This is a genomic window from Microbacterium sp. P03, assembly GCF_043556235.1.
Classification (GTDB): domain Bacteria; phylum Actinomycetota; class Actinomycetes; order Actinomycetales; family Microbacteriaceae; genus Microbacterium.
Genome location: NZ_JBIGIM010000003.1, coordinates 113,364 through 170,638, shown reverse-complemented (window position 1 = coordinate 170,638; position 57,275 = coordinate 113,364). Strand labels below are relative to the sequence as shown.

General features: G+C 70.3%; 53 protein-coding genes (2 of these 53 cut by a window edge). 34 read left to right on the top strand and 19 right to left on the bottom strand.

The window, feature by feature from the left end; translation table 11 throughout:
- Window positions 1–574, bottom strand: partial view of a glycoside hydrolase family 13 protein gene (locus tag ACFXOO_RS10420; RefSeq protein ID WP_394563473.1) — the start only. 1,121 nt of this gene lie to the left of the window's left edge; 574 of the gene's 1,695 nt are visible here — the first part of the coding sequence; its start codon is at window positions 572–574; its stop codon lies off the left edge, out of view.
- A 68-nt stretch (window positions 575–642) separates the two neighbouring features.
- Here ACFXOO_RS10420 and ACFXOO_RS10415 point away from each other — a divergent pair, with 68 nt between their 5' ends.
- Both ACFXOO_RS10415 and ACFXOO_RS10410 read left to right on the top strand, forming a co-directional pair.
- Window positions 643–1,164, top strand: a complete 522-nt coding sequence (locus ACFXOO_RS10415; RefSeq protein WP_394563472.1) for an adenine phosphoribosyltransferase — start codon at window positions 643–645, stop codon at window positions 1,162–1,164.
- Between the two features lie 238 nt (window positions 1,165–1,402).
- Complete coding sequence (locus ACFXOO_RS10410) at window positions 1,403–2,128, top strand: AAA family ATPase (protein WP_378842389.1); 726 nt, start codon at window positions 1,403–1,405, stop codon at window positions 2,126–2,128.
- A gap of 15 nt (window positions 2,129–2,143) precedes the next feature.
- Here ACFXOO_RS10410 and ACFXOO_RS10405 read toward each other — a convergent pair whose 3' ends face one another.
- Window positions 2,144–3,535, bottom strand: a complete 1,392-nt coding sequence (locus tag ACFXOO_RS10405) for an amidohydrolase family protein (protein WP_378842391.1) — start codon at window positions 3,533–3,535, stop codon at window positions 2,144–2,146.
- 202 nt (window positions 3,536–3,737) lie between these two features.
- Here ACFXOO_RS10405 and ACFXOO_RS10400 point away from each other — a divergent pair, with 202 nt between their 5' ends.
- Genes ACFXOO_RS10400 through ACFXOO_RS10380 form a run of 5 tightly spaced genes read left to right on the top strand, consistent with a single transcriptional unit; the run spans window position 3,738 to window position 13,085 of the window.
- Complete coding sequence (locus tag ACFXOO_RS10400) at window positions 3,738–5,282, top strand: nucleobase:cation symporter-2 family protein (RefSeq protein WP_394563471.1); 1,545 nt, start codon at window positions 3,738–3,740, stop codon at window positions 5,280–5,282.
- Window positions 5,283–5,316: 34 nt separating this feature from the next.
- On the top strand, window positions 5,317–8,592 hold the full coding sequence (locus ACFXOO_RS10395) for a DUF2126 domain-containing protein (RefSeq protein WP_394563470.1): 3,276 nt from the start codon (window positions 5,317–5,319) through the stop codon (window positions 8,590–8,592).
- The gene (locus tag ACFXOO_RS10390; protein WP_378842397.1) at window positions 8,589–11,198 is read left to right on the top strand and encodes a circularly permuted type 2 ATP-grasp protein; all 2,610 of its coding nucleotides are present in this window, start codon (window positions 8,589–8,591) and stop codon (window positions 11,196–11,198) included. The genes ACFXOO_RS10395 and ACFXOO_RS10390 overlap by 4 nt, the downstream gene beginning before the upstream one ends.
- A complete protein-coding gene (locus ACFXOO_RS10385; RefSeq protein WP_394563469.1) occupies window positions 11,195–12,073 on the top strand; it encodes a transglutaminase N-terminal domain-containing protein in 879 nt (292 codons plus the stop codon). Before ACFXOO_RS10390 ends, ACFXOO_RS10385 begins: the two co-directional genes overlap by 4 nt.
- 13 nt (window positions 12,074–12,086) lie before the next feature.
- Entirely contained in the window at window positions 12,087–13,085 is a 999-nt protein-coding gene (locus ACFXOO_RS10380; RefSeq protein WP_378842401.1) for a putative zinc-binding metallopeptidase, read from the top strand.
- 46 nt (window positions 13,086–13,131) lie between these two features.
- On the opposite strand, the gene pucL is transcribed toward ACFXOO_RS10380, so the two are convergent.
- From pucL to ACFXOO_RS10360, 4 genes are read right to left on the bottom strand one after another with little or no spacing between them, the layout of a single operon-like run.
- Window positions 13,132–14,040, bottom strand: coding sequence for a factor-independent urate hydroxylase (gene pucL, locus ACFXOO_RS10375; RefSeq protein WP_378853348.1), 909 nt, complete (start codon window positions 14,038–14,040; stop codon window positions 13,132–13,134).
- A 5-nt stretch (window positions 14,041–14,045) separates the two neighbouring features.
- Window positions 14,046–14,411, bottom strand: a complete 366-nt coding sequence (gene uraH, locus ACFXOO_RS10370) for a hydroxyisourate hydrolase (RefSeq protein ID WP_378852629.1) — start codon at window positions 14,409–14,411, stop codon at window positions 14,046–14,048.
- A 4-nt stretch (window positions 14,412–14,415) separates the two neighbouring features.
- A complete protein-coding gene (gene uraD / locus ACFXOO_RS10365) occupies window positions 14,416–14,946 on the bottom strand; it encodes a 2-oxo-4-hydroxy-4-carboxy-5-ureidoimidazoline decarboxylase (protein WP_394563468.1) in 531 nt (176 codons plus the stop codon).
- A 48-nt stretch (window positions 14,947–14,994) separates the two neighbouring features.
- Entirely contained in the window at window positions 14,995–15,636 is a 642-nt protein-coding gene (locus ACFXOO_RS10360; protein WP_378842407.1) for a helix-turn-helix domain-containing protein, read from the bottom strand.
- Between the two features lie 263 nt (window positions 15,637–15,899).
- Between ACFXOO_RS10360 and ACFXOO_RS10355 the strand changes: the two genes are divergently transcribed.
- The 12 genes from ACFXOO_RS10355 to ACFXOO_RS10300 all read left to right on the top strand — a co-directional run bounded on the left by ACFXOO_RS10355 (window position 15,900) and on the right by ACFXOO_RS10300 (window position 29,705).
- A complete protein-coding gene (locus ACFXOO_RS10355; protein ID WP_394563467.1) occupies window positions 15,900–17,564 on the top strand; it encodes an NCS1 family nucleobase:cation symporter-1 in 1,665 nt (554 codons plus the stop codon).
- The gene (locus ACFXOO_RS10350) at window positions 17,561–18,277 is read left to right on the top strand and encodes an aspartate/glutamate racemase family protein (protein WP_378852633.1); all 717 of its coding nucleotides are present in this window, start codon (window positions 17,561–17,563) and stop codon (window positions 18,275–18,277) included. Before ACFXOO_RS10355 ends, ACFXOO_RS10350 begins: the two co-directional genes overlap by 4 nt.
- 123 nt (window positions 18,278–18,400) lie before the next feature.
- On the top strand, window positions 18,401–19,780 hold the full coding sequence (allB, locus tag ACFXOO_RS10345; RefSeq protein WP_394563466.1) for an allantoinase AllB: 1,380 nt from the start codon (window positions 18,401–18,403) through the stop codon (window positions 19,778–19,780).
- A 50-nt stretch (window positions 19,781–19,830) separates the two neighbouring features.
- Window positions 19,831–20,997: an acetamidase/formamidase family protein gene (locus ACFXOO_RS10340; protein ID WP_394563594.1), complete on the top strand. Its 1,167-nt coding sequence runs from the start codon at window positions 19,831–19,833 to the stop codon at window positions 20,995–20,997.
- Window positions 20,990–22,603, top strand: coding sequence for an AtzH-like domain-containing protein (locus ACFXOO_RS10335; protein ID WP_394563465.1), 1,614 nt, complete (start codon window positions 20,990–20,992; stop codon window positions 22,601–22,603). The genes ACFXOO_RS10340 and ACFXOO_RS10335 overlap by 8 nt, the downstream gene beginning before the upstream one ends.
- A 61-nt stretch (window positions 22,604–22,664) precedes the next feature.
- Window positions 22,665–23,906, top strand: coding sequence for a pyridoxal-phosphate-dependent aminotransferase family protein (locus ACFXOO_RS10330; protein WP_378842417.1), 1,242 nt, complete (start codon window positions 22,665–22,667; stop codon window positions 23,904–23,906).
- Window positions 23,907–23,908: 2 nt separating this feature from the next.
- Window positions 23,909–25,195 (top strand): allantoate amidohydrolase, encoded by a 1,287-nt coding sequence (locus ACFXOO_RS10325; RefSeq protein WP_378842419.1) that lies wholly within the window; start codon window positions 23,909–23,911, stop codon window positions 25,193–25,195.
- 212 nt (window positions 25,196–25,407) lie between these two features.
- Window positions 25,408–26,490, top strand: a complete 1,083-nt coding sequence (locus ACFXOO_RS10320) for an ABC transporter substrate-binding protein (protein WP_378842421.1) — start codon at window positions 25,408–25,410, stop codon at window positions 26,488–26,490.
- Between the two features lie 17 nt (window positions 26,491–26,507).
- On the top strand, window positions 26,508–27,344 hold the full coding sequence (locus ACFXOO_RS10315) for an ABC transporter ATP-binding protein (RefSeq protein ID WP_378842423.1): 837 nt from the start codon (window positions 26,508–26,510) through the stop codon (window positions 27,342–27,344).
- Entirely contained in the window at window positions 27,334–28,215 is an 882-nt protein-coding gene (locus ACFXOO_RS10310; protein ID WP_378842425.1) for an ABC transporter permease, read from the top strand. Before ACFXOO_RS10315 ends, ACFXOO_RS10310 begins: the two co-directional genes overlap by 11 nt.
- Window positions 28,212–29,096, top strand: coding sequence for an ABC transporter permease (locus tag ACFXOO_RS10305; protein WP_378842427.1), 885 nt, complete (start codon window positions 28,212–28,214; stop codon window positions 29,094–29,096). Before ACFXOO_RS10310 ends, ACFXOO_RS10305 begins: the two co-directional genes overlap by 4 nt.
- Window positions 29,097–29,705 (top strand): helix-turn-helix domain-containing protein, encoded by a 609-nt coding sequence (locus tag ACFXOO_RS10300; RefSeq protein ID WP_394563464.1) that lies wholly within the window; start codon window positions 29,097–29,099, stop codon window positions 29,703–29,705.
- A 12-nt stretch (window positions 29,706–29,717) separates the two neighbouring features.
- Here ACFXOO_RS10300 and ACFXOO_RS10295 read toward each other — a convergent pair whose 3' ends face one another.
- From ACFXOO_RS10295 to ACFXOO_RS10275, 5 genes are all read right to left on the bottom strand, one after another.
- Window positions 29,718–32,450: a molybdopterin-dependent oxidoreductase gene (locus ACFXOO_RS10295; RefSeq protein WP_394563463.1), complete on the bottom strand. Its 2,733-nt coding sequence runs from the start codon at window positions 32,448–32,450 to the stop codon at window positions 29,718–29,720.
- Window positions 32,447–33,292, bottom strand: coding sequence for an FAD binding domain-containing protein (locus tag ACFXOO_RS10290; RefSeq protein ID WP_394563462.1), 846 nt, complete (start codon window positions 33,290–33,292; stop codon window positions 32,447–32,449). Before ACFXOO_RS10290 ends, ACFXOO_RS10295 begins: the two co-directional genes overlap by 4 nt.
- Before the next feature lie 188 nt (window positions 33,293–33,480).
- Window positions 33,481–34,839, bottom strand: a complete 1,359-nt coding sequence (locus ACFXOO_RS10285) for an 8-oxoguanine deaminase (RefSeq protein ID WP_394563461.1) — start codon at window positions 34,837–34,839, stop codon at window positions 33,481–33,483.
- A 1-nt stretch (window position 34,840) separates the two neighbouring features.
- Window positions 34,841–35,632, bottom strand: a complete 792-nt coding sequence (locus tag ACFXOO_RS10280) for a nucleoside phosphorylase (RefSeq protein WP_394563460.1) — start codon at window positions 35,630–35,632, stop codon at window positions 34,841–34,843.
- A gap of 90 nt (window positions 35,633–35,722) precedes the next feature.
- Entirely contained in the window at window positions 35,723–36,856 is a 1,134-nt protein-coding gene (locus tag ACFXOO_RS10275; protein WP_394563459.1) for an XdhC family protein, read from the bottom strand.
- 51 nt (window positions 36,857–36,907) lie between these two features.
- Between ACFXOO_RS10275 and ACFXOO_RS10270 the strand changes: the two genes are divergently transcribed.
- The 3 genes from ACFXOO_RS10270 (at window position 36,908) to ACFXOO_RS10260 (ending at window position 39,299) form a co-directional block, all read left to right on the top strand.
- Window positions 36,908–37,480, top strand: a complete 573-nt coding sequence (locus ACFXOO_RS10270; RefSeq protein WP_378842441.1) for an NTP transferase domain-containing protein — start codon at window positions 36,908–36,910, stop codon at window positions 37,478–37,480.
- A gap of 73 nt (window positions 37,481–37,553) precedes the next feature.
- Entirely contained in the window at window positions 37,554–38,147 is a 594-nt protein-coding gene (locus ACFXOO_RS10265) for a TetR/AcrR family transcriptional regulator (RefSeq protein WP_378842442.1), read from the top strand.
- A 108-nt stretch (window positions 38,148–38,255) separates the two neighbouring features.
- Entirely contained in the window at window positions 38,256–39,299 is a 1,044-nt protein-coding gene (locus ACFXOO_RS10260; RefSeq protein WP_378842444.1) for a medium chain dehydrogenase/reductase family protein, read from the top strand.
- Window positions 39,300–39,312: 13 nt separating this feature from the next.
- Here the strand turns inward: ACFXOO_RS10260 and ACFXOO_RS10255 are convergent, their stop codons facing one another.
- The 3 genes from ACFXOO_RS10255 to purS are packed head-to-tail and all read right to left on the bottom strand — an operon-like array spanning window position 39,313 to window position 41,242.
- Window positions 39,313–40,242, bottom strand: coding sequence for a 2-hydroxyacid dehydrogenase (locus ACFXOO_RS10255; RefSeq protein WP_378842446.1), 930 nt, complete (start codon window positions 40,240–40,242; stop codon window positions 39,313–39,315).
- Between the two features lie 47 nt (window positions 40,243–40,289).
- Window positions 40,290–40,997, bottom strand: coding sequence for a phosphoribosylformylglycinamidine synthase subunit PurQ (gene purQ, locus ACFXOO_RS10250; RefSeq protein ID WP_378842448.1), 708 nt, complete (start codon window positions 40,995–40,997; stop codon window positions 40,290–40,292).
- A complete protein-coding gene (purS, locus tag ACFXOO_RS10245; protein WP_378842450.1) occupies window positions 40,994–41,242 on the bottom strand; it encodes a phosphoribosylformylglycinamidine synthase subunit PurS in 249 nt (82 codons plus the stop codon). The genes purQ and purS overlap by 4 nt, the downstream gene beginning before the upstream one ends.
- A gap of 314 nt (window positions 41,243–41,556) precedes the next feature.
- On the opposite strand from purS, the gene ACFXOO_RS10240 reads away from it, so the two are divergent.
- From ACFXOO_RS10240 to ACFXOO_RS10215, 6 genes are all read left to right on the top strand, one after another.
- Complete coding sequence (locus tag ACFXOO_RS10240) at window positions 41,557–41,775, top strand: hypothetical protein (RefSeq protein ID WP_394563458.1); 219 nt, start codon at window positions 41,557–41,559, stop codon at window positions 41,773–41,775.
- A gap of 3 nt (window positions 41,776–41,778) precedes the next feature.
- Window positions 41,779–43,062 carry an ABC transporter substrate-binding protein gene (locus ACFXOO_RS10235; RefSeq protein ID WP_378842454.1) on the top strand — a complete coding sequence of 428 codons (1,284 nt, stop codon included), beginning with the start codon at window positions 41,779–41,781 and terminating at the stop codon, window positions 43,060–43,062.
- Between the two features lie 155 nt (window positions 43,063–43,217).
- Window positions 43,218–44,312, top strand: a complete 1,095-nt coding sequence (locus ACFXOO_RS10230) for a carbohydrate ABC transporter permease (protein WP_378842456.1) — start codon at window positions 43,218–43,220, stop codon at window positions 44,310–44,312.
- On the top strand, window positions 44,309–45,229 hold the full coding sequence (locus tag ACFXOO_RS10225; protein ID WP_378842458.1) for a carbohydrate ABC transporter permease: 921 nt from the start codon (window positions 44,309–44,311) through the stop codon (window positions 45,227–45,229). Before ACFXOO_RS10230 ends, ACFXOO_RS10225 begins: the two co-directional genes overlap by 4 nt.
- On the top strand, window positions 45,226–46,740 hold the full coding sequence (locus ACFXOO_RS10220; RefSeq protein ID WP_378842460.1) for a glycoside hydrolase family 1 protein: 1,515 nt from the start codon (window positions 45,226–45,228) through the stop codon (window positions 46,738–46,740). Before ACFXOO_RS10225 ends, ACFXOO_RS10220 begins: the two co-directional genes overlap by 4 nt.
- A gap of 20 nt (window positions 46,741–46,760) precedes the next feature.
- Window positions 46,761–47,789 (top strand): LacI family DNA-binding transcriptional regulator, encoded by a 1,029-nt coding sequence (locus tag ACFXOO_RS10215; protein ID WP_394563457.1) that lies wholly within the window; start codon window positions 46,761–46,763, stop codon window positions 47,787–47,789.
- A gap of 41 nt (window positions 47,790–47,830) precedes the next feature.
- Here the strand turns inward: ACFXOO_RS10215 and ACFXOO_RS10210 are convergent, their stop codons facing one another.
- The 3 genes from ACFXOO_RS10210 to ACFXOO_RS10200 are packed head-to-tail and all read right to left on the bottom strand — an operon-like array spanning window position 47,831 to window position 50,476.
- Entirely contained in the window at window positions 47,831–49,150 is a 1,320-nt protein-coding gene (locus ACFXOO_RS10210; RefSeq protein ID WP_378842466.1) for a uracil-xanthine permease family protein, read from the bottom strand.
- 34 nt (window positions 49,151–49,184) lie between these two features.
- On the bottom strand, window positions 49,185–50,102 hold the full coding sequence (locus tag ACFXOO_RS10205) for a phosphoribosylaminoimidazolesuccinocarboxamide synthase (protein ID WP_378842468.1): 918 nt from the start codon (window positions 50,100–50,102) through the stop codon (window positions 49,185–49,187).
- Between the two features lie 23 nt (window positions 50,103–50,125).
- A complete protein-coding gene (locus tag ACFXOO_RS10200) occupies window positions 50,126–50,476 on the bottom strand; it encodes a hypothetical protein (RefSeq protein WP_378842470.1) in 351 nt (116 codons plus the stop codon).
- Window positions 50,477–50,581: 105 nt separating this feature from the next.
- Here ACFXOO_RS10200 and ACFXOO_RS10195 point away from each other — a divergent pair, with 105 nt between their 5' ends.
- Both ACFXOO_RS10195 and ACFXOO_RS10190 read left to right on the top strand, forming a co-directional pair.
- A complete protein-coding gene (locus ACFXOO_RS10195) occupies window positions 50,582–51,208 on the top strand; it encodes a PadR family transcriptional regulator (protein ID WP_378842472.1) in 627 nt (208 codons plus the stop codon).
- The gene (locus ACFXOO_RS10190) at window positions 51,205–52,797 is read left to right on the top strand and encodes a DHA2 family efflux MFS transporter permease subunit (protein WP_378842474.1); all 1,593 of its coding nucleotides are present in this window, start codon (window positions 51,205–51,207) and stop codon (window positions 52,795–52,797) included. Before ACFXOO_RS10195 ends, ACFXOO_RS10190 begins: the two co-directional genes overlap by 4 nt.
- A 27-nt stretch (window positions 52,798–52,824) precedes the next feature.
- Here ACFXOO_RS10190 and purD read toward each other — a convergent pair whose 3' ends face one another.
- Window positions 52,825–54,096, bottom strand: coding sequence for a phosphoribosylamine--glycine ligase (purD, locus tag ACFXOO_RS10185; protein WP_378842475.1), 1,272 nt, complete (start codon window positions 54,094–54,096; stop codon window positions 52,825–52,827).
- Window positions 54,097–54,168: 72 nt separating this feature from the next.
- Here purD and ACFXOO_RS10180 point away from each other — a divergent pair, with 72 nt between their 5' ends.
- The 3 genes from ACFXOO_RS10180 (at window position 54,169) to ACFXOO_RS10170 (ending at window position 55,464) form a co-directional block, all read left to right on the top strand.
- On the top strand, window positions 54,169–54,537 hold the full coding sequence (locus ACFXOO_RS10180; protein ID WP_378842476.1) for a sterol carrier family protein: 369 nt from the start codon (window positions 54,169–54,171) through the stop codon (window positions 54,535–54,537).
- A 68-nt stretch (window positions 54,538–54,605) separates the two neighbouring features.
- Window positions 54,606–55,028, top strand: a complete 423-nt coding sequence (locus tag ACFXOO_RS10175) for a hypothetical protein (RefSeq protein ID WP_378842477.1) — start codon at window positions 54,606–54,608, stop codon at window positions 55,026–55,028.
- A 61-nt stretch (window positions 55,029–55,089) separates the two neighbouring features.
- Window positions 55,090–55,464, top strand: coding sequence for a potassium transporter Trk (locus ACFXOO_RS10170; protein ID WP_378842478.1), 375 nt, complete (start codon window positions 55,090–55,092; stop codon window positions 55,462–55,464).
- Between the two features lie 17 nt (window positions 55,465–55,481).
- On the opposite strand, the gene ACFXOO_RS10165 is transcribed toward ACFXOO_RS10170, so the two are convergent.
- Window positions 55,482–56,093 (bottom strand): zinc-binding alcohol dehydrogenase, encoded by a 612-nt coding sequence (locus ACFXOO_RS10165; RefSeq protein WP_378842480.1) that lies wholly within the window; start codon window positions 56,091–56,093, stop codon window positions 55,482–55,484.
- A 210-nt stretch (window positions 56,094–56,303) separates the two neighbouring features.
- Here ACFXOO_RS10165 and purM point away from each other — a divergent pair, with 210 nt between their 5' ends.
- Window positions 56,304–57,275, top strand: the 5' portion of a protein-coding gene (gene purM, locus ACFXOO_RS10160) for a phosphoribosylformylglycinamidine cyclo-ligase (protein WP_394563592.1). Its footprint extends 105 nt past the window's final position; the window shows 972 of its 1,077 coding nt (coding positions 1–972); it begins with the start codon at window positions 56,304–56,306; its stop codon lies beyond the right edge, outside the window.

The following is a 57,275-nucleotide window of genomic DNA, read 5'->3' as shown; positions in this document are numbered from 1 at the left end:
CGTCGAACAGGTGCAGGTACCACTGGCCGGGCGTGCCGTCGGGTTCCGTGACGCGCGTCCACGCCGAACCGCCGAAGACCGAGTCCCAGTTGTTCGGCGGCGTGGCCCCGTCGACGCCCTTGCCGTCGCGGAACATGTAGCGCGCCCGCTCGGGGCTGCCCGCCGGGGCGGCGAGAGCCTGCTGGAACCACTCGTGCTGGTCGGACGAGTGGTTCGGGACGAGATCGATGATGACGCGGATGTCGCGGCGATGGGCGGCGTCGAGCATGTCGTCGAAGTCGCCCAGCGTGCCGAAGAGCGGGTCGACATCGCAGTAGTCCGCGACGTCGTAGCCGGCATCCTTCTGCGGCGAGACCATGAACGGGCTCAGCCAGATGGCGTCGACGCCGAGCTCGGCGAGATCGTCGAGGTGCGCCGTCACGCCGGGCAGGTCGCCGATGCCGTCCCCGCTCTGGTCGGCGAACGAGCGGGGATAGATCTGGTAGATCACCGCGGAGCGCCACCACTCGGAGCCGGGGGTGCTGGAGGTGCCGGGCGCGGTGAGGCCGGAGGGGGAGAGGTCGAGCGAAGTCATCCAACGAGCGTAATGGAAGCGCTTGCATGGGTGCAAGCGCTTCCATCGCCCCCCGGTAGGGTGGGCGCGTGCCGACACCCGAAGCCCTGCACCGCGCCGAGGCGCTCATCACCACCATCCCCGACTACCCGGAGCCGGGGGTGCTGTTCCGCGACATCACCCCGCTCCTCGCGGATGCCGCGGCCCACCGAGCCGTCATCGACGCCATGATCGAGCCGTTCGCCGGCACCTTCGATGTGGTGGCCGGAGTCGAGGCGCGCGGGTTCCTGCTCGCCGGTGCCATCGCCGTCGCCGCAGAGGTCGGCCTCGTGCCGATCCGCAAAGCCGGCAAGCTGCCCCGGCCCGCGGCGTCCGTCGCCTTCTCCCTCGAATACGCCGAGGCCACCATCGAGGTGCACGACGACATCGAGCCCGGCACCCGCGTGCTATTGGTGGACGACGTCCTGGCCACCGGCGGCACCCTCGCCGCAGCCCACGAGCTGCTCGCCGCGATCGGCGGGATCGTCGCCGGAACCTCCGTGCTGATGGAGATCGAGGCCCTGGGCGGTCGCGCGCTCGTCCCCGACGTGCGCGCGGTCTTCCTGGCGTGAGCCGACCTGGGTGCGCTCCGAATCGCGGCGCGTCCCGGACTTCTGCAATTCGGCGGACTCTGCCGCGGCCGCCCGCGGAAGTGTGCGGCCCGACCGAGGTGGTCAGCGCGCTCTGCAGAAGTTCGGGACGCCGGGGGACGGCGGGGGACGCCGGGGGACGCCAGGGGCACCTTCAGGCGCCGGCGGCCGGCGTCGGCCGGCGCGAGCGGAGGTCGCACCTCCCTGGCAGACTGCCGTCGTGCGCTTCACCCAGCCCCCGGTCGTCGCGGTGCAGGCGCGCCCCGAAGCCGAGATCGACCACGGCGCCTGGCCGGCGACGATCCCGGCGGTCGCGCAGTTCCTGCGCGAGGGGATCGATCTCGCGCCGGGCGTGACGTTCCTCGTCGGCGAGAACGGCTCGGGCAAATCGACGATCCTCGAGGGTGTCGCCCTCGCCTACGGCTTCTCGCCCGAGGGCGGGTCCGCCTCGGCGAGACACAGCACACGGCCGACCGAATCGCCGCTGTCGGACTGGCTGCGCGTGCAGCGCGGGGTCGGCAGCAGCCGGTGGGGCTTCTTCCTGCGCGCTGAGACGATGCACTCGTTCTACACCTACCTCGAGGCGAACCCCGGCGACGGCCCGGAACCGGCGTTCCACGAGATGAGCCACGGCGAGTCCTTCCTGGCGATCCTCGACACGCGCTTCGACGGTCCCGGCTTCTACTGTCTCGACGAACCGGAGGCAGCCCTGTCCTTCTCGTCGACCCTCACGCTCATCGCGGTGCTCGATCGCATCGTCGCCGAGCGCGGCCAGGTGCTCTGCGCGACCCACTCGCCCGTACTCGCGGCGCTGCCCGGAGCCCACATCCTCGAGGTCGGTCCGTGGGGCATGCGGCCCACCGCGTGGGAAGACCTCGAGCTCGTGCAGCACTGGCGCTCGTACCTCGAGTCGCCCGGACGCTACCTGCGCCATCTGCTCGGCTGAGTCAGGCCCGGTTGATCATCCGGCGATCACTCGCCGGCCGCGGACGTAGACCTCGACGACGGATGCCTCTCGCATGCCCATCAGCAGGGTGAAGAGCTCGGCAGCCGGCCCCTGCTCGCGCGCGAGGTGCAGGGTCTGCTCGAACCCCGCCTGGGCGCCGGGCTCGATCACGACGAAGTCGGCCTCCTTGCCGGCGTCGAGGTTGCCGAACACCTCTTCCTGGTCCAGCGCGCGGGCTCCGGCGAGCGTGCCGAGGAACAGCAGCTGGGCGGGGTGTAGCGCGCTCGCCAGCAGGCTCTCCTCGCCCATGTGCACCTTGTAGCAGTCGTTGAGCACGCGCGGGATCAGCCACTCGTCGCCGCCGCCGATGTCGGACCCGATCGCCACGGTCACCCCCGACGCGATCGTGCGTCGCCACGGCATCGTCCCGCTTCCGAGGAACAGCTGCGACGTCGGGCAGTGCGCGATCGACGATCCGGTCTCGGCCAGACGGTGCAGTTCGCCGTCCTGGCAGTGCACGGCGTGCGCGAGGATGCTGCGCCGCCCGAGCAGGCTCTCGCCGCCCCGCCGCGATCCCGGCAGGAACAGGCCGTCGTAGGTGTCGAGGTAGGAGTGCACGCCGTACACGTCGCGCACCGCGGCGATCTCCCCGTCGCCGGGGCGGTCGTTCTCATTGAGGTGCGAGTGGAAGTAGATGCCCTGCGCGCGCACGTCGGCGTACAGGTCGCCCAGTCTCGCCAGCGTCTCGGTGGTCACCGAGAGGCTGAACCGCGGCACCACCGCCACCTGCGTGAGGGCGCGGCGAGGATCGACGCGCCCGACCGCATCCCGGCCGTGCCAGCGCGCGATCTCGTCGCGCGTGAGCCCGATCGCCGTGTCATCGTCGGTGATCAGGGCGGCCGCCGAGGACGGGCCGATGGTCTGGATGCCGCGACCGCTGACCGTGCGCAGCCCGGCCGCCAGGCCCGCCTCGAACAGCGCGTCCTGCGCCCCGGGGAACGCCGAGCCGAACACCATCGCCGCCGTCGTCCCGACCGCGGCGCGCCGCCGTGTGAACTCGGCGGCGACGAGCCGGGCGTGGTCGGGGTCGGCGAGTCGGGTCTCGGCCGGGAACACGCAGCGCTCCAGCCATTCGAGCAGTTGGCCTCCGCCGAAGGCGTCGGTGGTGAAGGTCTGCGGGTAGTGCAGGTGCGTGTCGACGAAGCCGGGTACGAGGTATCCGCTCGTCTCCCGCACGTCGTGGCCGGCCCACTCGTCAGGCACGTCCGCCCACGCCCCGGAGTACGCGATCGATCCCTGGTCGTCGACGACCAGGGCGCCGTCCGGCACCGACACCAGCGACCCGGCGGCCGCCACGAGCGTCGGCGACCCGGTGATGTGCAGGAGGTGCCCGCGGTGGATCGTCACGGTGGAGCCTCCAAGTAGCGCCGCTCGAGACGGCGGCGAGAGCGATTCTGGTTTCCCCGAATTGCCGCCACGTAACGCCGCCGTAAATCCTGCGCGACGGTCGGCGCCGGAGGTGGCGCCCGCGCGCCGGGAAGCTCTAGCTTCACTTCCAGGCGAGGGCGTGGCCCGTTCGGGTGCGCTCCATTATCCAGAGGAGCCACCGATGTCCACCACCGAGCGACCGCCGACCGGCGACACCTCCCGCAAGAAGAAGGGCAAGCGCCCGGACGACAACACCGTCGACGGCGTCCCGCCCCTCGCGCGCCTGTTCCCCCTCGGGCTGCAGCACGTGCTGGCGCTGTACGCCGGCGCGGTCGCGGTTCCGCTCATCGTCGGCGGCGCACTCGGGTACTCCGCTCAGGACCTCGCCTTCCTGATCAGTGCCGACCTGTTCATCGCCGGCATCGCCACCATCGTCCAGTCGGTCGGCTTCTGGCGCTTCGGGGTGCGACTGCCGCTCATGCAGGGCGTGACATTCGCCGCGGTCGGTCCGATGATCGCGATCGGCACGCAGCACGGCATCACCGCGGTCTTCGGTTCGGTGATCGCCTGCGGACTGTTCATGATCCTGATCGCGCCGTTCTTCGCCCAGCTGCTGCGGTTCTTCCCGCCGATCGTCACCGGCACCGTCATCCTCATCATCGGGCTGTCGCTGATGAGGGTCGCCGCCGGCTGGATCATGACCGGCTCGACTCCGGAGGAGCCGGGCGCGCCGCCGGTGAACATCGCCTTCGCCGCCGGGACGGTGGCCTTCATCATCCTGATCGAGCGGTTCGGACCGCCCGCGCTGGCCCGCACGTCCGTGCTGCTGAGCCTCGTGCTCGGCACGATCGTCGCGCTCTTCGTCCCCGGAATGGTCGACTGGTCGGGCGTCGCCGAGGCCGGCTGGTTCGCGGTCGTCACCCCCTTCCACTTCGGCCTGCCGACGTTCGAGATCGCCTCGATCGTGTCGATGCTGATCGTCGGCATCGTGATCATGACCGAGACCACCGGCGACATGATCGCGGTGGGGGAGATCGTCGACAAGCCGGTCACGCGCCGTCAGCTCGCCGACGGCCTCCGCGCCGACGGCCTCGGCACGGTGCTCGGCGGGATCTTCAACACGTTCCCGTACACGGCGTTCGCGCAGAACGTCGGGCTCGTCTCGCTCACGGGTGTGCGCTCGAGGTACGTCGCCACGATGGCCGGCGCGATCCTCGTGGTACTGGGGCTCATCCCCAAGGTCTCGGCGATCGTCGAGGGCGTTCCCCGCGCCGTGCTGGGCGGCGCCGGGATCGCGCTGTTCGGCATGGTCGCGGCATCCGGGATCCGCACGCTGGCGAAGGTCAGGTTCAACAATCGCAACGTGCTCATCGTGGCGATCTCGGTCGGCGTCGCCTTGCTGCCGACGGTCGCTCCCACGATCTACGACCGCTTCCCGGACTGGTTCACCCTCATCTTCGACTCGGGAATCAGCGCGGGTGCGATCGTCGCGATCCTGCTGAACCTGCTGCTGAACACCGAGGAGATGCGCAGAGAACACGCCTCCGACCCTGCGATCGGGGCATCCGATGCCGTCCGGGGCCCGGCTGCGGCCGCCCTCGTGCACCCGGAGGCCGAGGGGACGGGCCTGATCCCCACTCAGCTGCTCGATACCGGCGACCAGGCCGCCGCACGGGCCGACGAACGACCCGCGAAGGACGACGCGGGGGGCCCGGCGCGCGCGTAACCCACGCGCAACAGTTGTAGGACAGGCTTAGGCCATGTCGATCAAGGTCGCTCTCGAGCACTACACGAGTTACGAGTTCGCACGTCCGGTGACGGTGCACCCGCACCTCGTGCGCTTGAGGCCGGCTCCGCATGCGCGCACGCCGATCGAGGCGTATTCGCTCGACATCTCGCCGAAGAACCACTTCCTCAACTGGCAGCAGGACCCGTTCGGCAACTGGGTGGCACGCATCGTCTTCCCCGAGAAGGTGAGCCACCTCGAGATCACGGTCGGACTGGTCGCCGACATGATGGTGATCAACCCGTTCGACTTCTTCATCGAGGAGTACGCCGAGCGCTTCCCGTTCCACTACACGCCCGAGCTCGCGGCAGATCTCGCTCCCTATCTCTCGCCGGTGCAGGACAGCGACGATGCCGGAGCGTGGATGCAGGGTCTGCCGCCGCTGCCGGCCGACGGTGTGGCGACGGTGACGTTCCTGGCTGATCTGAACGCCGCCGTCACCGGCGCCGTCGCGTACGACGTGCGCATGGAGCCGGGGGTGCAGAGCCCTGACGAGACGCTGCGGATCGGCATCGGATCCTGCCGTGACAGCGCCTGGCTGCTGGTCAGCCTGCTGCGGAAGTACGGGCTCGCCGCCCGCTTCGTCTCGGGCTACCTCGTGCAGCTGGCGGCCGATCAGAAGTCGCTCGACGGGCCGAGCGGTCCCGAGGAGGACTTCACCGACCTGCACGCCTGGGCCGAGGTGTACGTGCCGGGGGCCGGCTGGATCGGAATGGATGCCACCAGCGCGCTCTTCGCCGGGGAGGGCCACATTCCGCTCAGCGCGACACCGCACCCGAGCACGGCCGCGGCCATCGAGGGCGGGACGGAGCCGGTCGAGGTGCGCTTCGACTTCCACAACGAGGTGCGGCGCATCCACGAGGACCCGCGCACCACGAAGCCCTACACATCCGCGCAGTGGGAGCGCATCGACGCGCTCGGCGAGAGCGTCGACGAGCGACTCCGGGCGGGTGACGTGCGCCTCACGATGGGCGGCGAGCCCACGTTCGTCGCGCTGGACGATGCCACGGCGAAGGAATGGAACACCGCCGCAGACGGCGAGCACAAGCGAGAGCTGGCGAACGTCCTCGCCGGACGGCTGCGGAGAACCTACGCGCAGGGCGGCGTCGTGCATCGCGGCGACGGCAAGTGGTACCCGGGCGAGCGGCTCCCGCGCTGGAACATCGCACTGCAGTGGCGCACCGACGGCGTGCGGCTGTGGTCGAACCCCGACCTGTTCGCCGATCCGTGGAGCGATGAGCCGACCCCGGGGGCACCGGCGCTGGCCCGGGCGCTCGCCCGCCGTGTCACGGAGGTGCTCGGCCTGCCCGACGGGCAGCTGCTCCCCGCGTTCGAGGACCCGCTGGCAGAGCTCGCGGCCGAAGTCCGCAAGCCCGAAGGCCCCGCGCCGGGCGAGGATCCCGATGCGGAGGGGCTCGTCGGGATGGATGCCGCCGTCGTGGAACCGACGGGGTGGGTGCTGCCGCTGACCACCGAGGACGAGTGGACGAGCCCGTCCTGGCGCTTCCGCCGCGGCCGGCTCGTACTGCGGCAGGGGACCAGCTCGATCGGGCTGCGACTGCCGCTGGACTCGGTGTCATGGGTGGATCCGGAGCAGCCCGGGGAGCCGTCGTATCTCGAAGCCGGCCCGCCCCTCTATCCGCGCGTGCCGTCGGTCGCGATCGTCGATCCCGACGGCGCCAAGACCACCGCCCTCACGTTCGAGGGCCGCGACGGGTTCGTCCGCGTCTACCTCCCGCCCACCACGACGCTCGAGGCGTACACGGCGCTGCTCAAGGTGGTCGAGATCGGGGCGGCGGATGTCGCGGTGCCGATCGTGCTCGAGGGCTACGGCCCTCCGAACGACGCGAGGATCACCCAGCTGATCGTGACGCCCGATCCCGGTGTGATCGAGGTGAACGTGCAGCCCACCTCGTCGTGGGCCGACCAGCGCGACCTGACGGTGACGCTCTACGAAGAAGCGCGGCAGAGCCGCCTCGCGACCGAGAAGTTCGACCTCGACGGTCTGCACACCGGCACGGGCGGCGGCAACCACATCACGCTGGGCGGCAGCCAGCCCATCGATTCGCCCCTGCTGCGGCGGCCGGACCTGCTCACGAGCCTCGTCACCTACTGGCAGCGGCATCCGAGCCTGTCCTATCTCTTCTCGGGGCGGTTCATCGGCCCGACGAGCCAGGCGCCGCGCTTCGACGAGGGCCGCCCCGAAGCCGTCTACGAGATGGAGATCGCGATCCAGGAGGTGCACCGTCTGGCAGGGATGGCCCGCGCGGAGGATGACGAGCACCCGCTGCCGTGGCTGGTCGACCGCGCGCTGCGGCACCTGCTGACCGACCTGACCGGCAACACGCACCGGGCCGAGTTCTGCATCGACAAGCTCTACAGCCCCGACAGCAGCCGCGGCCGCCTCGGACTGCTCGAGCTGCGTGGGTTCGAGATGCCGCCGCACGCCGAACTCGCGCTCGTGCAGGCGCTGCTCGTGCGCAGCCTCGTCGCGATGTTCTGGGAGAAGCCGCTCGATGCTCCTCTCGTGCGCTGGGGAACCCGTCTGCACGAAGACTTCCTGCTGCCGCACGGCGCGCACGACGACATCGCGCAGGTCGTGCACGACCTCCGTGCCCACGGCATCGCGTTCGAGGAGAGCTGGCTCGATCCGTTCGTGGAGTTCCGGTTCCCGCGGATCGGCATGACGCGGATCGCGGGGCCCTCGGGCGAGGCCATGGAGCTCGAGCTGCGACAGGCCATCGAGCCGTGGCACGTGCTCGGCGAGGAGACCAAGGCCGGCGGCACGGCGCGCTACGTCGACTCGTCGGTGGAGCGCATCCAGGTCACCGTGCGCGGCGTCGACGTGAACCGCCAGCTGGTGACATGCCAGGGTGTACCTGTGCCCCTCACGCCGACCGGACACCTCGGCGAGTACTACGCTGGGGTGCGCTATCGCGCCTGGCAGCCGTGGTCGGCGCTGCACCCTTCGATCGAAGCGCACGCGCCGCTGGTGTTCGACATCGTCGACATCGACTCGGCCGTGAGCCTCGGCGGGGCGACCTATCACGTGGTGCACCCGGGCGGACGCTCGTACGACCGGCCGCCGATCAACGCGAAAGAGGCCGAAGCGCGGCGGGCCGGGCGATTCGAGCCCCGGGGCCACACCTCGGGTGCCCTCGACATCGCCGCGATGCACGATCGCGCGCGACGCGCGGCTACGATCGACTACCCGCACACGCTCGACCTTCGGAGGGTTCCCCCGGCGTGACCCTGCTCCGCGACTACGCCGCTGCGCTGACGCAGCCGACGCTGCCGATCTCTCCGGGGAACGGCGGCATGTCGGGCGCGCGCTACGACGAGGTCATCGGACCCGACGGAGCCCTGCGTGCGGCGTGGAAGGGCATCGGCTCGACGGCCGCGAACCTCACCTCCGAGGAGCTGCGGCGCCTCGAGGAGGAGATCGCGAGGTCGCTCGTCGACGACGGCGTGACCTACGGCCATCCCGACGACGGCCCGCGTCCGTGGCGTCTCGATCCGATGCCGCTGGTGCTGGATGCCGCGAGCTGGCGACGGCTCGAGACCGGTCTTGCGCAGCGCGCCGAGCTGCTGAACGCCGTGCTCGCCGACGTCTACGGCGCGCAACGGCTGCTCGCCGACGGCGCGATCCCGGCGTCGGTCATCGTGGGGCATCCCGGATTCATCCGCGCGGTGGCGCGGCCGAGCGCTGTGGACGCCCACCCGCTGCTGCTGTCGGCGACCGACCTCGGTCGCGACGCCGACGGAGAGTGGCGCGTCCTCGCCGACCGCGTGCAGGCGCCGTCGGGCCTCGGATACGCGATGGCCAACCGACGCGTCATCGCCCGCCTGCTGCCCGAGCTCTATCAGGACGCCGAGCTGCACCGCCTCGACCCGTACTTCGCCGCGCTCCGCGACGCGCTGCTCGGATGCGCCGAGCCCGACAACCCCAACCCGCGCGTCGTGGTCCTGAGCCCCGGCACGCATTCCGAGACGTCCTACGACCAGGGTTTCATCGCCCACATGCTCGGGTTCCCGCTGGTCCAGGGCAGCGACCTGGTCGTCCGCGACGGCGCGGTCTGGATCAAGCCGCCGCGGTGGCCGAAGGCCGCCCCCGCCGATCGCGTCGACGTCATCCTGCGGCGGGTGGACGCCCCGTACAGCGATCCCCTCGAGCTGCGCGGCAACTCCCGCCTCGGTGTCGCCGGTCTGGTCGAGGCGGTGCGCCGCGGCCGCGTGCGTGTCGTCAACGGGCTGGGCGCGGGCGTGCTCGAGAACCCGGCGCTGCTGCCGTTCCTCCCCGCGCTCAGCGAGCGGCTCCTCGGCGAGCAGCTGCGCATCCCGTCGACGACGGCATGGTGGTGCGGCGACCCGACGGGCGTGGCCGAGGTGCTGCACCGCCTCGAGACCGACCCGCAGTCGGTCATCGTCCGCACGATCGACGGTGCGCTCGCCGGAGCGGCGCGGCCGGATGTCGTGGGGCCGGATGCCGCGACCTCCGCGTCGGACGTCGCCACGGGTGTCGCCGCCGAGGTCGTGGACGGCGCCGGTGCTGCGGCGACGGTCATGGGCCCCGACGAGCTGCGCGCCCGCATCCTCGCTGAGCCGTACCGGTACGTCGGGCTCGAACGTCTGCCGCTGTCGCAGGCGCCGACGTGGGGGGAGGGTCAGCGCGTGCATCCGCGATCGATGATCCTCCGCACGTTCACGGTGCGGCACCGGTCGGTCTACCGGCCGATGATGGGCGGCATGGCGACGCTGTTCGACGAGGCCGGAGTGCCGCTGACGAAGGACGTCTGGGTGATCAAGGCGGACCCGGAGGACGCCGACCAGGGCCTGTCGGCCGTCACGCCCCTCACGCTCGTCCCCTCGATCCCGGCGCTCGCGCCGCGCGCGCTCGAAGACATGTTCTGGGCCGGACGCTACGCCGAGCGGGCCGAAGACCTGCTGCGGCTCGTCGTCACCACCCACGCCCATCTCGAGCAGCGCAGGGGCGTCGACGGCGACGTCGTGCCGGTCCTCCTCGGCGCGACCGAACGGCTCGCGGGGCGCCGCTGGCTCGACCCCGAGGCGGAGCTGCGCTCCCTCATCGTCGACGCCGACCGGCGCGGCTCGGCCGCGCAGTCGCTGGCCGCCCTCCGCACCGCGCTCGAAGGCGTCCGTGACCAGATGTCGAGCGATACGTGGCGGGTCTTCGGCCTCACCGACCGGGCTCTGCTCGGGGTCCGCGAGTCGGGCCACAGTCCGCACATCGCCGAGTTCGCGGGCAGGGCGCTGACCGGCATCCTGTCCTTCCAGGGCGTCACGGCGAACATGATCCGCGACACCGGCTGGCACATGATCGAGGCGGGGCGCTACCTCGAGCGGTCGATGCAGCTGTGCACCCTCCTGGCCGCGACCACGACCACGCGCCGCGGGAGTGCCGCGAACCGGGAGGTTCTGGACGGAGTGCTCGTCGCGTCCGAGAGCCTCGTCACCCATCGTCGGCGCTACCGCGGCTACGGGCGGGTCGCGAGCGTGTTCGATCTGCTGCTGACCGACCTCGACAACCCGCGGTCCCTCGGCTTCTCGCTCGAGCAGCTGCGCGTGCACCTTTCGGCGCTCCCCGACTCCACCGGCTCGACGCGTCCTGAGCGACTCCGGCAGGACCTCGCCGACGCGCTGAACAGCGCCGACATCGCAGCGATGGTCACCGCATCCGGGCAATCCCGTCCGGCGCTGGAGCTGTTCCTCCTCGAGACCGCGGCGTCGCTGCGCCAGCTGGCACAGTCGATCGCCGACCTGCACTTCGCCGGTGGCCCGCTGCCGCAGCTGATCTCGTCGCTGTCGCTCGTCGAGGAGACGGGGGTGCGCGCATGAAGTACCGCGTGACCCACCAGACCGTGTACTCCTACGACGGCAAGGTGAGCGACAGCCTGGGGCTCTATCACCTGCAGCCGCGCACACTGCCGTGGCAGGAGGTGGCGGATGTCGCGGTCGCGGTCACCCCGTTGCCGGCGGATGTCGCGCCGGACGAGGACTACTTCGGCAATTCCGTGACCTACTTCCACGTGCTCGAGCGGCACAAGCAGCTCACTATCGAGGCCACGAGCGACGTGTCGGTCATGACGCCGCGCTACGAGGACGACGCGCTGGCGACTCCGTGGGAGCAGGCCCGCCCGCTCCTTCACCCCGCGACCCCGCACGCGTGGGCGGCGGTGGAGTTCGCGCTCGAGTCGCCGAAAGTGGCCCACCTGGCCGAGGCGACGGCGTACGGGGCGGAATCCCTCACGCCCGGGCGTCCGATCGGCGAGGCCGCCACCGACCTCATGCAGCGCATCTACCGCGACTTCGACTACGACACGAAGGCGACGACGGTCACCAGCACGGTCGCGGACGCGATGCGCGAGCGGGCCGGGGTCTGCCAGGACTTCGCGCACGTCGCGCTCGCGTGCCTGCGCGGAAACGGTGTGGCCGCCCGTTATGTGAGCGGTTACCTCGCCACGCGGCCGCTGGCGGGAAAGCCCCGCGTGGTGGGGGCGGATGCCTCGCACGCCTGGCTCGCGGTCTGGCTGCCCACGTCCAACGAGTGGCTGGCGATCGACCCGACGAACAACCAGTGGGCGAACGACCGTTATGTGACGGTCGCCTGGGGTCGGGACTACGGCGACGTGTCACCGGTCAAGGGGATCATCTTTTCGAAGGCGAAGAAGTCAACCCTGCGGGTCGCGGTCGACGTCGCTCCCGTGGGCTGACACTGTTGGAGGAATGAAGGCTTATTCCTGTCGCATCTGCAGCGCACCGCTGTACTTCGAGAATTCGGTCTGCGTGTCGTGCGGGACGGGTCTGGGGTACTCGCGGGGCGAGCGTGAGATCGTGCCGGTCGACCTCGCGGGTCGCTACGTCGATGCTCAGGGCCTGATCTGGCACGTCTGCCGCAACCTCAACCTGTCGGGCTGCACGTGGCTGGCACCGCTCCAGGGCGGTCAGTGCTTCAGCTGCTCACTGACCCGCACGCGCCCGAACGACGCCGACCTGCCCGGCATCGAGGCGTTCCCGATCGCCGAGCGCGCCAAGCGCCACCTCATCGTCGAGCTCGACCGTCTCGACCTCGCCGTCGTGGGCCGGGAGGAGGACCCCGGGCGCGGTCTCTGCTTCGATCTGCTCTCCAGCAGCCACGAGAACGTCACGATCGGCCACGACGACGGCGTGATCACGATCGACCTCGCGGAGGGGAACGATTCCTACCGCGAGCGCATCCGCAGCAAGCTCGACGAGCCGTACCGCACGATGCTCGGGCACTTCCGGCACGAGATCGGGCACTACTTCGAGTGGCAGCTGGTCGAGGGGACCGAACACGAGGCGCGGGCCCGGGAGCTGTTCGGAGACGACCGGGCGGACTACCAGGAGGCGATCGATCGTCACTACTCGCAGGGGCCGCCGGCGAACTGGCACGAGAACTACATCTCGAACTACGCCACGATGCACCCCTACGAGGATTTCGCCGAGACGTGGGCGCACTTCCTGCACATCAGCGACACGGTCGACACCGCGGCCGCCTACGGTCTGGTGCCGTCGCTGTGGGCGGTCGGCGACGGTCGCTTCCGAGATCTGGTCATCGAGGTGTGGATGCCGATGGCCACGGCGCTCAACATGATCAACCGGTCGATGGGCCGCCGCGATCTCTATCCCTTCGTGATGCCGCCGGCCGTGATCGACAAGCTCGAGTTCGTGGCGTCCCTGCGGCCGGTGGTGCCCGCGGCCTGATCCCGCAATCGACTCCCGAGGTTCCCGGAGCAGGGCCCCCGCCCGCTCAGACGAACGAGGGGAGGTCGGCCCAGGCATCCGGAGCCGGCGTCACGCCGTCGCGGATGACCGTGCCCTCGATCAGGCCGTAGGGGCGATCGGCCGCCCAGAACACCTCGTTCTCGTTCTCGAGACCGAACGGCGCCATGTCGTACGCGAAGTGATGCTTGTTCGGCATCGCGAACCGGACCTCCGCGATCTCCGGTCGCGCCTCGATGGCCGCCTTGCCCATCTCCCAGAGGGTCTGCTGCAGAGCGAGCGAGTGGACGGTCGCGAAGGTCGACAGCAGCACGGCCGACACCTCGGTGTAGAGCGCGTTGTAGTCGATGCCGGCGTCGACGGCCTCGGGCAGATAGCGCCACCGCCCGGTCACCGAGGTGGCCATGATGCGATCGGTGGTCTCGACGAGCGTCGTGTACCGGTCCCGCGGGAAGCCCGTGAACTCGCTGCCCGACGACTTCAGCACGGTGAGGTCCTTCAGCCCCCCGGTGACGTGGGTGGCGCCGTCGATGATCTGCACGGCCGCCAGCCGGGTCGCACGACCGGACCGCACGAAGGAGTGATCGTGCGGTGCCCCGTCCGAGACGATGCGGTCCCACGCGTACTGCTCGGCCTGCCACAGCCCGCCCTCGATCCAGTCGAACCCGTCCACGAAGTGACGTCCGAGGCGCAGCAGGTAATCCTCCGGCGAGCCCACGCCGTGCTCCTTCGCGAACGCGAACGCCGTGTTCTTCTGGGTGTCGGTCGCGACCACGAGGGCGTTGTCGCCCACCAGGTACGAATCGACGAGCGCGGCACCGCGCAGCTGCGACGAGACGTTCAGATCTTCGATGTGGTGCACAGACCCGTCGCGGGTGATCTTGACGATGCGGTTCTCGGCCTTGCCGTACTTGTTTGCTCCCAGGCTGACTGACACCACTGCTAGCTCCCTCTGTAGGTGGAATAGGCGAACGGACTCAGCAGCAGCGGCACGTGGTGGTGCCGCACCGATCCGTCGTCCGTGGCGTCGACGGTGAACGTCACGGTGACCGAGGGGTAGAACGTCGGGGTCCCCTGCGCGGCGAAGTACTCGCCCGTCAGGAACGTGAGGCTGTAGTCGCCGGCGGGCAGCACCTCGGGACCGAGGCCGAGGCGACCGTCGGCATCGGTGCGACCGTGGGCGATGATCGTGCCCGACACTTCGCCGACGACGGACGAGCCGGATGCCTCGGCCAGGACGAGCCCGACGCCGGCGGCGGGACTCCCCGAGACGGCGTCCAGGACATGGGTGGTGAGGTGACTGGTCATGGTGTCATCCTTCCGTCACGCCCGCCCGCAGGCGCAGCAGCGCGATCTCGGCGAGTTGGCCGGTCGCCTCGTCGGCCTCGGCCTCCTCGTCGTTCGCCAGACGGCGTTCCAGCTCCGCGAGCATCTCATCGGGGCCGCGCCCGGCGGCGCGGATGAGGAACACCCTGCCGAAGCGCTCCTCGTAGGCCGCGTTCCCCGCCGCGATGCGGTCGGCGACCGAGGCGTCCGCGTCGTTCATCGATGCCTGTTCGCGCGCGGATGCCGCGGCCTCCGCCCCCGAGCCACTCGGGCGCTGCCCGATCCGGGGGTGGTGGGCCAGCGCTGCGTCCAGGTCGGCGCGGGACCAGCCGGCGGCGAGATCGGCCGCGCGTGCGGCGAGCGCATCGACGTCGGCGTAGGGCCGGCCCGCGACGACGTCATCGACCCACCAGGGGATCGAGGCCCACACGCGGACGACGGATGCCGCAGCCGCGGCATCCGCGTCGTTGAAGTCCCCGAGCGCGAGAGTGTCGGCCGGGGTCCCTGCGGGTGACATGCGCACACGCTAGCGGCCCCGCGTTTCCTCGGGATTACAGCGGGGCGGTCAGCGGTCCGGATGGACGATCAGCCATCGCGCGACGGCGGCCACGGCACCGGTGTTGTGGATGCGGTGCGGGGTCGAGCAGGGGTAGCTGATGGAGTCGCCGGGCCGCAGGATCACGCGCTCGTCGTCGAAGTCGATCGTCAGCTCGCCCGAGACCATGGTGCCGACCTCGTAGCCGTCGTGGCGGAAGAGCTCGTTGTCGGCGTGCGCGGTGCTGCCGACGGGATACATCGACTCGAAATAGTCGACGCCGGGGGTGCGGCCCGGCGCGAGCCGGCGGAAGGTCACCCCCGTGTCGAGCAGCACGCCGGTGGCGTGGTCGGCGCGCTGCAGTGTGAAACCGCCCGCGGTCGCGCCGATCTCGCGGACGATGTCGATCCGCGTGTCGAAGACGGCGGCGAGCGGGACGTCGAGGGCATCGGTGATCGCGATCAGCCGCGACACGCTCGGCCGCAGGACGCCGCGCTCGATCTGCGACACCGCGCTGGGCGAGATGCCGAGGGCGTCGGCCAGTTGCCGGGCGGAGAAGCCCTGCTGCTTGCGGAGGTCGCGCAGGCGCGGGCCGACATCGGCGTTCGAATCCGCCGCCGTCGCATCCACGGCGGCGCCGTCGACGGGAAAGGTGGCGGCACGGTCCGACATGCCCTGCATCCTATCCGGCGCTCCGATGCGGCCTCCTCGTCCCGGCCGCACCGCACGCCCGGGGCTCCGCGCGAGGCGGGCCGGGATGCCGAGATGAGAGCTCTGTAATGAAGGAGCAACTTCACACGAGCGTTACAGGGCAGAAACCTGCGGCGTCCCGTGAAGCAATAACTTCACATCAGCACCACCAGGCCGCGGACCCCACGTCGTGGTCATCCATGACCCGGGCATCCCCATGCCCTCCCCACCTGGAAGGTCTGTCCATGACGCTCAAAGACGGGGCGGCGACCGCCGCACCCATGACCAAGCCGCACGACATCGTCGAGGCGGCCGGCCACCCCACCGGGGGCGGCAACATGAAGCCCGAATACGACATCCGTCTCGCGAACGAGGATCTCGCTCCGCTGCGCAAGCAGAAGTGGACCTCCTACAACATCTTCGCGTTCTGGATGTCGGACGTGCACTCGGTCGGCGGCTACGTGACCGCCGGCAGCCTCTTCGCGCTCGGCATCGCGAGCTGGCAGGTGCTGCTGTCGCTCCTGATCGGCATCCTCATCGTGCTGTACTTCACCAATCTCGTCGCGAAGCCGAGCCAGAAGACCGGGGTGCCCTACCCCGTCGTGAACCGGGCGATCTTCGGCATCCGCGGGGCGAACATCCCCGCCATCATCCGCGGCCTGATCGCGGTCGCCTGGTACGGCGTGCAGACGTATCTCGCGTCGCTGGCGCTGAACATCGTCTTCCTCAAGTTCATCCCGGGCAGCGCAGACCTGCTCGACTACAGCTTCCTCGGGCTGAGCGCGCTCGGCTGGATCTCGTACGCGGTGCTGTGGGTCGCCCAGGCGGCGCTGTTCTGGAACGGCATGGAGGCGATCCGGCGCTTCATCGACTTCGCCGGCCCCGCCGTCTACGTCGTGATGATCGTGCTGGCGGTCTATCTCGTGTCGCAGGCGGGCTGGGCGAACATCAGCTTCGACCTGTCCGAGGGGGAGCCGCTCGACTTCTGGGCGTCCATTCCGGTCATGATCACCGCGATCGCGATCGTCGTGTCCTACTTCTCGGGTCCGATGCTCAACTTCGGCGACTTCGCGCGCTACGGGAAGTCCTTCGCGGCGGTCAGGCGCGGCAACTTCCTGGGACTCCCGATCAACTTCCTGTTCTTCTCGATCCTCGTCGTGGTCACCGCCTCGGCGACGGTACCCGTGTTCGGTGAGCTGATCACCGATCCCATCCACACCGTGGAGCGCATCGACACGTGGTTCGCGATCCTGCTCGGTGGACTCACCTTCGTGATCGCCACGGTCGGCATCAACATCGTGGCCAACTTCATCTCGCCCGCGTTCGACTTCTCCAACGTCGCCCCGCACAAGATCAGCTGGCGCATGGGCGGCATGATCGCCGCCGTCGGATCCGTCATCCTGCTGCCGTGGAACTGGTACTCCAACCCCACCGCCATCCACTACACCCTCGGTGTTCTGGGCGCGATGATCGGACCGCTCTTCGGCATCCTGATCGCCGGCTACTACGTCTCGGCGCACCAGCGCATCAAGGTCGACGACATGTTCACCATGTCGACCGAGGGCTCCTACTGGTACAAGAAGGGCTACAACCCGAACGCGGTCAAGGCGCTGCTGTGGGGCGGCATCCCGACGATCGTCCTGGCGATCTTCCCGAAGCTGATCGCCGACATGGGCGGAATCGACGTCTCGTGGATCGGCAACTTCACGTGGTTCATCGGCTGCGGGCTCGGCTACATGCTCTTCATCCTGTTCGAGCGGGCCGATCCACGGGTGCCCACCCTGGCCGGCCTGGCGGAGGGCATCTCCGACGGCACGCTGGACGGGGCCGCGGCGACGGCGAGCGCGGAGCCGCCGGCCATCTCGGCCGAGGTTCCCGTGCAGGCTGCGAAGAACGACACCCACGGATGAGGATCACCCTCATCAACCCCAACACCTCCCGGGCGATGACCGCGAAGATCGCGGCCGCCGCCCGGGAGGTGGCGGGGCCCGGGATCGAGATCGTCGCGGTGTGCCCCGACGAGGGTCCGTCGGCGATCGAGTCCCACTTCGACGAAGTCTTCGCGGCCGTCGCCGTCGTCGACCTCATCGACAAGGACCTCCGGGACGGCGGCAGCGACGCCTATGTGGTCGCCTGCTTCGGAGACCCCGGCCTGGACGCCGCGCGCGAGCTCGTCGATGTGCCCGTGATCGGGATCGCCGAGGCCGCGATGCACGTGGCCTCGATCTCCGGCCGGTCCTTCGCCGTCGTCACGACCCTCTCGCGCACCCTCGGGCGGGCGAAGGACCTGGTGGCGCGGTACGGGATGGCCGAGGCCTGCGTCTCCATGACGGGGTCGGGCATTCCGGTCCTCGACCTCGAGGACACCGGATCGGCCGCGTACGAGACGATCGCCGGCCTCTGCGCGGAGGCCGTCGCCGATCGGGGCGCGGACGTCATCGTGCTCGGGTGCGCGGGCATGGCCGACCTCTGCACGACTCTGACCGCCCGTGTGGGTGTGCCGGTCGTCGACGGGGTGGCGGCCGCGGTGGGGTTGGCGTCGGGGATGAGCCGCATGGGCGTCGGCACCAGCAAGCGCGACGAGTACGCGACCCCGCCGTCGCGCACGCCCGTCCTGCGCTGACGAGACCTCCACCGCCTTCTCCGTGCGGGCACGGCTCGAGCTTTTACGCGGGGGAAACGTGAGCGCATCCCGCCGGCACGCCGGATGGGGGAAGGTGGACTCAGGCGAGAGAGAAGAGAACTGATGCGCGAGGAGCGTTTCGTCGTCCGGTCAGGACGCGCGTTCGTGGACGGGGTGTTCCAGCCCGCGGCGGTGGTCGTGGAAGACGGCGGCATCATCGACGTCCTGGAGGTGCGCGGCCGCGTCAGAGGCGCCGCGACCGTCATGGTGCCCGACGATGCCGTGCTGCTCCCCGGCCTCGTGGACTCGCACGTGCACGTCAACGAACCCGGCCGCACCGAGTGGGAGGGGTTCCGTTCGGCGACGCTGGCCGCCTCCGCCGGGGGCGTCACCACCATCGTCGACATGCCGCTCAACTCGATCCCACCGACGACCACGGTGGACGCCCTCGAGATCAAGCGGGCCGCGGCCGCGCCCTCCGCCTTCGTCGACGTCGGCTTCTGGGGCGGTGCCGTTCCCGAGAACCTCGGCATGCTCGGTCCGCTGGCCGAGGCGGGCGTCTACGGCTTCAAGTGCTTCCTGGCGCCGTCGGGGGTCGACGAATTCGGCCACCTCGACCGCGCGCAGCTCGCCGCGGCGATGGAGGAGATCGCCGCGATCGACTCCCGGCTGATCGTGCACGCCGAAGACCCCGCGCTCCTCCACGAGCACGGAGCCCTCGGCCGCGAGTACGAGGCCTTCCTCCAGTCGCGGCCGCCGGCCAGCGAGGCATCCGCCATCAACGCCGTCATCACCGAAGCCCGTCGCACCGGCGCGCGCGCCCATATCCTTCACCTCAGCGATGCGGGGTCGCTTCCGGCGATCCGGGCCGCGAAAGCGCAAGGAGTGCGCCTCACGGTCGAGACGTGTCCGCACTACCTGACGATCATCGCCGAGGAGATCCCCGACGGCGCCAGCGAATTCAAGTGCTGCCCGCCCATCAGGGACTCCGGCAACCGCGATCTGCTGTGGGACGGGCTGCGGGATGGCACGATCGACGCCATCGTGAGCGACCACTCTCCGAGCACCGTCGACCTGAAGCGCTCGGGCGGCGGCGATTTCGGTCTGGCGTGGGGCGGCATCGCCGGCCTGCAGCTGGGGCTCTCGGCCGTGTGGACCGAAGCGCGTGGCCGCGGCATCCCGCTCGAAGCCCTCGTGCCGCTGTTCACCACCGGCCCGGCGCGCGTCGCCGGCATGCCCGACGTCGGCGTCATCGCCGAGGGGGCACCCGGTCACCTCACCGTGTTCGGCGTCGACGACCCCCTGCTCATCGACGCGAAGGCGCTGCTGCACCGCAACCCGATCACGGCGTACGACCACCGGCTCCTCACCGGGCGCGTGCGCCGCACGTGGCTGCGTGGCCAGTCGGTCTTCAACGTCACCGAGGGGGGCGCGGGCGAGGCTCCGGAGTTCCGCCAGGCCCGCGGCCGCCTGCTGACCGCCCCGGCCGGAGTGCAGGCGTGACGGCCGTCTCCTCGGCCGACGTCGCCGCGCCGATGCAGTTGGATGGAGCCATGGCGACCGACCTCGAGATCCTCCAGCCCGGCCGGGGTCCGATCCCCGGCGAGCACTACCTCGCCGCCTCGCCCGACACGGTCATGTGGGGGCGACTGCCCTGTGCGACGGATGCCGCGGTCCTGCGCATCGCGTCGGGTCAGACGGTCACGATCGACACCGTCAGCCACGAGGGCGTGCTCGAGGACCAGGGCAAGGACCCGCTGGCCTACTTCACCGGACACGGCGTGCCCGAGGCATCCGTGCTGGAGGACGCGATCGAGATCGCCGCGACGCTGTCGCGGGACCCCGCGGCGGACGGACCGCACGTCGTCACCGGACCCGTGTTCGTCGTGGGCGCGCAGCCCGGTGACCTGCTGAAGATCACGGTCGAGCGGCTCGACCTGCGGGTGCCGTACGGGGTCATCTCGAACCGCCACGGCAAAGGCGCGCTCGCCGGCTCGCTCCCGCGCACGCCGGGCACCGTGAGCGTGTTCGCACCCGTGCAGCGCGACGGCGACGGCCTGGTCGGCGCCCTTCCGGTCACCGAGGGCGGGGAGCGGGTCGTGCGGTTCCCGCTCGCGCCGTTCCTCGGCACCATGGGGGTCGCCGTCGCGTCCGACGAGCGCCCGCACTCGGTGCCGCCCGGCGCCCACGGCGGCAACATCGACATCAACCTGCTCGTCGTGGGCACCGTCCTCTACCTGCCGGTGCAGGTCGAGGGGGCGCTCGCCTACGTGGGCGATCCGCATTTCGCGCAGGGCGACGGCGAGGTGGCGCTCACGGCGCTGGAGGCGTCGCTGCGGGCGACCCTGCGCTTCGACGTGGTGCCGCGCGCGGAGGCGCTCGCCGAGTTCGGCGAGGTGGGCGGACCCCTCGTGCGCACGCCGGAGTACCTCGTGCCGACGGGTCTCGATCCCGACCTCAACGAGGCGATGCGCCGCTGCGTCCGCGCGGCCCTGTCTCTCATCGAGGCGCGCTGGGGCATGCAGGAGCACCTCGCGTACGCCTACCTGAGCGCCGCGACCGATTTCGACATCTCGCAGGTGGTCGACATCGTGTGCGGCGTGCACGCGCGCATCCGCGAGGCGGACTTCGCGGGCGTGGCGGGCGGGGGCAGGTTCGGCGGCGCGGGCGGAACTGCGCCGGATCGCCGGACGCCGCCGGGGGTGGTTCTCGATGAGTGAGGCTGCTGCCGAGGCGTCCGTCGACGACCCGGCGCTGCCCGACGACCTCCGCCGTGCGTTCGAGGCGTACGAGAGCGCGATCATGGCGAACGACCTCGACGCGCTGGACGCCGCGTTCGCGCCGGGAACGGGCACGATGCGCGGTGACGGCGCGGGGCTGCTCGTCGGACACGACGCGATCAGCGCATTCCGCGGGGTGCGCGGGGGAGTGCCGCCGCGGACGATCACGAGGGTCGAGCACCGGCCGTTGGGGGCGGATGCTTCGCTCATCGTGTCGGTCTCGCGCTACGCCGGCGGCGGGACGGGCCTGCAGACCCAGCTCTGGGAACGCATCGACGGGCGCTGGCTGATCACCGCCGCGCACGTCACCCCCCGCGCGCAGGCGCTCGACCGATCGGTGTGGCGCACCGTCGGCGATCCCCTCTGGCAGGGAGCGTGGGAGGGGCCGCTGCGCGGACTGACCGTGGCGGTGAAAGACCTCTTCGCCATCCGCGGGTACCGCATCGGCGCCGGCAATCCGACGTTCCTCGACGACGCGCGCGCAGAGAAGACCTCGGCGCCGGCGATCACCGATCTGCTCCAGGGCGGGGCGTCGCTGCGGGGCATCGCACGTACGGACGAGTTCGCGTACTCGATCGCCGGCGACAACGCGCACTACGGAACCCCTCCGAACGGCGCCGTGCCGGGAGCGCTCCCGGGCGGCTCCTCCAGCGGACCCGCGTCCGCGGTCGCCACCGGCCAGGCCGAGATCGGGCTCGCGACCGACACGGCGGGCTCGATCCGGGTCCCCGCTTCGTACCAGGGGCTGTGGGGCCTGCGCACGACCCACGGTCTCGTCCCCCGCCAGGGCCTGCTGCCCCTCGCGCAGTCGTTCGACACCATCGGCTGGCTCACCCGCGATGGCGAGACCCTGCAGCGGGTCGTCGACTGGTGCCTCAGCTATGACGGATCGGACTCCACCGAGAGCGTGCTCGGCGAGTCGGGCGAAGAGCTGCCGTGGAGCTTCCTCATCCCCGACGAGATCCTCGACGCGGTCGAGCCCGACACGCGCGCCGCGTTCGAGGCGCTGGTCGGGAAGCTGCAGCAGGGCACGGATGCCCCACCCGTGGCATCCGTCTCTCTCGGCGATCTCGGGGAATGGTACGAGCCGTTCCGCACCGTGCAGGCAGCCGAGGCGTGGCGCAACAACCGCGACTGGGTGCGCGAGCATCCGGGCGCTCTCGGCCCGGCCGTCGCGGAGCGCTTCCGGCTGGCCGCCACGATCACGCCCGCGCAGGAGGCTGCGGCCCGCACCGTCCTGACGGAGCTGAAGAAGCGCGTGCAGGGTGTGGTGGCGAACGCGGTGCTGCTGCTGCCGACCGTGCCGGGGCCCGCGCCGATGCGCACCTCGGTCGGCGCGCGGGTCGACGATGTGCGGCAGGCGACGCTGCGCATGACCACGCCGGCGGCGATCGGCGGGCTGCCCAGCATCTCAGCGCCGCTCCTGACCGTCCCCTCGAACCTCGGGTCCGCGCCGGTCGGCGTGTGCCTGGTGTCGCGCGCGGGCACCGACATCGCGCTCGTGCGGCTCGCGCGGCGTCTGGCGGATGCGGTGGCCCGCGCATGATCCGCTCGACCCCTCACATCGCACACCCCGTGACCCGCACCACCCCCGCGAAGGACCCTTCATGACCGACCCGCACCCTCTTCCCGGCCCGATCGACCCGCCCGCACGCCTGCTCATGGGCCCGGGGCCGATCAACGCCGACCCGCGTGTGCTGCGGGCCATGTCGGCGCAGCTCGTCGGGCAGTACGACCCGGCGATGACCGACTGCATGAATGAGACCCAGCAGCTCTATCGCGATGTCTGGGCCACCGGCAACGAAGCCACCGTGCTCGTCGACGGCACTTCCCGCGCCGGCATCGAGGCCGCCATCGTCTCGCTGGTCCGGCCCGGCGAGAAGGTGCTCGTGCCCGTGTTCGGGCGGTTCGGGCACCTGCTCGCCGAGATCGCCGAGCGGGCCATGGCCGAGGTGCACACGATCGAGGTGCCGTGGGGCCAGGTGTTCCCGACGTCCGTCGTCGAAGAGGCCATCCTGCGCGTCAAACCCACCCTTCTCGCGATGGTGCAGGGCGACACGTCCACGACCATGCTCCAGCCGCTCGAGGACATCGGTGCGATCTGCGCGAAGCACGGCGTGCTGTTCTACTCCGACGCGACGGCGTCCCTCGGCGGCAACGAGTTCGAAGCCGACGGGTGGGGGCTGGACGCGGCGACCGCCGGTCTGCAGAAGTGCCTGAACGGTCCGTCCGGTTCAGCGCCGATCACCCTCTCGCCCCGCGCCGTCGAGGTGATCCGGTCGCGCAAGAAGATCGAGGCGGGCATCCGCGAGCCCGGCGACGAGGATGCGCCCGACTTCGTCCGATCGAACTACTTCGACCTCGGCATGATCCTGGACTACTGGGGCCCTCGGCGCCTCAACCACCACACCGAGGCGACGACGATGCTCTACGGCGCGCGCGAGTGCGCGCGCATCCTGCTCGAGGAGGGCCGCGCCGAGGTCATCGAACGCCACCGTGTGCAGGGCGCCGCGATGCTGGCCGGCGTGCAGGGCCTCGGGCTGACCGTCTTCGGCGACCTCGGGCACAAGATGAGCAATGTCGTCGCGGTGGAGATCCCCTCCACCGTGGTCGGCGACGAGGTGCGCTCCTCGATGCTCCTCGATTTCGGCATCGAGATCGGCACGTCGTTCGGACCGCTGCACGGCAAGGTCTGGCGTCTGGGCACGATGGGCTACAACGCGCGCACCGACGCCGTCCTGCAGACGCTCGCGTCGTTCGAGGCCGTGCTCCGGCGTGCCGGAGCATCCGTTCCCGTCGGTGGGGGAGTGGATGCCGCAATGGACATATACGCCTCCTCCGGACGGTGATCGTGCCGACACTCCTCCGACTCACTCCCGACGACGTCGCCAGGTCGGCGCGACGCGTGATGGCGCGCTGCGACGAACTCGCTCTCGTCACCGCGGAACGCGGCCACATCGAGCGCGTCTACCTCTCACCCGAGCACGCCAGGGTGAATCGGCTGGCGGCGGAGTGGATGCGCGAGGTGGGGATGCGCACGTGGCAGGACGCCGCGGGCAACCAGGTCGGACGCTCCGGGCCCGACGACCTGCCGGCGCTGATGCTCGGCTCGCACCTCGACACCGTCCCCGATGCCGGCCGCTTCGACGGGATCGTCGGCGTGCTGATGGCGATCGAGGTGGTGCGCATGATGCGGCACGCCGCCCTCGCCGACCCGGACTGGCGGCTGCCGTTCGCGCTCGAGGTCGTCGCGTTCTCGGATGAGGAGGGCACCCGCTTCGGCAAGGCGCTGCTCGGCTCGTCGGCGGTCGCGGGCAGCTGGAACGACGAGTGGTGGGCGCTGGAGGACGGCGACGGCACGAGCCTGCGGCAGGCGTTCCTCGAGTTCGGGCTCGACCCCGGACGCGTGGGCGAAGCGGCGCGGCGGCCGGACGAGCTGATCGGCTACCTCGAGGCGCACATCGAGCAGGGACCCGAGCTCGACCGCCGTGGAGAGTCCCTCGCCGTGGTGTCGTCGATCGCGAGCGCACGCCGATTCCAGCTGGTCGTCGAGGGCGAGGCGCGCCACGCCGGCGGCACGCCCTACGACATGCGCCGCGATGCGCTCCTCGGGGCCAGCGAGGCGGCTCTCAGCGTGGAGCGCATCTGCCGCGGCGAGCACCACATCATCGGCACGGTCGGTCAGTTCGAGGCCTTCCCCGGCGCCGTCAACATCGTGCCGGGCGAAACGCGCTTCTCGCTCGACCTGCGCGGAGAGTTCGACGGCGAGCGCGACCGCGTCTGGGATCGCATCTCGCACGAGCTCGACGACATCATGGGCCGCCGCGGGCTCCGGTGGCGTGCGCACGAGGTGCACAGCGCGCCGGCGGTGCTCTGCAGCCCGCTCCTGCAGGACGTCATCCGCCAGGGCATCATGGCCACCCGTCCCGTGGGCGCGGACGACCCCGCGGTGATCTTCAGTCGAGCGGGTCACGACGGCATGGCGATCGGCGCGATCGCTGACGTCGGGATGCTCTTCCTCCGCAATCCCGACGGCATCAGCCATCACCCCGACGAGTTCGTGAGCGGCGGGGATGTCGCGGCCGGGCTCCGTGCCTTCGGCGAGGCCGTGCTGCACCTGGCTCACGAGTCGCGCTGAGCCGCGGCATCCGCTCGCTCGTCGTCGCCCGCGGGCCCCGACATATGTAACGACGCCGAAACACCACCGCCAGTGTTCGTGAAATCTACATCGCATAGCGTCGGCATCATCGCGTCTCGCCGAGTCCCACAGGCGCGCGACTCCATCCACCCGATGCACCATCCGCATTCCGTCACACGGCATGCCCCACTTCGCCCCTGGAGACACCGCACATGACATTCCTTTCCTCTCGCCGCGCATCGCGCGTCGTCGCCGCCCTCGCCGGTGCCGCCGTCGCGGCGGTCGCCCTCGCCGGGTGCGCATCCGGCGCGTCGAGCACGCCCGCATCGTCGTCGTCCGACGGTGCCGCCGCCGGACTCGGCGACCTCAAGGTGCAGCTCAGCTGGATCAAGAACGAAGAGTTCTCCGGCGAGTTCTTCGCCGACTCGAAGGGCTACTACACCGACGCCGGCCTCGGCACGGTCACCCTGACGCCCGGTCCGTCGACCGGCGCCGCCGAGCTCATCTCGGGGAGCGCCGATGTCGCGCTGTCGGATGCCGTCTCGATCGGCTCCGTCGTGTCGTCGGAGGGCGCGCCGCTGAAGATCATCGGCACGACGTACCAGAAGAACCCGTTCACGGTGCTCTCGCTCAAGGCCGGCGGCGACATCGCCACCGCGCAGGACCTCATCGGCAAGAAGATCGGCGTCCAGGACTCCAACACCGCCCTCTTCAAGGCGCTGCTCGCCGCGAACGACATCGACGAGTCCGAAGTCACCATCGTCCCCGTGCAGTACGACCCGGCGCCGCTCATCAACGGCGAGGTCGACGGATTCATCGCCTACCTCACGAACGAGGCGATCACCGTCGCCGCGTCGGGTGTCGAGACGACGAACCTGCCTTTCGCCGACAACGGCCTGCCGTTCGTCGCCGAGACGGTCACCACGACCGACGACATGATCAAGAACAAGCCCGACGTGCTCAAGGCGTTCCTGAAGGCCGAGATCCAGGGCTGGACCGACGCGGTCAACGACCCGGAGGCGGGCGCCAAGCTGGCCGTCGAGACCTACGGCAAGGACCTCGACCTGAACCTCGAGAACTCGATCGCCGGCGCCAAGGAGCAGGCCGAGAAGCTCGTCGTCTCGGACGAGACCGCCGAGAACGGACTCTTCACGATCTCGGACGACCTCCAGGCCGCGACGATCAAGAGCCTCAAGGGCGCGGGCATCACGCTCGAGGCCTCCGACCTCTTCGACATGTCGCTGCTGACGGCGGTCTACGAGGAGAACCCCGACCTGATCGCCTACAAGAAGTAAGAGGAGCCGCAGACATCATGACGCAACCCGGTGTGATCACCGGAGTCTCCACCGGTGCCCAGGGCGAAGCCCTGGGCACCGGCCTGCAGATCTCCGGGCTCAACAAGGTCTTCACGTCCGGCCGCAAGAGTGTGGTCGCTCTGCAGGACGCGAACCTCCACACCGAGCAGGGGTCCTTCCTCGCCCTGCTCGGACCGTCCGGTTGCGGCAAGTCGACCATCCTGCGGATCCTCGCGGGCCTCGAGGGCGCCACCAGCGGGACCACCAGGGTCGACGGCAAGAGCCCGAAGGAGCTCCGCAAGGAGAACAAGCTCGGCATCGCCTTCCAGGATTCCGCGCTGCTGCCGTGGCGGAGTGTGCTCACGAACATCCGTCTGCCTTTCGAGATCGCCGGCAAGACCGTCGACAAGGGGTACGTCAACGACATGATCTCGCTCGTCGGCCTGAAGGGGTTCGAGAAGGCGAAGCCCGCGCAGCTCTCGGGCGGCATGCGGCAGCGCGTGTCGATCGCCCGATCGCTCATCCTCAAGCCCGAGGTGCTCCTGTTCGACGAGCCGTTCGGCGCGCTCGACGACATGACGCGGCAGAAGCTGAACCTCGAGCTGCTGCGCATCTGGACCGAGAAGCCGGCGACCACGCTCCTGGTGACCCACGGCATCTCGGAGGCGATCTTCCTCTCGGACTACGTCGCGGTGATGAGCCCGCGTCCCGGGCGGGTCAAGGAGGTCATGAAGATCGACCTCCCGCGTCCGCGGACGCCCGAGATGATGCGCACCCCCGAGTTCCATGCCTACGTCGACCAGGCGTCAGAGCTGCTCTTCGGCGCCGGGGGCGCTGCCGCCGATGACCACTGAGACCGCCCCGGCGAGCCGGGCGACGGGAACGGGACCCACCGAGCCGCCGCCCAAGACGGGCACGATCCACTGGGAGGACGTCAAGCTTCCCGCGTGGGCGACCGGTGTGATCGGCGGGGTCGTCCTGATCCTGCTGTGGTGGATCCTCGCCGCGACCGTCTTCGCCAACGTCGGCCCGTCGGGTGCGCAGGCCATCCCGACGCCGTTCCAAGTCGTGATCGCATTCGGCGAGGCCGGGTGGGACTACTTCGCCCGCAACTTCTCGGTCACGCTCGCCGAGGCCGGCATCGGCTACCTGTGGGGCAACGGACTCGCCCTTGTGCTCGCTGCGCTCGTCCTGGTGGTGCCGCGGCTGGAGGGCCTCGCGATGCAGCTCGCGATCATCACGTACTGCGTGCCGATCGTCGCGATCGGGATGCTGGCGGTCATCGTGATCGCGCCGCCGACGGCCGGGCAGCCGAGCGGCACCGCCGTGCTGCTCGCCTCGCTGTCGGTCTTCTTCACGACGGTCGTCGGCGCCCTGCTGGGCCTCAAGTCCGCCGACACGTCGAGCCTCGACCTGATCACGGTGTACGGCGGATCGAAGTTCACCCAGCTGATCAAGGTGCGCCTGATCGCCGCTCTCCCCGCCATCCTGAACGCTCTGCAGATCGCCGTACCCGCCGCCTTCCTGGGCGCCGTGCTCGGCGAGTTCTTCGGCAAGATCGAGTCGGGCGTGGGCCTGGCGATGACCCTCGCCCAGCAGAACTCGAACGGGCCGCTGGTCTGGGCCCTCGCCCTCTCCAGCGGCGCCGTCGCCCTTCTCGGCTTCACACTCGTCGGAATCGTCGCGCGGCTCATCGCGCCCTGGTCGAAGGGGAGCGCCTCATGACCACGCTCACCGCTGCAAGCGAGATCCAGCTGGCCTCGCCCGCTGTAGCCGACCTCACCCGTGATGTCCGCCGCGCGGCGACGCGGAACGTCCTGCGGGCTCTCGGCTGGAGCCTGCTGACCTTCCTGCTCACCCTCGTGGCCGTCGTCGCGCTGTGGGTCGGCATCCTCTGGGTCTTCCAGATCTCGCCGCTGATCGCCAAGGGCCCCGTCGACGTCTGGAACTACTTCTTCACCGTGCCCGCGGCCGAGACCAACCGCGCGCTCATCATGGGCAACCTCGGAGTCACGCTCGGCCACTCGGTGATCGGCTTCATCTCCGGGCTCGTGGTCGCGATCGTCGGGGCGATGATCTTCCAGCTGAACAAGGGCGTCGAGCACGCACTGATGCCGGTCGCGATGCTGCTGCGGTCGGTTCCGCTGATCGCCATGGCGCCCGTGATCATCATGATCTTCGGGCGCGACATCTGGACGGTCGCGGTCATCGGCGGCATCGTCGTGCTCTTCCCGGCGCTCGTGAACATCTCGTTCGGCCTCCGCTCGGCGTCGGCGCAGATGAACGACCTCGTCGACGTCTACGGCGGCGGCGCCTGGACGAAGCTCAACAAGGTCGCGATGCCCTCGTCGCTGCCCGCGTTCTTCGCCGCCGTCCGCATCTCGGTTCCCGGCGCGATCACCGGAGCGCTCCTGGCCGAGTGGCTCGCCGTCGGTGGCGGCATCGGCGGCTCGATCGGTGGATTCGTGCCACAGGCGCAGTTCACCGCCCTGTGGGCCTCCGTCGTCGCGGTGACCGCGGTCTCGCTCATCCTCTACAACGTCATCCAGATCGTGGAGGACGTCGTGCTCGCTCGTATGGGGATGCACTCGCAGAAGGGCGTGTAGGTGCCCTCCATCGCCGCACCCGGCGCCCGTCGGGTGGACGGCGACGAGCACGGGACGGATGCTGCGGCCCGGCGTCTGGGCGCCCACATCCGCCGCCTCCGCCAGGCGCGCAGGCTCACGCTCGTGCGGCTCGCGTCGGCCACCGAGCTCTCCCACCCGTTCCTGAGTCAGCTCGAGCGCGGTCTCGCGCAGCCGAGCCTCGCGTCGCTGCGGCGCATCGCCGTGGCGCTCGGAACGAGCCCGATCGAACTCATCGCCGCCGCGGATGCCCCGGCATCCGGCGGCCCTGCCGTGGAGGTGCACCGCCGAGGCGACGGCGCGCTGTCGGCCGATTTCGCCGTGGGGACGGCGCGGATGCTCGCGGGAGCGCGGCGGCCGTTCCACCCGATGGAGTACCACGCCGAGAACGTCGACCCCGGCGACAGCTTCGCGCACGATGAGGACGAGTTCGTCTACGTGCTGTCAGGGTCGGTGTGCATGGAGGTCGACGGGGCGGTCTCGGTGCTGTCGCCCTCGGACTCGGCCTACTACGCCGGCGGGGTGGCGCACCGGTGGTGGTCACAGGACGGCCGGCCGTACCGGCTGCTCGTCGTGAAGCAGAGGCCCTGACGCGCTCCGGGCTCAGCCCTGCATCAGGCGCCACACCCGGTCGCGCGAGAACGGCTGCTCGAACGGTCGCCGCCCGAGGGCACGCGCGATCGCGTTCCCGATCGCCGGCGCGACCGGGTTGTAGGGCGATTCGCTCATCGACTTCGCACCGAACGGACCGAGGTCGTCGCTCGTGTCGGCGAAGTACACCTCGGTCGCGGGGACGTCGGCGAACTGCGGCACGCGGTACTGCCGGAACATCGGGTTCACGACGGTTCCGGCATCCATCATGACCTCTTCGTAGAGCGCGCTCCCGATGCCCTGCGCGGCACCGCCCTCGATCTGACCGATGCACTGCGCCGGATTCATGACGAAGCCGGCATCGGCCGACTGCACCGACTGCAGGATGCGCACGGTGCCGGTCGCGGCGTCGACGGCCACCCGCACCGCATGCACGTTGAATGCGATCGACCGCAGATCGCCGAATTCGCTCCCGGTCGCGACGAGCCCGTGCTCGGAACGCTCGGCCTCGGGTGCGGCCGCGACGATGCGCGCGAAGTCGACGACGCCGTTCGGGGTGTGCACGCCGTCCTCCTCGAGACGGCACGCGGATTCCTCCGCCCCCGTGATCTCGGCGGCGATGCGACGCATCCTCGCCTCCAGCGCGAGCGATGCCGCGTGCAGTGCCTTGCCCGCCACCGTGATGCCGGCCGACGCGAACGCTCCGGTGTCGTGGGCCACGGCATCCGTGTCGGAACTGCGCAGCCGCAGCCGATCGAACCCCGCCCGCAGCACGGTGGCCGCGATCTGGCGGTGCACCGTCGATGTGCCGTTGCCGAACTCGGCCGTCCCCACCGAGAGCACGTACACACCGTCGGGGCGGAGGGTGACCGACGTGTGCGCGATGTGCCCGCGAGGCGCCATCGTGGCGATCATGGCGACGGCCATCCCCTCGCCGACCTGCCAGCCGGCGGGGGCCGCGACGCCGTTGCCGGTCCGCAGCGCGGACTCTGCGAGATCGAGGCACTGATCGAGCCCGTAACTGCCCCAGACCAGGTCCTCCTCGTACTTGTCGTCCTCCTCATGCAGGGGGTCGCCCTCGCGGACGGCGTTGAGGCGACGGAGCGCGAACGGGTCGATGTCGAGCCGCTCGGCGAGCATGTCCATCGCCGACTCCACCCCGAGGATCACCTGACCGAGGCCGTACCCCCGGAAGGCGCCCGACGGCACGTTGTTCGTGTAGACGGCCTCGGCGTCGATCCACTTCGTCGGCGCTCGATACAGCGTGATCGACTCCGCGCAGCCGTGGAACAGCACGCCGATCGCGTGGTTGCCGTAGGCGCCGGTGTCGCTCAGCACATCGACCTTCATCGCCGTGAGCTCGCCCTTGCGGGTGGCCCCGAGCGTCACCGACACCCGCATGGGGTGGCGCACCGACGCGCGCCGGAACTCGTCGGCCCGCGAGAATTCATAGGACACCGGACGGCCCGTGCGCAGCACGGCGAGGGCGACGAGGTCTTCGGTGAAGATCTCCTGCTTGCCCCCGAAGCCGCCGCCGACGCGTGGCGCGAAGACGCGGACGCGGTCTGCGGGGAGGTCGAAGATGCGCGCGATCTCGTCGCGCGTGAGGAACGGCACCTGCGTGCTGGAGCGGATCACGAGGCGCCCGTCGTCGTCGAGCCAGCCGAGCGATCCGTGCGTCTCGAGCTGCGCGTGCGAGACGCGTGACGTCTGCCATGTGCCCGTCACGGTGACCTCGCTCGCCGCCAGCGCCGCGTGGATGTCGCCGCCGAATCCGTCGTGCAGGGCCGCGACGACGTTGCGCTCGGACGCGGCGACCCGGTCGTCGGGGGTGCGGTCGGGGTGCACGAGCGGGGCGCCGGCGCTGCGGGCCTCCTCGGGGTCGAACACCGCCGGGAGCACGTCGTACGAGACCCGGATGAGCCGGCACGCCTCTTCCGCCACGGCCGCGGTCTCGGCCACGACCGCGGCGACGCGCTGGCCGACGAAGCGCACCACCTCGTCGAGCATGCGCGTGTCGTCGGGGTCGTCCTCGCGGTGCTCGTGGCGAGCCGTCGAGTAGCGGCCACCCGGCACGTCCTCGTGGGTGTACACGGCGACGACTCCGGGCAGCGCCCGTGCCGCCGACGTGTCGATCGACGCGATGCGGGCGTGCGGATGCGGTGAGCCCAGCACCCGCAGCGTCAGTGTTCCCGGAATCGACGTGTCGAAGGTGTACGGCTCGAGGCCCTGGACCACGCGGCGGGCGGCCTCGGGCGAGACCGAGCGGCCGACGACGGGGTCGACCTCGCCCCGCCCCGTCGTCCGCACCGGCCCGAGCACGGACTCCTCGATCGCGGCGCGGATGGGGCGGTAGCCGGTGCAGCGGCACAGGCTGCCCTTCATGCGCCGGTCGAGGTCGGGTAGATCGGCCGCCGTGAGCGTCGAGGCGGTGACGCTCATGCCGGCGGTGCAGAAGCCGCACTGGAAGCCGAAGTGCTCGATGAGCTTCTCCTGCACCGGGTGCAGAGTGTCGTCCGGGGCGAGCCCCGACGCCGTCGTGACCGACGACCCCTCCGCGCGCACGGCGGGCACGATGCACGAATGCACCGGCTGCCCGTCGAGCAGAACGGTGCACGCGCCGCAGTCGCCCGCGTCGCAGCCCTTCTTCACCTCGTGATGGCCGTGCTCCCGCAGCAGGGTGCGCAGGCACTGCCCCGCCCGCGGGTCAGTGTCGAGGGTCTCGCCGTTGACATCGAGTCTCATGCCACCGCCTCCGATGCGGTCGTGACCGGCGGCACCAGCTCGCCCCGGATCCGCTCCGCCAGCACGATGCTCACCCCACGCCGCCAATCCGCCGAGCCGAGGGGGTCGGTGTAGTAGTCGGGCGCTGCGGCGACGGCATCGGCAAGGGTCGCGGCATCCGGAACCGCCTCGAACCGGAAGACGGTCGGTGTGAGGGTCGCCGCCGAGACCGTGAAGACGGCGCCGCCGTCCTCGTCGACGCGTCCCGTGACGACGGCGCCGGAGCGACCGAGCTCGGCGAGGGCGATCTTCCGCAGGATCAAGCGGGATCGCAGGGCGGCCGCCGGCAGTTCGACGGCACGGACGACTTCGCCGTGGGCGAGCGAGTGCGTGCCGTTGCCCGTCATCAGGTCGGCGACCGGCATGCGGCGATCGGTGCCGTCGGGTCTCCAGATCCAGGCGACGCCGTCGAGCGCGGCGGCGTACGAGACGAGCGCGCCGGCCGAGTAGGCGCGGCCCAGGTTGCCCCCGACGGTGGCGGTGTTCCAGATCTTGAACGAGGCGTGCAGGGCGTTCGCGGCGTCGGGGATGACCGATGCCGCGGTCCACCCCGCCGGCACCTCCGCGCTCTCCGCCCAGGCGACGAGCCGGGCGATCGTGCACGTGGCGCCGATGCGGAGCCCGTGAGCGGTGACCTCGATGTCGGGCCATCCCATCGTGGTCAGGTCGACGAACCCGGTCGTGCCGACCTGGGGCTCGCTCATCAGCCAGGTGCCGCCGGCGAGATAGACCTCTCCGGGGCCGAGCGCGAGGTCGGCGCGGCTGCGCGCGGTGCGGTAGCTCGTCACGGTCTCGACGTCCACAGCACCTCCTCCGGTCGGCTCGGGTCAGTCAATCAAACCCCGGTTTCACGGGTGTTTCGCCGTTATGCGGCGACGGGCGTCCTCATCTTCTGCACACGTCCTCCGGCAGGGCGCCGGTGGCCCGGATTCCTGCGGCCGATCCCGCCGGGGCTATCGGCTCTGCAGAAGTTCGGGACGGACGAGCCGCGTCAGAGGCGCTCGGCGAGCTCGCGAGAGGCGGCGGCGACCTCGGCCGCGACGACCTGCGCCTCGACCGTGACAAGGGTGCCGTCCTCGACGATCGCGCGCCCGCCGACGTACAGACGGCGCAGCGGAGGCATCGCGCCGAGCCCGAGGGCGGCGACCGGGTCGAGGATGCCGGCGTGCTCGACGCCGTCGACCCGCCAGACGGCGATGTCGGCGAGTTTGCCGGGCTCGAGCGAGCCGATCTCCGCCTCGCGACCCAGGACGCGCGCACCGCCCATGGTCGCGATGCGCAGGCCCGTCCGCACCGAGAACGAGTCGGCGCCGGTGCGGAGGCGACCCATGAGCACGGCTTCGCGGATCTCGATGCCGAGCTGCCCCGACTCGTTCGACGCCGACCCGTCCACGCCCAGCCCGACGGGCACCCCTGCCCTCAGCATGTCGCGCACCGGTGCGATGCCCGAGGCCAGTCGGGCGTTCGACGAGGGGCAGTGGGCGACGCCTGTGCCGGTCGCGGCGTAGCGGGCGATGGCGGTGTCATCGAGGTGCACGCAGTGCGCCATCCACACGTCCGGCCCGAGCCAGCCGAGCGACTCGAGGTACTCGGTGGGCGAGGAGCCGAAACGTTCCAGGCAGTAGGCGTCCTCCTCGACGGTCTCGGACGCATGGGTGTGCAGGCGCACCCCGAGCGACCGGGCGAGCGGCGCTGATTCGCGCAGCAGATCGGCGGTGACCGAGAACGGCGAGCACGGGGCGATCGCCACGTGCACCATCGATCCGAACGCCGGGTCGTGCCACCGCTCCACGGCTTCCTGCGACGCGGCCAACGCGGCATCCGTCGTCTCGACCGCGAAATCCGGCGGCAATCCGCCCTGGGAGGCGCCGAGGTCCATCGAGCCGCGCGTCGCGTGCAGCCGCACCCCGACCCGCGAGCCCGCCGCGACGATCGCTCCGACGATGTCGCCCGACCCCTTCGGGAAGATGTAGTGGTGGTCGCCGACGGTGGTGCACCCCGAGCGGGCGAGCACCGCCATCCCGCCTGCCGCGCCGATGCCGGTCAGGCGCGCGTCGATCTGCGACCACAGCGGGTACAGCGCCGTGAGCCAGTCGAAGAGGATCGCGTCCTGCGCGTACCCGCGGGTGAGCCACTGGTAGAGGTGGTGGTGGGTGTTGATGAGACCGGGGGTGACGAGGCATCCGGTGCCGTCCACGATGTCGGCTCCCGCCCGCAGTTCTGCAGGCGCCGGGCCGTTCCCGACGGCCGAGATCACGCCGTCCTCGAAGATCACGTGACCGGACGCATGCTCCGTCCCGGCGGCGTCGACGGTGGCGACATAGGCGTTCTCGATGATGGTCCGTGTCATGTCACAGCTCCAGCTCGACGGCGGTCTCGAGGGCGGCCTCGATGCTGCGCATCCACCCGTCCTTCAGCGCGCCGTTCTTCTCGTCGTACAGGGAGGCGCCCGCCACGAGGTTGCTCGAACAGGCGCACACCATCCCGGCGCGGAGCCCGCGGAGGCGGGCGACGACGAAGAGAGCGGATGCCTCCATCTCGACGTTCAAGATGCCCATGCGGTGCAGCTGATCGATCCACTCCGGTGTTTCGGCGTAGAACGCGTCGTCGCTCACGCTGATACCGGAGAACGAGCGGGTGCCGGCGTCCTCGGCGATGCGCGCGGAGTGGCGGGCGAGTGCCAGGGTGAGCTCGATGTCGGGGACTGCGGGGAAGCCGACGGGGACGTACGCGGAGGTGGTGCCGTCGTTGCGGTAGCTTCCCTCGCTCACGAGCAGGTCACCGGGCTCGATCCGGGGCTGGAGTCCGGCCGAGCTGCCGACACGGATGAACGACGTCACACCCACGCGGGCGAGCTCTTCGACGGCGATCGCAGTCGACGGACAGCCCATGCCGGTGGAGGTGGCGGTGATGTGGCGGCCCTTGTACCAGCCGGTCATCGTGCGATGCTCGCGGTTGTGCGCCACCTCTCGAACATCGGTGAGGAACTCGGCGACGAACGGCACGCGGAACGGGTCGCCGGGCAGCAGGGCGACGGATGAGACCTCCCCGGGGGCGACGGCGATGTGGAACTGCCGTTCACCGATGCCGACCTGGGACTTGTCGACGGGGGCAGGGGCGGGCGCGGATGCGGGTGAAGACATCGATGACCTCCGGGACGGTGCTGAGACGACGGATATCGCCGCAGTCCCCGCCCTGACCGCTGATCGCGGACCGACGGGGGTCGCGCAGGATCATGGTGATGGGACACGCAGTGCCGTGACGCTATCAGGCAGACATTGCGCCACTGTTACAGCCGCACCGGCCCCGGTACCCGATTCCGATCGGTGGATCGGACCCGACATCGTCCTCAACGGCACGCCCGAGCCGCCGTGTCGGGCCGCGACGATCTCCGCCAGCGCGGCGATCGCGCTCTCCTGCACGGTGGCACCGCCGAGATCGAGTCCGAGCGGGGAATGCAGGCGTTCCAACTCACCGTCGGTGAGGCCCGCGGCCCGCAGGAGTGCCGCACGTCGTGCGACGGTGCGGCGGGCGCCCATCGCGCCGACGAACGCGACGGGCAGGCGCAGCGCGACCTCGAGCGCGGGTACGTCGAGGCGTTCATCGTGGGTGAGCACGCACACCGCCGTCCTCGCGTCGACCTCGGTCGTCGCGAGGTACTCGTGGGGCAGCGCGACGACGAGCTCGGTCGCCTCCGGGAATCGATCGGGCGTCACCAGCAGCTCCCATGCGTCGCACACCGTCACCGCGAAGCCGGAGGCCGCGCCGATCCGACAGAGAGCGGCGGCGTGCTCGCCGGCTCCCAGAACGATGAGCCTCGGGCGTGGAGCGCGCGAGAGGGCGAGGATCGCGGCATCCGGAGCGAACGCCAGCAGTCGGGTGTCGGCCACCGTCTCGGCGAGTGCGAGCGCGTCCGCCACCTCGAGGTCGCCGCTCTCGCGGAGTGACCGGGGTGTGCAGAGCAGGCCCGCCGAGGGGCCCCGGGTGATCAGCCCGACGGTCGTCGGACGCCCGGCGGACGCCCGTTCGAGCAGGGCGACCACTTCGTCATCGTCCGGTGCGACCACCCACGCGACCACATCGACGGCGCCGCCGCAGGCGAGGCCCGCGGCGTGCGCCGTCTCGTCGGAGAAGCCGAAACTCGCCGTCTGCGCCCGACCGGACCGCAGTGCCTGCACGGCCAGGGCGACGGCATCGCCTTCGACGCAGCCGCCCGATATCGCCCCGATCACCTCGCGCGTCTCGGTCACGGCCATCGACGAGCCCACGCCGCGCGGGGCGCTGCGGGCGACGCGGGTCACCGTCACGATGGCGACGCGTTCCCCGGCCCGCAGTCGCGGCAGGATCGCCTCGGCCAGTTCGAGCATGGTGACAACGCTAATGCGCTCGTGTTACCCGGGCGCTACGCTGACGTGACCATGGCGCCCCCTCGCATCCGCGGACTCGTGCTCGCCGCGGGGGCCGGCGTCAGATTCGGCGGGCCGAAGGCGCTCGCCTGCTCCGACAGCGGGAGTTCCTGGCTGGAGATCGCGACCCGGATGCTGCGATCCGGCGGCTGCGCGGACGTCCTCATCGCTCTCGGCGCCGGTGCCGACGAGGCGCGGTCCCTCGTCCCGTCGGACGCGTCGATCCTGATCGTGGAGGACTGGGCCGAGGGGCTGGGCGCGACGCTGCGCGCGGGCTTGGTCAAGGCAGCACGCGGCGTGGACGCCGTGGTGGTCACCCCGGTCGACACCCCCGACGCCCCGCCGCGCGCGGTGTCCCGTGTGATCGCAGCGGCAGCGGAGGAGGGCCGCGTGCGGGTCGGCCTGGTGCAGGCCGTCTATGGGGGACGGCCGGGGCATCCGGTGCTGATCGGCGCGGATCGGGTGCCCGAGCTCATCGGCGAGCTGCACGGCGATCGCGGTGCCCGCGCGGCGATGAGCGCACGCGGGGTCGTCGAGGTGGAGTGCGCCGATCTCTGGTCGGGCGCAGACGTCGACCACCGCTGACGGAACGTCGTTCGCGGTGGGTGATCTGCAGCGCGCCTTGACATCGGTGAATAGTTACTGTTCACTCAGTCACATGAGTGCATCACCCACCGTGGCCGGCCGGAGCAGGCGGTCGAGCGTCCGCTCCACGGCGGACGAGCAGCGCGTGCGCATCATCGCCTGCGCGGTGGACACGTTCGCACGCGCCGGCTATCGGGCCACACCGGTCGCCGATGTCGCTGACGCCGCGAAGGTGTCCACGGCCTACGTGTTCCGGCTGTTCGACGGGAAGCTCGGGCTTTTCGTAGCCGCCGTCGACGACTGCTACGACCGTGTAACGGCGGCGCTGATCGCCGGGGCGGAGGCCGTCGAAGATCCCGGCGCGCATGCAGCGGCCAGGCTCGACGCGATGTCGGACGCCTACGTGGCGCTCATCCGCGATCAGAGCCTCATCGCGCTCCAGGTGCACGCCCAGAGCGCGTGCGACGTGCCCGAGATCCGCGACGCCGTCCGTCGGGGGATCGGTCGCATCGTCACCGCGGTGACGCGCGAGACCGGGGCGGATGCGGCATCCGTCCAGCGGTTCCTCGCCTACGGCCAGCTGTGCCACCTCATCGTCCAGGCGGGGATCGGCGATGTCGACGCCGCCTGGGCACGGATCGTCGACAACGGTATCGATCACCTCTGAGCCGACACCGAGCCCTCCCCGGATCCACCTCGAGCCCGCGCCCATCGCGGGATTCTTTTTCCCCAACGAAGTGACTGTTCAGTCACTCACAAATGAACGGAGCATCTCATGAACACACCAGCACCCGCCCGCGAGACCGTGCGCGTCGTCCTCCCCGGGGTCGTCGCGCCGTCGGGGCTCGAAGTGACGACCGCACCGATACCCGCGCCCGGCGCCGGGCAGCTTCTCGTCGAGCTCGAGGCGACGGGTATCTCCTTCGCCGAGCAGATGATGCGGCGCGGCCGCTACTACGGGCAGCCGGCCTTCCCGTTCACACCGGGGTACGACCTCGTGGGGCGCGTGGTCGACGTCGGCCCGGGAGCGGACGAAGCGATGCGGGGACGACGGGTGGCCACGATGACCAAGACCGGTGCATGGGCGGGTCATGTCGTGGTCGAGGGCCGCGACAGCGTTCTCGTCCCGGAGGGGATCGCGCCCGAGGACGCCGAGACCGTCGTGGTGAACGGGGTGACCGCGTGGCAGATGCTGCACCGGATCGCGCACGTGCGACCCGGGCAGACGATCCTCGTGTTCGGAGCGAACGGCGGTGTCGGCGGCATCCTCATCCAGCTCGCGCACCACCACGGTGTGCGCATCATCGGCGCGGCCTCGCCTCGTCATCACGACGCGCTGCGCGCCGGCGGGGTGATCCCGGTCGACTACGCCGATCCCCGGCTCGCCGATCGTGTGCGCGAGATCGCGCCCGGCGGAGTGGACGCGGTCTTCGACAACATCGGCGGCGACATGACGCGCACCGCCTGGAAGCTGCTGGCGCCGGGTGGAGTCCTCGTGACCTACTCGATCATCAGTGCACTGAGCGACGGCGGCGCCATGTGGGTCCCGTTCACGAAGGCGATCGGGCAGGCCCTGTGGTGGAGCGTGCTCCCCAACGGCAGGAAGGCGACGTTCTACAACCTGTGGGCGGGTCACCGGACGCGTCCGGCGCGATTCCGCCGGCACCTCGAGGAGGACCTCGGACAAGTGTTCGCACTGCTGCGTGACGGCGTCCTCACCGCGAACATCGCCGCCCGCTACCCGCTGAGCGAGATCGTCGCCGCGATGGAGCTCGCCGAGTCGAGGACGCTGAACGGAAAGGTGATCCTGGTGCCGTGAGCCGGCCGGCGCCTCAGTGGCGCTTGTCGATGACGATGTTCAACGGGGGCTCGCCCGCGACCAGCCGCTCGATCTGGGTGCGGACCAGCTTCGCGATGCGCGGACGCATCGCGCTGGTGGCGCCGCCGACGTGGGGAGCGATGAGCACACCGGGAAGCGCCCACAGCGGGTGGTCCTCGGGGAGCGGTTCGGGGTCCGTGACATCGAGTGCGGCGCGGATGCGACCCCGGCGAACGTGATCGACGAGGGCGTCCGTGTCGATGAGGGGTCCGCGCCCGACGTTCACCACGAGTGCGCCGTCGGGAAGCGCCGCGAGCGCAGCGTCATCGATGATGTGGCGCGTCTCTTCGCCGCCCGGCAGGCTGGCGATGACGACGTCGGTCGCGCCGAGCAGCGCGGGCAGCTCATCGATCGCGTGCACGGCGACCCCGTGCTCGACCCGCGCCCGACTCGCGACCGCGGTGATCTTCACCTCGAAGCCGGCCAGACGTGCCGCGATCGCTTTTCCGACACCGCCGTAGCCGAGCAGCAGCACCCGCCGGTCGGCAAGACTGTCGGCGAAGTCCTGTGCCCAGCGGTGCTCGTCCTGGGCGCGGACGTAGGCGGGAAGATGGCGCTGCGCCGCCAGGGCGAGCGCGACGGCGAGTTCCGCCGTCGAGGTCTCGTGGACGCTCGTCGCGTTCGCGAAGGCGAGGCCGTCGGGCAGCAGGTCGGCGATGCCCTCGTAGCCGATGGACTGACCCTGCACGAACCCGACCTCGACGCCCTCGAGCAGCGGGAAGACCTTGCCCATGCTCATGTAGGGCGGCACGACGATGTCGATGCGGTCGCGCGGGGCCGCAGCATCCATCGACCAGACCACGACGTCGACGTCCGCAGCGATCGGCTGCAGGTCGTCGGCGAGTTCGGCGGTGGGCACGGTCACGACGTAGCGGGAGGTCACCCGTTCACGCTACCCGCAGGCGGAGGGGTTCCCTCGCCCGGGATCGGTCAGGCGGCGGAGGAGACGAGCGACGCGATCGCAGACGTGAAGAACGCGATCCCGTCGGTGCCCGAGCGCATGGCCGCGGTCGTGTCGGGACCGAAACCCTCTTCCACCGCATGCTCGGGGTGCGGCATGAGACCGACCACGTTGCCGCGCTCGTTCGTGAGTCCGGCGATGTCGTCCAGCGAACCGTTCGGATTGACGCCCAGGTAGCGGAAGGCGACGAGACCCTCGCCGTTGATGCGCTCGAGGGTCGCGGCATCCGCGATGTATCCGCCGTCGGCGTTCTTGAGGGGGATGACGATCTCCTGCCCCTCCTCGAAATGCGACGTCCAGGCCGTCGACGCGTTCTCGACGCGCAGGCGCTGGTCGCGACGGATGAACTGCTGCGAGGCGTTGCGGATGAGTCCGCCGGGCAGGAGGTGAGCCTCGACGAGCATCTGGAAGCCGTTGCAGATGCCGAGCACGGGCATGCCCGCGTCGGCGGCGGTCCGAACCTCGTTCATGATGGGCGCGAGCGCGGCGATCGCCCCGGCGCGCAGGTAGTCGCCGTAGCTGAAGCCCCCGGGCAGCACGAGAGCGTCGACACCTTCGAGGTCGTGGGAGCCGTGCCAGAGCGCCACCGGTTCGCCGCCGGCCACGCGGATCGCCCGCTGCGCGTCACGGTCGTCGAGAGAGCCGGGGAAGGTGATGACCCCGACGCGTGCGGTCACGCCACGACCTCGACGCCGACCACGTCTTCAATCACGGCGTTCGAGAGGATCTCGTCGGCGATCTCCCGCGCCTTGGCGAGCACGTCTTCGCCGACCTCGCCCTCGACGGTGAGCTCGAAGCGCTTCCCGATGCGGACGCTAGTGAACTCCTCGATCCCGAGCCGTGCGAGAGCGCCGGCGACGGCCTTCCCCTGCGGGTCTAGAAGCTCGGCCTTGGGCATGACGTCGACGACGATGGTGGGCATTGAGCAGCTCCGGATGTCGCGGGCAGGGGTCCACCCCAGTCTACGGCTCCGCCTCCGCGGCCGCCGAGCACCCGGCGCGTGGCCGGCCTCCCCGTCTCGGTCGGTCGGCCCGGCTTCGCGGCGCACGCACCGCCCGGGGGGACGCGAACGCCGTGACCGGATCGTTATCACATCATGGGAGCGCTCTCTTGACGTCGTGGGAGCGCTCCCGTAACGTTCTGACCGTTCGGTGAGAGCGCTCCCACGGAATCCGGACCGACAAGAGACGTCGGCCTGACGGAGGGGGAGCGGGCTCGTTCACTTTCGACCCTTCCGTGCGGGCGCAGGCCCTGGACGGGGCCGATCCGCACCCGTACGACCACACCCGCACGACCGAAGAGCAGCACCACGGCACGACCCACCACCGCACGACCACCAGCACCACCCACACCAGCACCACCCACACCAGCAACACCCACACCAGCAACACCCACACCAGCAACACCCACACCAGCAACACCCACACCAGCAACACCCACACCACAAAGGAGTGACACGTGAATTCACGCGCACTGCGGCGTACCGCGATCATCACGGCCGCCGCGTCCATCTCCGCCCTCGTCCTGGCGGGCTGCTCCACGGGCGGTGGCGGCGCTGCCGCCAGCGCCGACCCGAACGAGAAGGTCACCCTCACGGTGGCCACGTTCAACGACTTCGGGTACACCGACGAGCTGTTCCAGGAGTACATGGACTCGCACCCGAACGTGACGATCGTCCACAACAAGGCCGCGACGTCCAACGACGCCCGCGCCAACTACTTCCAGAAGCTCGGCAAGACCGGCCTCGCCGACATCGAGGCGATCGAGGTCGACTGGCTGCCCGAGGTCATGCAGTACTCCGACCTGCTGGCACCGGTGCCCGCCGATCTCAAGGACCGCTGGCTCGACTGGAAGACGGCCGCCGCCACCGACCCCGCCGGCAACCTGATCGGCTACGGCACCGACATCGGACCCGAGGGCGTCTGCTACCGGTCCGACCTCTTCGCCGCAGCCGGGCTGCCGACCGACCGCGAGTCGGTCGCCGCTCTGCTCGAGGGTGACTGGTCGAAATACTTCGAGGTCGGCGCGCAGTACACGGCCGCCACCGGCAAGGCGTTCTTCGACTCCGCCGGCGGCACCTACCAGGGCATGATCAATCAGGTCGACGCGGCCTACGAAGACCCGGACTCCGGCGACATCACGGCGACCACCAACCCCGACGTCAAGGACATCTACACCCAGGTGCTCGACGCCAGCAAGACGCAGTCCGCGCACCTCGCCCAGTGGTCGGACGACTGGAACGCGGGCCTGGCGAACGGCGCCTTCGCCACGATGCTCTGCCCCGGCTGGATGCTCGGTGTCATCTCGGGCAACGCCAAGGACGTCACCACGTGGGACATCGCCAACGTGTTCCCCGGCGGCGGCGGCAACTGGGGCGGTTCGTACCTGACCGTCCCGGGCAACGGCGCGCACGTCGCGGCGGCTCAGGAGCTGGCCGACTGGCTGACCGCTCCCGAGCAGCAGATCAAGGCGTTCTCGTCGGCGGGCACCTTCCCCAGCCAGAACGACGCCCTCACCGACTCGACGCTGCTCGACGCGACGAACGAGTTCTTCAACAACGCCCCGGTCGGCCAGATCCTCACGGACCGCGCCAACGCCGTGACGGTGTCGCCGTTCAAGGGCGAGTTCTACTTCCAGATCAACGATGCGATGCAGAAGGCCCTGACGCGCGTCGAAGACGGAACGCAGGACGCGACCACCTCGTGGGACCAGTGGTCCTCTGAGGTCGACGCCCTCAAGTAGCAGGTGCGGATGCCGCGGCCACCCTGGTGGCCGCGGCATCCCCCCGGGCGTCTCGCTTCGCTCGCTCGACGACCGGCACCCCCGGTCCCACCTCGCTCGCCCGACGATCGGGCGTGCTGACCCCACCTACCCAGAGCAGTGAAACGAGGAGAGTCGTGACCACGACGATCAGGACCCCCCAGAGCCCGCGCACGACGCGGGCCGCGGCATCCGATGAGGATCGCCCGCCCCGCGAGCCCAAGCGCATCGGGTTCGGCTCGAGGATGAGCGCGTGGGACCTCAAGGTCGCCCCGTACCTCTACGTCTCGCCGTTCTTCCTCCTCTTCATCGTCACCGGCCTGTTCCCGATCGCGTACACCGCGGTGATCTCGTTCATGGACTGGGATCTCATCCGCGGCACGGGCACGTTCATCGGTTTCGACCAGTACGCGTACGTGCTGAACAACCCCAAGTTCTGGATCGCCCTGCGCAACACGTTCAGCATCTTCCTGCTGTCCACGGTTCCGCAGCTGCTGCTGGCCGTCTTCATCGCGGCCATGCTCGACCAGAACATCCGCGCCAAGACCTTCTGGCGCATGGGAGTCCTCCTCCCCTACGTGATGGCCCCCGTCGCCGTCGCCCTCATCTTCAGCAACATGTTCGGCGACCGCTACGGAATCATCAACACCTACCTCGGCTACATCGGCATCCCGGCCGTCCCCTGGCACTCGAACGCCTTCGCCAGCCACATCGCGATCGCCACGATGGTCAACTTCCGCTGGACGGGCTACAACACGCTCATCCTGCTGGCGGCCATGCAGGCGATCCCGCGCGACTACTACGAGGCTGCGGCGATCGACGGCGCGAACAAGTTCCGGCAGTTCCTGTCGATCACAGTCCCGAGCCTGCGTCCCACCCTGATCTTCGTCATCATCACCTCGACGATCGGCGGCCTGCAGATCTTCGACGAACCGCGCATGTACGACCAGACCGGCACGGGCGGCGCCAACTCGCAGTGGCTCACGATCACCCTGTGGCTCTACGACATCGGCTGGGGCGAGTGGAACTTCGGTCGCGCCGCGGCCCTCGCGTGGATCCTCTTCCTCATCATCATCGCGATCGGGTTGATCAACCTGCTCGTCACACGAGGACTGGTGCGCGACGACGGCGCACGCGGAGCCGTCTCGCGCCGTGATCAGCGCGCCGCCGCCCGCGCCGCCCGACGCCGCGTCCAAGCCGAATCACAGCAGCGAGAGAAGGGCCAGCGATGAGCGCCGTCGACAACGCACCGATCGTCATCCGAGACCGGGCGATCACGGAGCCCGCCCCACGCGGAGGTCGGCGCGCGAAGGCGCGACCCGTCCGGGGCTCGCGACCGGGGTGGTTCGTCTACGCCTGCCTGGGAGTGGTGCTCGCCGCCGCCCTCTTCCCGTTCTACTGGTCGTTCCTCATCGGCTCGGGCGACGCGTACACGATTCGCGACCCCAATATGTCGTGGCTGCCCGGTGGCAACTTCATCGAGAACGCCGCGAGAGTCATGAACGACCCGGCGGTGAACTTCTGGCAGGCGCTGTGGAACTCGATCTACAGCTCCGCCCTGATCGCCATCTCCGTGGTGTTCTTCTCCACACTCGCCGGGTGGGCGTTCGCCAAGCTGCGGTTCAAGGGCAGCAAGTGGATGCTGGTGTTCGTGGTCGCCACGATGGCCGTGCCCATGCAGCTCGGCGTCGTGCCGCTCTACATCCTGTTCAGCAACATCGGCTGGACCGGCCAGATCGGCGCGATCATCATCCCCGCCCTCACGAGCGCGTTCGGCGTCTTCTGGATGACGCAGTACATGCAGCAGGCTGTTCCCGACGAGCTGATCGAGGCAGCCCGGGTGGACGGGGCGAGCTCGTTCCGCACGTTCTGGACCATCGGTGTCACGGCCGCGCGGCCCGCGGCCGCCATGCTCGGCCTCTTCACCTTCGTCACCGCGTGGAACAACTTCTTCTGGCCGTTCATCGTGCTCGACCGGCAGAATCCGACCCTCCCGGTCGCTCTGTCGCTGCTGCAGTCGAACTACTTCGTGGACTATTCGATCGTGCTGGCCGGCGTGCTGCTGGCCACGATCCCGCTCCTGCTGCTGTTCGTCTTCGTGGGCAAGCAACTTGTGAGCGGTATCATGGCGGGCGCTGTGAAGGGATGACCATCACCTCGCCTTCGACCCGCAGCTTTTCCGAAAGGACCACCCCCGCCGTGGCATCCGCACCCCGAGAATTCCCGAACTCGTTCCTCTTCGGCGCGGCCACGGCCGCGTATCAGATCGAGGGCGCCGCGCACGAGGGCGGCCGCCGCGACTCGATCTGGGACGCGTTCAGCCGCGTACCGGGAGCGGTCATCAACGCCGACAACGGCGACGTCGCGTGCGACCACTACCACCGCTACGGCGATGATGTGGCGCTGATGAAGAGCATGGGCCTGCAGACGTACCGCTTCTCGACGTCGTGGTCGCGCGTGCGTCCCGACGGCGGGCCGGTCAACCCCGCAGGCGTGGACTTCTACAAGCGTCTCGTCGACGAACTGCTCGACGCCGACATCCTCCCGTGGCTGACGCTCTACCACTGGGACCTTCCGCAGGCCCTCGAGGAGCGCGGCGGCTGGACCGTGCGCGAGACGGCGGACCGCTTCACCGAGTACGCGCTCGACATGCACGACGCCCTGGGCGACCGTGTGAAGGTCTGGACGACGCTCAACGAGCCGTGGTGCTCGTCGTTCCTCTCCTACACCGCGGGGCTGCACGCACCCGGTCACTACAGCGAGGTCGAAGGGATGCTCGCGTCGCACCACCTCCTGCTCGGTCACGGGCAGGCGGTGCGAGAACTGCGCGCCCGCGACAGCTCGCTCGAGCTGGGCATCACCCTGAACCTCACCGTCGCCGACCCGGTCGACCCGGCGGATCCCGCCGACGTCGCCGCCGCGGCCAAGATCGACGGGCGCTTCAACAGATGGTTCCTCGGCCCCGTGTTCGACGGCGAGTACCCCGCCGATGTGCTCGACGACATCCGCCGGCTCAACCCGTCGGCCGCCGAGACCTTCGAGGCCGCGGTGCTCCCGGGCGACCTCCAGACCATCGCGACCCGCATCGACGCCCTCGGGGTGAACTACTACCACGGCGAGCTCGTCGGAGCCACGCCCGCCCCCACCGAGCCCCGCAGCGGTGACGCACCGACCGATCGCGTCGGCGGCTCTCCCTTCCCCGCCCTGGAGGACGTGTACTGGCACGACCGCGGTCTGCCGCAGACGTCGATGTTCTGGGACGTGCAACCCGAGGGTCTCACCCGTCTGCTGCGCCGGGTGTCGGAGGAGTACGCCGTGCCCGCGGGCACCTCGATCTTCGTGACCGAGAACGGCGCCGCCTACGACGACGTGCTCGTGCAGGAGGACGGCGAGCCGCGCGTCCACGACGCCGACCGCGCGGACTTCCTGCGCGTGCACCTCGGCGCGATCCTCGACGCGATCGACGCCGGCGTGGACGTCCGCGGCTACTTCTACTGGTCGCTCATGGACAACTTCGAGTGGGCGTGGGGGTACGAGAAGCGCTTCGGCATCGTCCGGGTCGACTACGACACGCAGGCGCGCACGCTCAAGGACAGCGGTCGCGCCTACCGTGACGTCATCTCCGCGCGCGCCCTCGACCTCGCCGCGACCCCGCAGTAGAGCCGCGGGACGGAAACGAGATGACGACCGACGCGGTGCGGACACCCGCCACCGGTCCGGCGACGATCGAAGAGGTCGCGGCGGCGGCGGGCGTCTCGCGGTCGACCGTGTCGCGCGTGGTGAACGGGTCGACGGCGGTCAGCCCGACCGCCCTCGATGCCGTGCGCAGGGCCATCGCCGATCTCAGCTACGTGCCCAACCGTGCTGCGCGCTCGCTCGCGAGCAGGCAGACGCACGCGATCGCGCTGATCGTGCCGGAAGACACCACCCGGTTCTTCGGAGACCCGTTCTTCGCGGCCATCGTCTCGGGCATCAACGCGCGGCTGTCACGGTCGGACTACGTGCTCAACCTCTTCATCGCCAGCGATGACGCGGGCGACAAGACGACGAGCTACGTGCGCGGCGGCAGCATCGACGGCGCGGTCATCGTCTCCCACCACACGAGCGACACCTTCATCGACCGCATCGCGCAGTCCGTGCCGGTGGTCTACGGCGGACGGCCCGTACGTGACCGCGAGGGTGCGTACTACGTCGACGTCGACAATGTGCAGGGCGGTCGGGATGCCACGGCTCATCTGATCGCGAAGGGCCACCGCCGCATCGCCATGATCTCGGGGCCCGAGACGATGCCCGCGGGCATCGACCGTCTCGAGGGCTACCGTGATGCGCTTGCGGCCGCGGGGCTCAGCCCCGTCACGGTCGAGGACGGCGAGTTCACGACGTTGGGGGGTTCCGCCGCGATGCGCCGCATCCTTGCGAGTGGCATCGAGCTGCCCGACGCGATCTTCGTGGCGAGCGACCTGATGGCCCGCGGCGTGCTGGAGGTCCTGCATGCCGCGCGCCTGAGGGTGCCCGATGACATCGCGATCATCGGCTTCGACGACTCCCCGGTGGCGACCTCCGTCACACCGGCGCTGACCACCGTCCGCCAGCCGTCGCACGAGCAGGGCGAGCAGATGGCGACGGTGCTGCTCGAACTGCTCGCCGGCGGCTCGCCGCCGCACGTCACCGAGCTCGCGACGACGCTCATCGAGCGCGATTCCTGCTGACCCGCGCCCGCACCCCGCGGATGCACGATCTGCGTGCGTCCCTAGGTCGGATCCCCGCCGAGCGGGCCGATGACCGGCAGCGGGCCGCCGTCGTCGGCGCCGGTTCGGCGCCACCGGGCGATCAGGTTGCCGAGGTGGTAGATGAGGAGGGCGGATGCTGCGCCGATGACGATCGCGCCGAGCTGGAAGTCGCCCCACTGCATCGTGAAGCCGGCGATGGCGATCACGAGCGCCACCGCCCCCGTGTACTGGTTGACCGGGCGGGAGAAATCGACGCGGTTGTCCACCCAGATCTTGATGCCGATGATGCCGATGAGTCCGTACAGGGCGGTGGTCACCCCTCCGAGGACGCCCATCGGGATGGTGTTGAACACGGCCCCGACCTTCGGCGACAGGCTCAGCAGCACCGCCGTGACGCCCGCGACCCAGTAGGCGGCCGTCGAGTAGACGCGGGTCGCGGCCATCACGCCGATGTTCTCGCCGTACGTCGTCGTCCCCGATCCGCCGAAACCACCGGCGAGGGTCGTCGCCACGCCGTCGGCGATGAGCGCGCGACCGGTCTGCGCGTTGACGGCCGTGCCGGTCATCGTCGCGACCCCCCGGACATGCCCCACGTTCTCGGCGATCAGCACGAGGACGACGGGCAGGAACATCGCGATGACGCCCCACGTGCCGGGGCTGGTGAGGTCGGCCACGTGGAACTCGGGGAGGCCCACCCACGAGGCATCCGCAACCGACGAGAAGTCGAGTTCGCCCACCATCGCGGCAAACGCGTACCCGACGATGACGCCCAGGAAGATCGAGATGCGACCGAGGAATCCTCGGAACAGCACGCTGAACAGGATGACGGCGCTCAGGGTGACGGTGCCGGTGAGCGGAGCCTCTCTGAAGTTCGACCAGGCGACCGGCGCGAGGTTGAACCCGATCAGGGCGACGATCGAGCCCGACACGACGGGCGGCATGAGCCTGTCGATCCAGCCGAGACCGGCGATCTGCACGATCACCCCGACGACCACGAGCAGCAGTCCCACCGCGACGATGCCCGCGAGGGCCGAACCCATCCCCGCGGTGGCGGTCGCCGCGGTCACCGGCGCGATGAATGCGAAGGACGAGCCGAGGTAGCTGGGCAGCTTGTTCTTCGTGATCACGAGGAACAGCAGTGTGCCGATCCCCGAGAAGAGCAGTGTGGTCGATACGGGGAAGCCGGTCAGCACCGGCACCAGAAAGGTCGCACCGAACATCGCGATGACGTGCTGCACGCCCACCGCGATCGTGGCCGGCCAGCTCAGGCGCTCGTCGGGGCCGACGACCTGGCCGGGCGCGACGGTGCGGCCGTTTCCGTGCAGGGTCCAGATGGGCATGGTGCTCCTTCGGTGGGGATGGCGCGGGCGCCGACTACGACGTGAGGCGCTCGAGGAGGGCGCGGTAGCGGTCCGCGGTCCGCTCCACGATCTCGGCCGGGAGCTCGGGCGGGGTGCCCTGTCTGTCCCAGTGCGCGGAGAGCCAGTCACGGACGATCTGCTTGTCGAAGCTCGCCATGCGCTCCTTCGCCGTCGCACCCGTGTCCCAGGCCTGGGCGTCCCAGTAGCGCGAGGAGTCGCTCGTGAGCACCTCGTCCGCGAGAGTGAGCACGCCGTCGGCATCCGACCCGAACTCGAACTTCGTGTCGGCGAGGATCAGGCCGCGCGACCGGGACAGAGCCGCTGCCCGCTCGTAGATCTCGAGCGACGTGTCGCGCAGCGCGGCAGCGGCGTCCGCCCCGACGATGTCGACGGTCTGCGCGTACGAGATGTTCTCGTCGTGCTCGCCCATCGGCGCCTTGTAGGCGGGGGTGAAGAGAGGTTCGGGCAGGCGGTCGCCGTCGGCGAGCCCGGCGGGGAGCGGGATGCCGCACACCGTGCCGCTCTGCTGGTACTCCACCCAGCCGCTGCCCGTGAGATAGCCGCGCACGACGCACTCCACCGGGTACATCTCCAGGCTCCGCACCAGCATCGCGCGGCCGACGACGCCGGCGGGGATCAGCTCGTGCACGCCGTCGGCGGTCAGCTCGTGATCGGCGACGAGATGGTTCGGGATGCCTCGCCCTCCGTCGCCGCCCGACAGCTGGTCGAACCACCACAGGCTGAGGGTGGTCAGCAGCACGCCCTTGTCGGGGATGCCCGGGGAGAGCACGACATCGAACGCGCTCACCCGGTCGCTGGCCACCACGAGCAGTCGGTCGGATGCCTCGGCGGCGCCTTCGGGGGCGTACAGGTCGCGCACCTTGCCCGAGTAGACGTGCTTCCAGCCGGGGAGGTCGAGGGGAGTGCTCACCCGCCCATTATCGCGGCCGGGCGTCACGCCCCGCGTCCGGGGGTGATCTCGTCGACGTAGGCGAAGGCCTCCGCGATGAGCGGGGCCCAGTGCTCTCTCTCGGCGCGGTCGACGAGAAGCCACTCGCGCATCTCCCGCTCGCGCATGACCATGCGCTCGGCGACCCCGGAGGCGACGATCTCATCGGCGCGCGCCGCGGGAACCTTGACCACGAGCGAGCTGAGGTACCCCACGAACGCGAAGATCTTGCCGCGGACGCGCAGCCCCTCGCTGCCGAACATCGGACCGATGTCGACGTCGGGACGCGTGAGGTACTCGGCCGCGATCGGGTCGAAGATCGCGTGGGCGCGAGCAGACCCCTCTTCGTCCTTCATGCGGCCACGGTAGCCCGCGGCGTGCCTTCCGGGAAGAGTCGGGCGGGCCCTCACGCCACCGCGCAGAGTGTATAGTCCATATGGACTAGTCGATACGGAGCACTGATGGGCGTTCTGCAGGCGAAACTCACCCCCCTCGGAGTGATGGTGCTGGCGTTGCTCCGCGAAGGCGACATGCATCCCTACGAGATGATGCGTCTGATGCGGCAGCGGCACGACGACCGTCTGGTGGCTCTGACCAACGGCACGTTCTACCACACGGTCGCGCGGCTCGAGCGGCTGGATCTCCTCGAAGAGGTCGGCGTCGACCGCGACGGCAACCGCCCCGAGCGGACGACATACACGCTGACGGCTGCAGGGCACGACGTCGTCACGGAGTGGGTGCGTGCGGAACTGCCGCGCATCGACCACCCCGCGGAGTTCCGCATCGCGCTCGCCGAAGCGCACAACCTGTCACGCGAAGAGACGATCGACCTGCTCGGCGTGCGGCTCGTCTCGCTCTCGGAAGAGCACCTGCTGCACGTCGGCGGCCTCGAGAAGGCTCGCGAACGCCCGGTGCCCGAGCAGTTCCTCCTCGAGATCGAGCGGCAGGAGGCGCTCCTCGCCGCCGAGCTCGGCTGGCTCCGCGCCCTGATCTCCCGTCTCGAGCGACGGGACTTCGCCTGGGGGGAAGCCGAGCTGGTCCCCCGATCCCACCAATACCTCTCCGACCGAATGGCTGCACAGCAATGACCGAACCGACCACCCGGGCCGCAGCATCCGCCGCCCGCAAGATCACCGCCGCACCGTCGGACGCCCCCGGACGAAACCCGTGGCCAGCCCTCTGGGCGCTCGTCATCGGCTTCTTCATGATCCTCGTGGACACGACGATCGTGTCGGTGGCCAACCCTGCGATCAAAGCGGCCCTCGACCCGACCACGAACAACCTCGACAACGTCGTCTGGGTCACCAGCGCGTATCTGCTGGCCTACGCGGTGCCGCTGCTGATCACCGGGCGTCTGGGCGACCGGTTCGGCCCCAAGAACCTCTACCTGACGGGTCTGGTGGTCTTCACGCTCGCCTCGCTCGGCTGCGGGCTCTCGAACAGCCTCGGGATGCTGATCGCCATGCGCGCCGTGCAAGGACTCGGCGCCGCGCTGCTGACCCCGCAGACGATGGCGATCATCACCCGCACCTTCCCGCCCGACAAGCGCGGAGCGGCCATGGGCCTGTGGGGAGCGACCTCGGGAGTCGCCATGCTGGTGGGGCCGCTCGCCGGAGGCCTGCTCGTGGACGGCCTCGGGTGGGAGTGGATCTTCTTCATCAACCTCCCGGTCGGCGTCATCGGCTTCGTGCTCGCCTGGATCCTCGTGCCGAAGCTCGAGACGCACCCGCACCGCTTCGACGTCCTCGGCGTCGTGCTCAGCGCCGTCGCCCTGTTCCTCATCGTGTTCGGGCTGCAGGAGGGCGAGAAGTTCGACTGGGGCGTCATCTGGGGACCGATCACGGTGTGGTCGATGATCATCGCCGGTGTCGTCGTGCTGGCCCTGTTCCTCTGGCAGCAGGCGAAGACGAAGAGCGAAGCGCTGGTGCCTCTCGCCCTCTTCCGCGACCGCAACTTCAGCGTCGCCAACATCGGAATCGCGACCGTGGGGTTCACCGTGACGAGCATGTCGCTTCCGCTCATGTTCTTCATCCAGCTCGCACGCGGCCTCACGCCCACCGAGTCGGCGCTGCTGCTGGTGCCGATGGCGGTCGCGGCCGGCGTGCTCTCGCCCTTCGCGGGGAAGCTGCTCGATCGCACCGACCCGCGCTTCCTTCTCGTGCCGGGGCTCGTTGCCGCGGCGGCAGCGCTGGTCTGGTACTCGAGCCTCATGAACGCCGACACTCCGATCTGGATGTTCCTGTTCCCGTCGGCCCTCATGGGCATCGCGAACGCCGGCATGTGGGGACCGCTGGCCACCACGGCGACGCGCAACCTGCCGATGCACCAGGCCGGCGCGGGCGCGGGCATCTACAACACCACGCGCGTGATCGGATCGGTGCTGGGTTCGGCCGCGATCGCCACGTTCATGCAGAGCCGGCTCGAGGCGAACCTGCCTGGTTCGGCCGATTCGTCGTCGGGCTTCGGCACCGGCCAGCTGCCCGCGATGGTCGTTCCCGGATTCTCGGCGGCGATGGCGCAGTCGATCCTGCTGCCGGCGGCCGTCATCCTCGTCGGCGCGGTCGCGGTGCTGTTCCTGCGGCGCCCGAAGGCCTCGAGCACGTCGGACTGGCACGCCGCGCAGGCGACACCCGGGGCACCCGCGGCGTCCGGTGCGTCTGACGCCCGCGACGCCTGACGACGCCCCGTCGCCGGAGGGCCCGCGTCAGTTCTCGTGCACTCCGGCGGCGATGTCGCCGCGGTGCTGCGAGCCCTCGAGCTCGATCCGCTCGACCGCGCGGTACACGCGTTCCGTCGCCTCGGCGAACGTCGTCCCCAGCGCGACCACGCTGAGCACCCGGCCGCCGGTCGCGATCAAGCCCTCATCGGTGACGGCCGTCGCGGCGTGGGCGATGTGCACGCCGGAGACGGATGCCGCGGCATCCAGTCCCTCGATGGGCCTGCCGGTCACGGGCGCCTCCGGGTACCCCTCGCTCGCGACGACCACCGTCACGGCGACCGCCTCAGCGAACGCGGGGGTCGCGTGGTCCTCGAGGGTTCCGGATGCCGCGGCCAGCAGCAGCTCCGACAGGGGGTCGAGCAGCCGAGGCAGCACGACCTGCGTCTCGGGGTCGCCGAAGCGCGCGTTGAACTCGATCACCTTGACGCCGGAGTCGGTGAGGATGAGTCCGGCGTACAGCAGGCCGATGAAGGGTGTCCCTTCGGCGTCCATCGCGCGCACGATGGGTTCCGCCACGTCGCGCGTGACGAGCTCCACGAACGCCGCTTCACCGCCGAACGTCTCGGTCAGCCACGGCAGCGGCGAGTACGCGCCCATGCCGCCGGTGTTCGGACCCGCGTCGCCGTCGCGGAGGCGCTTGTAGTCCTGCGCCGGGCTGAGGGGGAGGACATGGTCTCCGTCGCTCAGGAAGAACAGCGATACCTCGGGGCCCGACAGGAACTCCTCGACGAGCACCGGGCCGGTGGGGAGGTGGAGGTCGGCGTGGGCGAGTGCCGCCTCCCGGCTCCCCGTGACGATCACGCCTTTGCCCGCGGCGAGCCCGTCGGCCTTGACGACGTGCGGTGCGCCGAGCGCATCGAGCGCCGACTCCACCTCGGCACGCGTCCGCGCGCGGACGGCGCGCCCGGTCGGAACGCCGGCGGCCTCCATGATGCGCTTCGCGAACGATTTGGATCCCTCCAGCTGCGCGGCCGCCCTCCCCGGACCGAAGACGGGGATGCCGTGGGCGCGGAGCGCGTCGGCCACACCTGCGACCAGAGGCGCCTCGGGGCCGATCACGACGAGGTCGATGTCCTGGCCGTCGGCGTACTCCTTCACCGCGGCGGCGTCGCTCGGGTCGAGGGCGACCAGACACGCGACCTCCGCGATGCCCGCGTTCCCCGGAGCGGCGAACAGCTCGTGCGCGGCGTCCTCCGACGCCAGGGCGAGGGCGATGGCGTGCTCGCGCGCGCCCGAACCGAGGACCAGGATTCTCACCGGCCCAGCCTATCGGCGGGGGTTCCCGGGCGCAGTGGCGCACGTCACCGCGCCCGGGCGTAGCGTGGTCGTGTGCCTCCCAAGATCACGACCGACGTCGGGCGCTCCGCGCTCGCCGCCGTGCGGACGGCGGCCGAGGCATCCGCTCCTCCCGCCCGCGCCGAGCTCGCGACCGCGGTGCGCTACCTGCTGCAGCTGCTCGCCGAGAAGGCGCCAGGGCATTCGGTCGAGGTGCGCGTGCCGCCGTTCGGGGCCGTCCAGGTGGTCGAGGGACCGCGTCACACGCGCGGGACGCCCCCGAACGTGGTCGAGACCGATGCCGCCACCTGGATCGCCCTCGCGACGGGGCAGGAGCAGTGGACGGATGCCGCGGCCGCCGGCCGGATCCTCGCCTCCGGCATCCGGGCCGACGTGTCGGACCTCCTGCCGCTTCGGCCCTGATCGAAACTCCTCCCGGAAGGTTCGCCGACGCCGACCCCCGGGGGCTGCAGAGGTGGGAGGATGTCGCTATGGCGGCCCACCGCTTCGGCGGAAATGTATACGGCAAACGCGAGTACCTGCTGGACGAGGAGCTACTCGACGTCTCGGTGCGGCGCGCCCCGCGCATCGGTCGCTTCCTCGGAATGGGCATCGTTCTCGGGCTGCTCGCCTCCACCGTGCTGACCGTGGCCTCGGGCATGAACGAGGCGGCGGGCGGCATCGTCTCGAGCGGTCCCTCCGGCGTCCTGCTCGTCTTCGGAGTGCTGTCCGCCGTCTGCATCGGCATCGGCCTGGTGATCTTCGGCGGGATGGCACTGGTGCTGGACCGCATGATGGCGCGGACACTCCGGCATTCCCTCGCGGAGCGCGCGACCACCCTCACCGACGACCTCGACACTCCGTCGAATGACGACCTGCCCAAGTGGGTCCGAGACCACGAAGAGCTCTCCTGACGGTTTCGCGCAGTTCCGGGAGCGCGCCTGTCGCCCCCTGATGCGGTGAGACAATGGAGCCATGCCAGATCAGGCGGACACACCGGAGTACGCGGCGCCGACACAGGATGTCGAGCCGCGCGTGGTCGTGCGCGACGAGGTCGTGACGGTCAGCGTCCGACGCGCGCCGAAATACACCGTCTTCGTCGTCCTCGGCGCCGGGCTCGGCATCCTCGTCGCGCTCATCCTGACGTTCACCTTCAACGGCTCGAACCAGGAGAGCGCCAACACGGGCATGGTCTACTCGCCGACGCAGGTCTTCGGATTCCTCGCGCTCGTCTGCGGTGTCGTCGGAGTGGTGGTGGGCGGTGTCGTCGCCCTCATCTTCGATCGGGTGCTCTCACGCCGCAGCCGCGAGGTCGCCGCCGACCGCGAAAGCGCGCACTTCGACGACTGAGGTCTGCCCGCTCCTGATCACGCCAGTTCGGCGATGATCGGGTGGATCGCGGTGTCGAACGCCACCACGTCGCCGCGCAGACCGTCGGTGACGGCGATCGTGAGCGAGCCGATCCACCACACGCCGCGCTGAGCGAGCGGCAGCACCTGCACGTTGAGCTCGAACGAATGCGCCCGCCGGCCGACCTGCCTTTCGTGCTCCGCGATCGCGCTCGCGTACGCCCGGTAGGAGACGCCCGGCTTGGCCGCGGCTTCTTTCGTGTACCGCTCATGCGCGTGCTTGGAGTACTCCAGCGCCTCGACGGCGTGGGGTGCGATCGCCGAGCGCAGTTCGGGCGATCCCCCCTCCGGCAGGGCGATGAGCGTGCCGAAACCGTCGACGAGATCGAGTGGGATCGGAGACGGGTGCGCCTGCGGCTCGACGGTCATGGCCCAGTACTCCCGCCACTGGCGCTCCAGAAGCGCCTGCGCCTGCTCGCTGCGGTCGTTCGCGTGCGGTGCGATCCCCCGCAGGTGCGGCAGTTCGTCGGGGGAGCGGATGCCGAGCACCTGCCGCAGGTAGAGCGCGAGCAGCACCGGCTGGCCCGCGTCCTCGCGAATCAGCCACTCAGGCGCCCCGGTCCCTCCCATGCGCCCATTGTAGGGCCGCACGACTCCTCGGGATGGGGCCGGATGCCGCGGCCTGCAGCGGTCGCAGAGCCTCTCCACAGGCGTCGCAGGGTCGACGCGGCATCCGGCCCCCGCACCCGCCGGTAGGCTGGCTCCGTGGCCTCCGCATCCACCGATCCCTATGCCGCAGCCGGCGTCGACACCGCTGCCGGCGACCTCGCCGTCGAACTCATGAAGTCGGCGGTGCGTCGCACCCACGGCCCTGAAGTGCTCGGCGGCGTCGGCGGCTTCGCAGGACTGTTCGACGCCAGTGCGCTGCGCGCCTACAGCCACCCGCTGCTGGCGACCAGCACCGACGGCGTCGGCACGAAGGTGGCCATCGCGCAGGCGATCGACAAGCACGACACGATCGGCATCGACCTGGTCGGCATGGTCGTCGACGACATCGTGGTCGTCGGTGCGAAGCCGCTCTTCATGACCGACTACATCGCGTGCGGCAAGGTCTTCCCCCACCGCATCGCCGAGATCGTCGCCGGCATCGCGCAGGGCTGCGCCGCGACCGGCACCGCCCTGGTCGGAGGAGAGACGGCCGAGCATCCCGGGCTGCTCGGGCTCAACGACTACGACGTCGCGGGTGCGGCGACGGGCGTGGTCGAGGCATCCGCGGTGCTCGAAGCCGGTCGGGTCCGGGACGGCGACGTCGTCCTCGCGCTGGCGTCGAGCGGCCTCCACTCCAACGGCTACTCGCTCGTGCGCCACATCTGCACGGGCGCGGGCATCTCCTACGGCGACAACGCCGCCGACTTCGGCACGACGTGGGGCGAGGCCCTCCTCGAGCCCACGCGCCTCTACACCTCGCCGCTGCTCCGCCTGCTGGCCGAGCCCGGCCTCGACGGCGCGGTCCACTCGCTGAGTCACGTCACGGGTGGGGGTATCGCGGCGAACCTCGCCCGCGTCCTGCCCGCGTCGGCCTGGGTGGAGGTCGACCGCTCGACCTGGTCGCCGCCGCCCGTCTTCCGCGTGCTCGCCGACCTCGGCGGGCTGGAGCTGACCGCCACCGAGGGCACCTGGAACCTGGGTATCGGGTTCCTCGCCGTGGTCGACGCCGGGAAGGCGGATGCCGCGGTCAGCGCCCTCGCCGGTGACGGCATCGCCGCCTGGCCGGTGGGCACGGTGCACACCGGCGCCCGACCCGACGGCTCC

Coding starts and splice junctions, on each gene's coding strand:
- ACFXOO_RS10295 (WP_394563463.1), bottom strand. CDS start 32,450: ATGAGACTCGATGTCAACGGCGAGACCCTCGACACTGACCCGCGGGCG.
- ACFXOO_RS10350 (WP_378852633.1), top strand. CDS start 17,561: ATGAGGATCACCCTCATCAACCCCAACACCTCCCGGGCGATGACCGCG.
- ACFXOO_RS10175 (WP_378842477.1), top strand. CDS start 54,606: ATGGCGGCCCACCGCTTCGGCGGAAATGTATACGGCAAACGCGAGTAC.
- ACFXOO_RS10275 (WP_394563459.1), bottom strand. CDS start 36,856: ATGCTCGAACTGGCCGAGGCGATCCTGCCGCGACTGCGGGCCGGGGAA.
- ACFXOO_RS10270 (WP_378842441.1), top strand. CDS start 36,908: ATGGCGCCCCCTCGCATCCGCGGACTCGTGCTCGCCGCGGGGGCCGGC.
- ACFXOO_RS10190 (WP_378842474.1), top strand. CDS start 51,205: ATGACCGAACCGACCACCCGGGCCGCAGCATCCGCCGCCCGCAAGATC.
- ACFXOO_RS10225 (WP_378842458.1), top strand. CDS start 44,309: ATGAGCGCCGTCGACAACGCACCGATCGTCATCCGAGACCGGGCGATC.
- allB (WP_394563466.1), top strand. CDS start 18,401: ATGCGCGAGGAGCGTTTCGTCGTCCGGTCAGGACGCGCGTTCGTGGAC.
- ACFXOO_RS10210 (WP_378842466.1), bottom strand. CDS start 49,150: ATGCCCATCTGGACCCTGCACGGAAACGGCCGCACCGTCGCGCCCGGC.
- ACFXOO_RS10315 (WP_378842423.1), top strand. CDS start 26,508: ATGACGCAACCCGGTGTGATCACCGGAGTCTCCACCGGTGCCCAGGGC.
- ACFXOO_RS10280 (WP_394563460.1), bottom strand. CDS start 35,632: ATGTCTTCACCCGCATCCGCGCCCGCCCCTGCCCCCGTCGACAAGTCC.
- uraH (WP_378852629.1), bottom strand. CDS start 14,411: ATGACCAGTCACCTCACCACCCATGTCCTGGACGCCGTCTCGGGGAGT.
- ACFXOO_RS10170 (WP_378842478.1), top strand. CDS start 55,090: ATGCCAGATCAGGCGGACACACCGGAGTACGCGGCGCCGACACAGGAT.
- ACFXOO_RS10400 (WP_394563471.1), top strand. CDS start 3,738: ATGTCCACCACCGAGCGACCGCCGACCGGCGACACCTCCCGCAAGAAG.
- uraD (WP_394563468.1), bottom strand. CDS start 14,946: ATGTCACCCGCAGGGACCCCGGCCGACACTCTCGCGCTCGGGGACTTC.
- ACFXOO_RS10305 (WP_378842427.1), top strand. CDS start 28,212: ATGACCACGCTCACCGCTGCAAGCGAGATCCAGCTGGCCTCGCCCGCT.
- ACFXOO_RS10310 (WP_378842425.1), top strand. CDS start 27,334: ATGACCACTGAGACCGCCCCGGCGAGCCGGGCGACGGGAACGGGACCC.
- ACFXOO_RS10260 (WP_378842444.1), top strand. CDS start 38,256: ATGAACACACCAGCACCCGCCCGCGAGACCGTGCGCGTCGTCCTCCCC.
- ACFXOO_RS10395 (WP_394563470.1), top strand. CDS start 5,317: ATGTCGATCAAGGTCGCTCTCGAGCACTACACGAGTTACGAGTTCGCA.
- ACFXOO_RS10380 (WP_378842401.1), top strand. CDS start 12,087: ATGAAGGCTTATTCCTGTCGCATCTGCAGCGCACCGCTGTACTTCGAG.
- ACFXOO_RS10220 (WP_378842460.1), top strand. CDS start 45,226: ATGACCATCACCTCGCCTTCGACCCGCAGCTTTTCCGAAAGGACCACC.
- ACFXOO_RS10215 (WP_394563457.1), top strand. CDS start 46,761: ATGACGACCGACGCGGTGCGGACACCCGCCACCGGTCCGGCGACGATC.
- ACFXOO_RS10195 (WP_378842472.1), top strand. CDS start 50,582: ATGGGCGTTCTGCAGGCGAAACTCACCCCCCTCGGAGTGATGGTGCTG.
- ACFXOO_RS10360 (WP_378842407.1), bottom strand. CDS start 15,636: ATGTCGGACCGTGCCGCCACCTTTCCCGTCGACGGCGCCGCCGTGGAT.
- ACFXOO_RS10340 (WP_394563594.1), top strand. CDS start 19,831: ATGGCGACCGACCTCGAGATCCTCCAGCCCGGCCGGGGTCCGATCCCC.
- ACFXOO_RS10335 (WP_394563465.1), top strand. CDS start 20,990: ATGAGTGAGGCTGCTGCCGAGGCGTCCGTCGACGACCCGGCGCTGCCC.
- ACFXOO_RS10330 (WP_378842417.1), top strand. CDS start 22,665: ATGACCGACCCGCACCCTCTTCCCGGCCCGATCGACCCGCCCGCACGC.
- ACFXOO_RS10165 (WP_378842480.1), bottom strand. CDS start 56,093: ATGGGAGGGACCGGGGCGCCTGAGTGGCTGATTCGCGAGGACGCGGGC.
- ACFXOO_RS10320 (WP_378842421.1), top strand. CDS start 25,408: ATGACATTCCTTTCCTCTCGCCGCGCATCGCGCGTCGTCGCCGCCCTC.
- ACFXOO_RS10285 (WP_394563461.1), bottom strand. CDS start 34,839: ATGACACGGACCATCATCGAGAACGCCTATGTCGCCACCGTCGACGCC.
- ACFXOO_RS10385 (WP_394563469.1), top strand. CDS start 11,195: ATGAAGTACCGCGTGACCCACCAGACCGTGTACTCCTACGACGGCAAG.
- purS (WP_378842450.1), bottom strand. CDS start 41,242: ATGCCCACCATCGTCGTCGACGTCATGCCCAAGGCCGAGCTTCTAGAC.
- ACFXOO_RS10355 (WP_394563467.1), top strand. CDS start 15,900: ATGACGCTCAAAGACGGGGCGGCGACCGCCGCACCCATGACCAAGCCG.
- ACFXOO_RS10200 (WP_378842470.1), bottom strand. CDS start 50,476: ATGAAGGACGAAGAGGGGTCTGCTCGCGCCCACGCGATCTTCGACCCG.
- ACFXOO_RS10265 (WP_378842442.1), top strand. CDS start 37,554: ATGAGTGCATCACCCACCGTGGCCGGCCGGAGCAGGCGGTCGAGCGTC.